We start from the raw sequence: 54681 nt of genomic DNA on the forward strand, positions 1-54681 counted from the left end.
AGGTGCTCCCCGGCCCGCTCGACGTGCTCGCGCCCGATGACGTCAGGGCTGTGGTGCAGGGTGAGCCGGAGCCCGTCGTCGCCGTCCACGGCCTGCAGGTGCAGGACGTTCCTGACCATGTGGTTGGACATCTTCCACTCGGCCACCACGCCCAGCCCCGGGAAGACCACGTCGGCCGCGCGCCGCCGGAAGCTGATCGACACCGGCGCCAGCGCGGGGCGCGGCCGGATGCCGCCCGCCGCCCTGGCCGCGGGGATGTCGCGGAAGCGGTTCAGCTCGCGCAGCCGCGCCCGCAGGTCGTGGGCCAGCTCCGCGAGCGTGGTGTCCGGCGTGGGCGCGGAGTAGAGGGGTAACTCGGTGGCGAACAGGCCGATGTGCTCCCTGGTCTCCGGCCGCCGGGTCGACATGGCGACCGCGACCGCCGGCTCGGCGTTGCCGTACCGGAAGAGCAGGGCGTGCACGGCCGCCAGGAACAGCTCGAACCGCGTGACCCCGACCCCCTCCCATCCGGACATCTCGCCCGTCAGGTCGAGCAGGACCGTCTCGCCGTGGCCGGCCGTCCGCGCGGTCCCGGCCATCCCGTCGATGACCACCGTCGGCCGGTCTCGCCAGTGCTCGTGCCAGTACGCCGCGGCCTCGGGCGGGATCGTGGCGGCGGCCCCGTACGGCATGGGCAGCGGCGGCAGGGGCCCGCCCGAGTACGCCGCCGCCAGGTCGCGCACCAGCAGGTCCTTCGACATGCCGTCGAACACCAGGTGGTGCCCCACGAACAGCAGCAGATGCCGCGACGGCCCCACCTCCGCCAGCGTGAACCGCGCCAGCGGCCCCCGCCCCAGGTCGAACGGCCGCGCGATCTCCTCGCGCAGCAGGTCGTCCGCCTCCGCCGCCCCGGCGAACGCGACCGGCGGCCGGTCGGCGGCGGGCACCAGGTGCAGCTCGCCGTCGCGGTCCTCGAACGCGCACCCCAGCACCGGGTGGCGGGCGAGCACCGATTCGCACGCCTTCAGCATCGCCCCCCGGTCCAGCGGGCCGTCGAACCACAGGGCGAACGGCATGTGGTACGCCGTGCCGCCGCCGTGCATCATCTCGGTGATCCACATGCCGTGCTGGGCCTGCGATGCCAGGACCATCGTCACTCCTCTGCCATACGGCGCAGTTCCCGCTTGATGACCTTGCCCGCGGCGTTCCTGGGCAGGGCGTCCAGGATGAGCAGCACCGTGGGCAGTTCGTGCCCGGCCAGCCGGGCGCTCAGGAAGGCCCGCACGTCGCTGAGCGCCAGCGGTCCGGTGGCCACCACCGCGGCGGCCACCGCCGTGCCCATCACCGGGTGCGGCACCCCGAACACCGACGCGTCCGCCACGGCCGGGTGCTCGTGCAGCGCCGACTCGACCTGGATCGTCGAGACCTTGAACGCGCCCGACTTGATCACGTCGCTCTCCCGGTCGACGAGATACAGGTAGCCCTCGTCGTCGAGACGGCCGAGGTCGCCCATGCGCACCCAGCCGTCCTGGAACGCGCTGTCCTCGCCGGTGCTTTTCCGGTCGGGGCCGTAGTAGGCGCGGGGATGGGCGGCGGCGCGCAGCCACACCTCGCCCGTCTCGCCGGGCGCCACGGGGGTGCCGTCGGCGTTCGCGATCCTGAGCTTGGAGCCGCCCGCCGCGCGGCCGAGCGAGCCGGGCCGGTCCGCGTCGTAGATCATGATGGTCTGCGCCGGGGCGGCCTCGGTGGAGGTGTAGTAGTTCGCGACGGTCGCGTTGGGGAACGCGGCGGTCAGGCCGGCGGCGACCGACGGAGGCAGCGCGGCGGCGGCCGAGCCGAGCAGCAGCACGCTGGACAGGTCGTGGCGGTCCTGCACGCGGGCGTTGAGGAGCTCGGCGGCCATCGCGGGGACGACGAAGACGGTGCCGGCCGCGTACTCCTCGATCAGGGCGGCGAAGCGGGCCGGGGTGAAGAGCGGGAGCGTCACCACCGCAGGGGCGGCGGTGAGGGAGTGGAGCAGCATCACCTGGCCGGCGTTCGTGCCGATGGGGAAGGCGTGTACCAGATGCCGGGAATGGGCGAACGGGCGGCGCTTGGGGTGGACGGGCGGGGAGGTCAGGTTCGCGTGGGTGGCGGCGACACCCTTGGGCCTGCCCGTCGTGCCGGAGGTGTAGAGGATCTGGGCGAGCGAGAGCGGATCCGGGGCCTCCGGCTCCTCGAGGACAGCCGGTCCCGACAGGAGCTCTGCTAACGGGATTTGGGCCGGCCCCAGGGGGAGCGCCGGGTCCCCGCCGCCGTGGACGACCGTCGTCGCCCCGCAGTCCTCGATCATGTACGCCAGCTCCGGCGGGGCGAGCCGGTCCGAGAGCGGCACCGCCACGCCGCCGGCCTTCAGCACGGCCATCCAGCTCACCGCGTAGTCCAGCCACTCGCGGGCGCCGAAGACCAGCGCGACCCGATCGCCCTTGAGCGGTCCTGGGAGCGCGCGGGCGGCGGCGGTGGAGCGCGCGTCCCACTCCGCCAGGGTCAGGCTGCCCTGGCCGGCGACGATCAGCGCGGTGTGGTCGGGATCGGTGGCGGCTCGGGACGTCAGGAGATCGGGCACTGGAAGGGCCGACGGAACCACCCCCAGAATTTTTTTCGTCGTGCCGCTTGACGCTAGAAAAAATGCACACATGCGTCAAGCCCTTACCTATAGGCGCTTGCCGACGTCTGGCACCGCGTGACACACTCGCCCCGGATTCCCCGACGAGGGAGGGTTCACCAGGTGCTGATGGATGGGGAGCTTCGCGAACGGCTCGCCGACATGATCGCCAAGGCCGCCGACGGGGCGGTCGATCCGGCCGAGGTGCTGTCCGGGCAGACCCGGCTGAGCGATCTCGGCGTCACTTCACTGGCCTACTTACGACTGATCGACGCGGTGGAGGCCGAGTTCGGGGTGGAGCTCGACCCCACGGCCATCGACAGCCTGGACGCGCTGGTGGACTACGTCCGGCTCCATGGCTGACCCCGGTGAGGTGCCGGCCAGGGACGGGCCGCTGACCTGGGGGCAACAGGACATCTGGCGGGCGGTCGTCGCCGCCGCGCCGCAGGAGCGCTACCTCAACATCGCCCGGGTCTTCGCCGCGCCCAAGCGTCCGGTGAGCGTGGAGCGCGCGGTGCTGGCCCTCGAACGGCTGGTCGCCCGGCACGAGTCGCTCCGCACCCGCCTCACGGGGCCGCGCGACGCACCGCTCCAGCGGGTCTGGCCCTCTGCGTGTCCCCCGTACGAGGTGGTCGAGACGGGCCCGACCGAGCCAGGGCCGGTCGGGTCGGTTCGGGCCGAGGAAGTGAGCTCGGTTCTGGCCGAGGAGGTGGGTGAGCGGCTGGCGGCCGAGCTGTTCGCGTATTGGGAGGAGTGGCCGCTGCGGGTGGCGTTCGTGGTGGCCGGGGGATATGTCCGGCACATCGTCCTGGTCCTCTGCCATCTCGCCGCCGACGGCCACGCGGCCGAACTCGTGGTCAAGGACTTCCGCCTGCTCCTGCTCCGGGACTCCCTGCCACCCCTGCGCAGCGCCACACCCGGGGAGCTCGCCGCCTGGCAGCACTCGCCCGAGGGGAAGCGCGTGTCGGGGGAGGCGATCGGGTTCTGGCTGGAGGAGTACGCCCGGATGGACCCCGTGCCGCCGTCCTCGCACGTACCGGGGGAGCCGCGTTTCGTGGAGGCCACGATGCGCTCGCCCGCGCTGGCCGCCGCCGCGCAGGAGGTCGCCGCCCGCAACCGGGTCAGCTCCTCGACGGTGCTGCTCGCGGGCGCGATGCGGGTGGCCGGAGGGCTGACCGGGCAGCGGTTCTGCGGGATGCGGGTGATCGTGAACAACCGCTTCGCGGCCGGGCGGCGCGACGTGGTGTCCACGGTCTCGCAGGAGGCGCTGGTGGTGCTGGACCTGCGTACGGAGTCCTTCGACGCGCTGGTGCGCCAGGCGTGGGGGACGGCGCTGCGGGCGTACCGGCAGGCGCAGTACGACCCGTACGCGATGGAGGAGGCGGTCACCCGGGTGGGGCCGGGGATCCGGTCGTTCGGCTGCTTCAACGACCAGCGGCTCGTCCAGGAGGACGGCCAGGTGGCCGCCCTGGAGGGCAAGACCGAGGTGGCCAGGACGGACGCGATGGACCGCAACATCTGCGACTTCCGCCTGCACGTCGGCGGCGAGCCGGGCCGCATGGAGGTCTCCTGCTACGCCGACACCGCCCTGCTGCCCCCGCCGGGCATCGAACAGTACCTGCTGGACCTGGAAGGCCTGATCGTGGAGGCGGCCCGTACATGAGCCTGTACGCGGAGGCGACGTCGTGCGCGCAGGGGGAGGAGCTCCGCTTCCGGCTCCTCGACGCGGGCGGCGGCCCGATCGTGGTGGAGGACGTGCCGTCGGGCCGGGTCGTCATGGAGGACGCCTCCTCCGGCGGCCCCTCCTGGACCCTGAAGGTAGGCGACGACTGGCCCAGCTCCCTCTACCGAGCCATTTACCGCGACACCAGCGCATATTTCGTCGTACGTAGCTCCGTGCCCGCTTCGCCCATCCTTGTGTCGATCCCGTTCCCCACCTGGGAGGCGTACAACCGGCCCGGCGTCCCCGGCGAGGGCCTCTACCAGTCGGAGCAGCCCGACCGCGCCGTCAAGGTCACCTTCGACCGGCCGGGCGCGGGGCCGCAGATCGAGGAGTGGGAGCTCGGCCTGCTCCGCTGGCTCGGCCCGGCGGGCTACACCGTCGACTACTGCTCGGGCCTGGACCTGCACAGCGGCCTCGACCTCCTCTCCCGCTACCGGCTCCTGGTCATCAACGGCCATGACGAGTACTGGTCGTGGGAGATGCGGGACGCGGTGGAGGCATTTGCCCGCCGTGGCGGAAATATCGCCATATTCTCCGGCAATACCTGCTGGTGGCAGGTCCGCTTCGAGGACGACCTCCGTACCATGGTCTGCTACCGCGACGCCACCGCCGACCCCATGGCCGCCACCGACCCCGGCAGGGTCACGGTCGAGTGGCCGAGCGACCCCGTCAACCGGCCCGAGAACACCCTCACCGGCCTCACCTTCAGGAACGGCGCCGGCTGCTGGGTGGACTCGCGCGTCATGTCCGAGGAGTCCTACACCGCCAGATTCGCCGGCCACTGGGTCTTCGAGGGAACGGGGCTCGCGGACGGTGACACGTTCGGGAGAGGCGCGATCGGCTACGAGACGGACGCGGCCGACGTGGAATGGGTGGCCGGCGTCCCCCGGGCGACCGGTCGTGACGGCACGCCCCCGTCCTTCGTCGTCCTCGCCACGGCCGACCTGTCCCACTGGCGCCGCTACGGCAAGGGCGGGGCCGCCACGATGGGCCTCCACCGCCTCGGGGCGGGCACCGTCTTCAACGCCGGCACCATCAACTGGGGCAACACCCTCGACGACCCGGCCCTGGCCACCATCACCCGCAACATCCTCAACCGCCTCTCCCACCCACCCACCACCCCCACCTGGGACCCCATCGGCCCCACCCCGCCGGTGGCCATCGCGGCCGCTTCGCCACCCTCGGCTCCTGCTCGACCTGCGGCCCTCGCCGACGCGCCGCCGGAGCGGGCGTCGGCCCTCGCGTCGCGGGCGGCCGGGGCCCTGTCGCCTCTCGCGGCGGTCAAAGCCGCGCCGTCGGCCTCCGACGTCGGCGCGTCGCCGTCCGATGAGGTCGCCCTGTCGAGGGCCGTCGAGCCGGGCGGTGCCGCAGTCGTGCCACCGTCCAGCGCGGCGGTCGAGCCGGGCGGTGCCGCAGTCGTGCGGGCGCTCGTTTGCTGTGAGAACCGCCTCTACGCCGCGTGCCCGGACGGAACGCTCGCCGTCCGGGACGTATGCGGCCAGAACCTCCCGTGGCAGACGATCGACGAGACCGACGCGATCGCGCTCGCCGCACCCCGGGAGGCGCACGGCGGCCCGCCCGCCGGGCTGTACGGGGTCGCCCCGGACGGCACCATCCGTTACCGCGACCCCGTGCCGGTCCCGATGCCGTGGCGGGACGTCAGCCGGGCGCCAGAGGGCACCATCGCCCTGGCCGTCGTGGACGAAGGGCTGTTCGCCGTCACCTCCGGGGACGAGCTGTGGCACCTGCCCATCAGACGGCTCGGCGTCCACGACTGGAGGAGCGTCGGCCCGGCCGCCGGTGCGGTGAGCCTGACCGCGATGAACGGCCGGCTGTTCGCCGTCTCGGCCGACCGGATCCTCGTGAGGACGGCCGAGCAGCATGAGGCCGGTTGGAGCGACCTGGGCCCCGCCGAAGGGCACATCGCCCTGGCCGCCGCCGCAGGACGACTCATCGGCGCCGCACCCGACGGCGCCCTCCGCTGGCGGTCACTGTCGTAGAGCGGGCGCCGACCACCGTCGCCAAGCCTGTCAACGAGCGGCCGCTCCGCGGAACGGGCACCCTGGTCACCAGTGCGAACTACCGGCACCCGGTCGTGCCGGCCAACGTGGCCGCCACCCTCGGCATCGTCTCCGGGGCCGGCTGGCGCGAGGAGGAGTCCGCCAAGCTCAGTCGTACAGCCAGGAGGCCAGGAGACGGCTGAGTCTTGGCATGACGATCCAGGTCATGAGTGCGGTGAGGACGGGCAGGAGCAGCGCGAACCGCAGCGGTGGTGTGAGCGGGGACAGGAGCGGTTCGGCGATGGTGGTGATGGTGAGCAGCAGGATGTAGAGGGCCGTGAGGGTGATGAGCCAGGTCTTCCAGCGGGCGGGCGGGCGTACGACCTGGCCGTCGGTGGGTGCGAACCAGCCGTCGAGACCGGTCAGGTCGCGTTCGAGGGGCGGCGAGTCGACCAGGTCGGCCGACTCGGCGATCAGGGCGGCGCGGTCGGGTGAGGATCTCCAGGCGGCCAGTTGCCCGGCATCGGCGAAGCGGTAGACGATCGCGTACTCGCCGCTTCCCTCGGACGGGGGGATGACCGTCATGCCCTGACTGCCGTGCGCGGCGGCCAAGGAGCGGACGCGTTCGAGGAAGGCCTCGAACTCCTGCTCTCTGCCTGCCCGCACACGTCGGGTGACCAGGACGATCATGGCAGCAGGTCGGTGACCAGGGTGACGGCCTCGTGCAGCTCGCGCCGATCCTGGAGCCGGCTGAAGTGGACGCCATCGGGGGTGACCAGGGCCTTGGCGCCCAGGTGTTCGGCGAACAGCCGCACATGCTCGAGGGGGTCGGGCGTGAGCACCGGGTCGTCGATGGCGACCAGCACCCGGAACTGCCCGGCGGCGCGCCGGATGCGGTCCCAGTCGAAGCCATCCTGGAAGAACGGGGCGAGCTGGTCGTAGCCGACCTCGTGGGCCATGGAGGCGACCAGCACGACGCCGGCGTAGGGGCCCTCGCGGCCGACGTCGTGCTGCTGTAGCAGGCGGAGCAGGTTGACGCCGCCCAAGCTGTGCCCGACCAGGACGGTGTCGCGAGGGTCGTTCACCTCGGCGGTCACGGCCTTGAGCCAGGGTTCGGGCTGTGGCGCCTCAGGGTCGGGCATCTGCGGGACCCGCACGTCGTGGGGGCTCAGTTCGGCGGCCAGGTGGTCGTACCACGCCTGGCCGGGGGAACTGGCGTATTCGTGCGAGATGACGACACGGCTCATGGGATTCCAATCGAATCGCTACGTTTCGTTTCGATTGAAACGTAGGCTACGGTGATCTCCATGTCAACCGAGCGCAGGGGCGGGCGCACCCGCAGCCCCGAGGCCCACCAGGCGGTACTGGCCGCCGCCGCCGAGCTGCTGGAGGAGCACGGCTACCAGGCCCTGACCATCGAGAAGATCGCCGCGCGTTCCGGGGTCGCCAAAAGCACCATCTACCGGTGGTGGCGCTCCCGGCCCGAGCTGGTGATGGAGGCCTATACCCAGACCGTCGACCGGCGGATGCCCGAGCCCGACGCCGGATCGGTGCAGAGCGATCTCACCGTTTTCGTCACCGAGCTCTATCGGGTGGTGAAGCATCCACTGCGCGTCCGCACGCTGCGCGGGCTGATGGCCGAAGCCCAACTCGACGAGGACTTCCGCGAACCGTTCCGCGCCTGGGTGAACAGCCGCCGCGCGATCGTGGCCCACCTCCTGGAACGAGGCATCGAACGCGGCGAACTCGACCCCGGCCTGGACATCGGCCACGCGACGGACCTGATCTTCGGACCGTTCTGGTACCGGCTGCTCGTGGAACACGAACCACTCGATCCCACCGACGCGGCGGCCCACGTGACCCGACTGATCAGGGGACTCGGACGGACACAAGGGTCAGAGGTTGAATGACAAGGTCAGCTTGCTCCAGCGCGGGTGCCGGGGACCAGCGGCCGTCCGCCTCGTTACGGCACCGAGTTCATCTTCGGTGATCGAGGGCGCCATGGTCCGCTTGGCGGCGGGCCACTTGCCCGGCGGAGCGATCCCCGCCTAAGGGCGGTCGCTTTCGTAGGCCAGCCACTGCGCGAACGTGTGCAGCCCGTAGTCCGGCGTCACACCCTCTCGCCACCCCAGCTCGACCTCCGCCCGCTCGACGTTCACCAGCGGCCCGGGCGGCTCGTCGGACGTCTCGACGTCCATCGGTCGCACCGCCTTGGACACCGCCTCGGCCAGCTCACCCATGCGCAGCCGCTTCCGGCCGGCGATGTTGTACACGCGCCCCGCAACCCCCCGTTCCAGCGCGGCCAGCACCGCCCCGGCGACGTCCTGTACGTGCACCAGCTGCACCGGACGCCCGGAGACAGGCGCGGGACGGTTGAGCGACGACCGCAGCACCAGGTCCGCCACCGGCCCGCCCTGCGGCATGCCGGGCCCGTACGGCGCGCCCAGCCGCAGCACCACCGCTCCCGGCGCGGCCGCCTCCACCTCCAGCAGGGCCCGCGACAACGGCGTGGCGGCGGGCGACACGGGTGTCTCCTCGTCCACCCACTTCCGCTGCGGGTAGACGTGGACCGAGCTGAGCAGCACCCCGCCCCGCCCGCCCGCGAAGGCCGCCCGCGCGAGCCGCAGCTCCTCCTCCGGGTCGGCGTCGGGGGACCAGCCGAGGGCGCACACGTGCACCACGGGCACGCCGGAGTCACCGGCGGCGAGACGGAGGCCCCGGTCGGCGAGCGCGTGCGCCAGGTGCTCCCGGACGAACGTCTCGGCACCGCTCACGGCCACCGTCGCAGACGGTCCCAGGGCCGCGATCAAGGGCACAGGGGGCGGCGAGGGTACGGCGTGCGGCGGGCGGCCCGCCGGGCCCGTTCCCAGGCTCGCCTCCGGGGCCGGCCGCGCCGCGTCGTGCAGGCCCGCCTCCAGGCCCGCCCGCGCCACCTCGTGCAGCTCCGCCGACAGCCGCCCCAGCTCCCGCCCCGAGAACTCGTGGCACAACCCGCCCGGCCCCATCGTGGCCAGCGCCTCGTCCACGACCCGAGCGTCCCCCAGCCCGCGTCCCCGATGCACGACCCCCATCGTGTACGCCGTCAGCCACAGCGCCCCATGCGCCCCCGCGCCCGCCCGCGCCACCAGCGCGCCCGCGTCGATCCCCAGGCCGGCCAGATAGTCCTCGCACCGCAGGTCCCGCCACCGCCCCGACCCCGGCACCCGTACGGCGCACTGCGCGACGCCCCGCTTGAAGAACGGGATCACCGGCAGATCGTCCAGCACGGCGTCCTCGCCCAGCCCCGCCGGCGGGTCGTCGGTGAAGAAGCACGGCGAGCGGCGCACCCCCTGGAAGTCGTTGTCCACCAGGCTCGCCAGGTCCTCGTGCTCGGCCAGACTGGGCACCGCCACGAACACCGGCACCCTGGCCTGCCGCAGGTACCGCCCCATGAGCACATCGTCGGGCCATGTGTCGCCCCGGCCCGCGGCCCACTCCACGTACCCCTCGGCGACCTCCTTGGGCAGCAGCAGGGCGGCCACCGGCGTGTACTCGCCCGCCCCCGCCACCCACCGCGCCCCGGCCAGCGCCCCCTGGCGTACGGCGGCGCCGTTGCGCGAGTTCCAGAACGCGAACAGGGCGAGCGCGGCGTGCGGCATGGCGCGGGCGGCGCGCTCGGCCCGTTGGAAGAACGTGCTGGAGAGCACCATGTCGTCGTGCAGGAGGAAGTGGTGGGTGGAGTCGCCGGGGATGCTCGACCACGCCAGCAGCGAGGTGCGGAACGCCGAGGGCCGGCCGCCCGGATCGGGGTCGGTGACGACGTCGAGCACGCCCCCGGCCAGTCGCGCGGCCGCCTCCCTGCGCTGGGGATGCGCCATCACGGCCCCGCTCAGCCGCACGCCCCGGTTCACGTCCCCAGGCATGCGCCTACCGTGAGCTCGCCCGACTCGACGAGGTCCAGGGCGTCGCGCCGGTCCCCGTCCTCCCACCGCACGTCACGTACCACCAGCAGCCCCGACCCGCAGGCCACCAGCACGCCGCCGGTCCCGGTCGACCACACGGGAGCGAGCACGGTCCCGGCCGGATCCGCCCCGCCGTGCTCGATGAGGTCTGCCCCAATGAGATCTGCGCTGTGGACGTACAGCCGCCGCCCGGAGACGGACGTGAACGCCCCCGGATAGGGCGGGGCCAGCGCGCGTACCCAGTCGTAGAGGTCGGAGGCGGGCCGGGACCAGTCGATCAGCCCGTCCTCGGGCCGCCGCTTCTCCCACCACGACCCGCCGGGCCCCTGCGGGCGCGCCACCACGCGGCCCTCCAGCAGCAGCGGGATGTAGGTCGCCAACAGGTCCACGTTGATCTCGGTGACCTTGCGGTAGACGGCGCCGACGTCGTCGCGCCGGCTCACCGTGAACTCCCGCTGCGCGATCAGGTCCCCGGTGTCGGCCCCCTCGTCCAGGAAGAACAGGCTGACCGCGCTCGTCTCCAGCCGCTTGATGATCGTCCACGGCAGCGCGGCCCGCCCCCGTCCTTCGGGCAGCCGCGTGGGATGCAGCCCGATGGACCCCAGGGGGCACGCCGACAGCAGGGGCTCGCGCACCAGCTGCGACCATCCCGCGATCACGAACAGGTCCATGTCCTTGACCAGCTCGTACGCCTGCCCGTCGTTGATGTCGGACGTCTCCAGCAGCGGTATGCCGTGCTTCTCGGACGCCTCCCGCAGCGGCGCGAACCCGGAGCGGTGCTGCAGCGCGGGTGGGTAGCCGATCAGCAGCGACGGCGGGGTGCCCTGCGCCACCAGCACGTCCACCGCCGGCGCGGCGAACTCCATCCCGGTGGCGAACGCGAACGTCTTCACAGGACCTCCCTCAGCACCCCGAACGCCTCCGCGCGGGTGACGCCGATCTCCGCTCCGCGTAACGTGGCCAGCGCCGTCACCGAATCCTCGCTCCTGATGTGCGGTGAGGGCCGGTGCTGGCTCTCGTACGCCCGCAACGCCTCAAGCTTCGCGCCCATATAAGCGGATATATCGCAGTAAGCCGTCGAGCGGGGCATCGGCTCGGACGCCCACTGGATCTTCGACATCTCGTACATGAAGACGTTCGGCACCAGCCACTTGCCGAACTGCTGCGCGATCGGCCGGGCGGCGGCGAACCCGGCGTCGAAGACCGCGCAGTGGTCCTGGTCGTAGTCGGCGAAGCTGGGCAGGAGCAGCAGGTCGGGCCGCCGTTCGTTCAGGGCGTGCTCGAACAGGTCCACCAGCTCCCGGCGCGGCAGCGTGTCGAGCCGCTCGGTCAGCCCGCGGTCCCCGTAGGCGATCTCGAAGGTGAAGCCGAGCAGGCTCCGCACGGCCTCGATCTCGTCCAGCCGCTGCCGGTAGGTCGTGGCGCCGGCCAGCCCGTAGTGGCTCATGCCGTCCACCGCCAGGTACAGGACGTGCACCTCGGCACCGAGCTCGGCCTGCGCGGCCATCAGGCCGGCACAGCCCAGGACCTCGTCGTCGGCGTGGGGGGAGATCACCAGGACGCGGTCAAAGCGGCGCATTCACTGCCCTTCGGTCCTCGCGGGCGCGGTAGTAGTCGGCGGTGGCCATGATGAGCTCGTCGAGGGTGACGCGGGGCCGCCAGCCCAGGTCGGTGGCCGTCCTGAGCGCCGGGATCTTGTGGAAGGACTCCGCCTCGGCGTAGTGCGGCCCGTGCACGGTCCGGCCGTCCACGCCGACGATGGGGGAGGGGCTGCCGAGCAGGGCCTTGACGCGTTCGGCGAGCTCCATGACGGTGACGGCGTTGGCCGGGTTGCCGACGTTGATGATGACGTCGTCGCCGTCCAGCGCCGCGTCCATGAAGCCGGTGAGGAACGCCGTCAGGTCACTGGCCGCGATGAACGCCCTGACCTGCTCCCCGCCCGCGAACACCGTGATCGGCCGCCCGGCCAGGGCCTGCTGCACGAACGTGGGCATCACGAACCCGCCCGCCCGCGACTGCCGCGCGCCCGCCACGTTGAAGGGCCGGATGACGATGCCGCGTAACCCGTACTGCCGGCTGTTGCAGACCATGGCCTCGGCCAGCGTCTTGGCGACGGCGTACTCGATGCGCGTGTTGTACTGGGTCGGCACGACGATGTCGTCCTTCTCGTCGAGCACGCCGCTGCGCCCGTACACCTCGGCCGAGCTGAACATGCACAGCGGCACCCCGGCGGCGGCGCACGCCTCGATGACCGGCGCGGTGCTGCCGATGATGTCGTGCCCGAGCCGCCCCGACCGCGACAGGATGCTGGCCGGGCCCACGTAGGAGGCCGCGTGGATGACGCGGTCCACGCCCGCGAAGTCGCCGCCGGAGGCCAGGTGTTCCTCCACGCGCTGCCTGATGACCGTGCAGCGCGGGTCGGTGTCGTAGTCCTCGCCGTCCACGACCGCTCCGGCGTTGGAGTCGATGATCCGTACGCGGTGGCCCGCCGCGAGGTAGGCGTCCACCAGATGTGAGCCGATGAATCCGAGACCGCCGGTGATGACTACTTCGCCACCTGGTACTCGCACGGACCCGCCTTTCCCGCTCGAGGAAAACGGTCATACTGGGACCTAGGCGGGATTAAAACAGTTTTCGTCTGTCTTGTCACCCATGGCCACAACTTTTCACCGCAGCGCGTGAACCCCTCCTGACGCGGGTAGCTCCCTATCCTGACCGGGTAGGGAGACCTGGGGAGACACCGCCGATGTCCAGTGAGCTCGACCTCATGCCCGCCGGCTTCGTGCGGGCCATCGAGGAGATGGCGCTGGTGGACCACCACGTGCACGGCGTCACGCCCCACGACCTGTCGCGCCGGGCGTTCGAGGAGCTGATCACCGAGTCCGACCGGCCGGTGCCGTCGTGGATGACCCCGTTCGACTCCCAGGTCGGCCACGCCATCCTGCGGCACTGCGCGCCGGTGCTCGGCCTCGACCCGTACTGCACGCCGGAGGAATACCTGGCCAGGCGCGCCCGGCTCGGCGCCGACGAGACCAACCGGCTGCTGCTGGGCGCGAGCGGCATCGGGCACTTCCTGGTCGAGACCGGCCACCGGGGTGAGGAGCTGCTCGGGCCCTCCGGCATGGCGGAGGTCACCGGCGTGCCGGCCGACGAGGTGGTGCGGCTAGAGGCCGTGGCCGAGCAGGTGGCCGCCGGCGGGTGCGGGGCGGGCGCGTTCGCCGACCGGTTCGCCGAGGCGCTGTGGGAGCGCACGCGTACGGCGCGCGGGCTCAAGAGCATCGCCGCCTACCGCTGCGGGCTCGACTTCGACCCCGCGCCGCCCACGCGCGAGGAGATCACGGAGGCCGCCGGGCGCTGGTTGTCCGCCGGGGGCGGGCGGCTGTCCGATCCCGTGCTGCTGCGCCATCTCATCTGGACGGGGCTGGAGCGGGGTCTGCCGCTGCAGTTCCACATCGGGTTCGGGGACCCGGACGTGGACCTGCGCCGGTCGGACCCGCTGCTGCTGCGCGGGCTCATCGAGCTGGCCGAGCCGACCGGGGTGCCGCTGCTGTTGCTGCACTGCTACCCGTACCAGCGGCACGCGGGGCTGCTGGCGCACGCGTACCCGAACGTGTTCTTCGACGTGGGGCTGGGCGTGAGCTACACCGGCGCGCGCAGCGTGGCGCTGGTGGCAGAGAGCCTGGAGGTTGCGCCGTTCGCGAAGCTGCTCTTCTCCTCCGACGGCTTCGGCCCGGCCGAGCTGCACTATCTCGGGGCGCTGCTGTGGCGGCGGGCGATGGCGCGGGTGGTCGGCGGGTTCGTGGCCGAGGGGGAGTGGTCGGTGGAGCAGGCGATGCGGGTGGCCTGGATGGTGGGCGCGGAGAACGCCCACCGCGTCTATGACCTCGGAGGGTGAAGGCGAACGATGTTCCGCCCATGTGTGGACAGAAAACTCATCGATGACGAAACCATCTCTAACCTCTAGGCTCGACCGCGATGGATCTCGAAACTTTCTCCCCCGGTTCGGGACTGCTCGAACCCCGGGCAGCACTCCGCTCTGACGCGCCCGCCCTCGACCTCAACGGCACGTGGCGCTTCCGCCTCTCACCCACCGCGAACGTCCCGGACGACTTCGCCCAGCCGGCCTTCGACGACGCCGGCTGGGACGAGCTCCCGGTCCCGTCCCACTGGAACCTGCACGGGCACGGCGCGCCCGCGTACACCAACGTCGACTTCCCGATCCCCGTCGACCCGCCCCGGGTCCCGGACGAGAACCCGACGGGCGACTACCGCCGCGTGTTCGACCTGCCGGAGGGGTGGACGGGCGGCCGGCTGCGGTTCGAGGGCGCCGACTCCTTCGCCAGGGTCTGGCTCAACGGCCACGAGCTGGGCTTCTGGACCGGCAGCAGGCTGCCCGCCGAGTTCGACGCGGGGCCGTACCTGCGGCCGGGACGCAACGTGCTGGCCGTCCGCGTGCACCAGTGGTCGGCCGCCAGCTACCTCGAGGACCAGGACATGTGGTGGCTGCCGGGCATCTTCCGGGACGTCACCCTCACCCGCTCCACCGCCGACGTCTTCGTGCGCGCCTCCTACGCGGACGGGCGCGGCACGCTCGGCTTCGAGGGCTCGGGCACGCTGAGCGTCCCCGAGCTCGGCGTCGCCGACCTCGCGCCCGGGGCGGAGGTGACGCTGGAGGTGGAGCCGTGGACGGCCGAGACGCCCCGCCTGTACGACGCCGTCCTCACCCTCCCCGAGGAGACGGTACGGCTGCGCGTCGGCTTCCGCACGATCTCCATCGTGGACGGCGTGCTCCTGGCCAACGGCCGCCCGCTGCTGTTCAAGGGCGTGAACCGGCACGAGTTCCATCCGGAGAGCGGTCGTACGCTGACGTACGAGACGATGCGCGAGGACGTGCTGCTGATGAAGCGGCACAACGTCAACGCCGTCCGGACCAGCCACTACCCGCCCCACCCCGACTTCCTCGACCTGTGCGACGAGCTGGGCCTTTGGGTCATCGACGAGTGCGACCTCGAGACCCACGGCTTCGGCATGATCGGCTGGCGCGGCAACCCCACCGACGACCCCCGCTACGCCGACGCGCTGCTCGACCGCATGCGCCGCATGGTCGAACGCGACAAGAACCACCCCAGCATCATCATGTGGTCGCTCGGCAACGAGGCGGGCGTCGGCAGGAATTTGGCCGTCATGTCCGACTGGACCCGCGAGCGCGACCCGTCCCGCCCGATCCACTACGAGGGCGACCGGTCCTGCGCGCACACGGACGTCTACTCCCGCATGTACGCCTCGCACGCCGAGGTCGAGCTCATCGGGCGGCAGGAGGAGGCGCCGCTGGACGACCCCGAGCTGGACGCGCGGCGCCGCGGCATGCCGTTCATGCAGTGCGAGTACGCCCACGCCATGGGCAACGGGCCCGGCGGGCTGGCCGAGTACCAGGAGCTGTTCGAGAAGTATCCGCGGCTGGCCGGCGGGTTCATCTGGGAGTGGATCGACCACGGGCTCGCGCATCCGGAGTACGAGTACGCGTACGGCGGCGACTACGGCGAGCCCGTGCACGACTCGAACTTCGTCATCGACGGTCTCGTCTTCCCCGACCGCACGCCGTCGCCCGGGCTGATCGACCTGAAGAAGGTGTTCGAGCCGGTCCGGTTCGAGTTCGGGGACGGCGTGGTGCACGTCGTCAACGGCCACGGTTTCGCCGACCTGTCGCACCTGGAGTTCCTGGCCACGGTGGAGGCGGACGGGGAGACGGTCGCCGAGCACCGGCTGACCGTGCCCGCCGAGGGCGGCGAGGTCAAGCTGCCCTCCGCACCCGGCCTGGACTCGGGCTCCGAGGTGTGGCTCACCGTACGCGCGGTGCTGGCGGCCGACCAGCCGTGGGCCGGGGCGGGCCACGAGGTGGCCTGGGGCCAGGCGCTCCTGTCGCCGCTCATCGGCGAGGCCGTCGAGGGCGCGCCCGCGACGTGGAGCGCCGGGCTGGTCCGCGACGGCGGCGAGATCTCCGTGGGTTCCGCGGGGGACTCGGCCTTCGACCTGGAGACCGGGCGCCTGGTCAGGCTGTTCGGCGTGGAGGTGGAGGGGCCGCGGCTCGGCCTGTGGCGGGCTCCGACCGACAACGACACCTACGGCGGGCTGGCCGGCAAGTGGCGTGGGCTCGGCCTGCACCGCCTCACCCACCGCGTGGACGAGGTCGAGATCGGCGACGCGCTGACCGTGCGCACGCGGGTGGCGCCGGCCGCGACCGACGCCGGCATGCGCGCCACCTACACCTGGACGGCCTCGGACGGCGGCCTGGAGTTGAGGGTGGACGTGGAGCCGGAGGGCGACTGGGCCGACCCCATCCCGCGCCTCGGGCTGGACATGTCGCTGCCCGCGGGTGCGGTCGAGCACGTCACCTGGTTCGGCAGGGGGCCGGGCGAGGCGTACCCGGACACCGGGATGGCCGCCAGGGTCGGCCGCTGGCGGGCGAGCCTCGACGAGTTCCAGACGCCGTACGTGTTCCCGCAGGAGAACGGCCACCGGGCCGACGTACGCTGGGCCGACTTCGGCGCCTTCACGGTGCGCGGGTTCCCGGTGTTCGGGCTGACCGCGCGGCCGTGGAGCGCCTTCGACCTGGACCGGGCGCGGCACCGGCCGGACCTGGTGCCGGGAGAGCGCGTGCACCTGGGCCTCGACCTGGCCCAGCAGGGCATCGGCACCGCCACCTGCGGGCCCGGCGCCCTTCCCGTCTACGACCTCAGGGCCGGGCGGGCGACGTTCAGGCTCCGCTTCGAGCCCAGCTGACCGACGGATCTGATCATGCGCGGCCCCTCTCCGGGGCCGCGCAGCCTTCGTGCTGACCGTTCACTGACGTTCAACGGGAGGAATGTGATGGATGCCAAGGAGTACCTGGCCGGTGTGTTCGACCGCGCGTCCGGGACGTACGAGCAGGTGGGGGTGCCGTTCTTCGCGCCCGTGGCCGCCGAGCTGGTACGCCAGGCCACGCCCGGGCCGGGCGACCGCGTCCTGGACGCCGGCTGCGGGACGGGCGCCTCGCTCGTGCCCGCGGCCCAGGCCGTCGGTCCCACGGGGCGGGTGGTCGGGCTGGACCTCGCGCCCGGCATGGTCGCCGCCGCCACGGCCGAGATCGAGCGGTACGGCCTGAGCCACGCGACCGTCCTGCTGGGCGACGCGGAGCGGGCCGAGGAACTGCTGCCCGGCGAGCGGTTCGATGTCGTGCTGGCCGGGATGATGCTGTACTTCCTGCCCGACCCGCTGGCCGCCGTACGCTCCATGACCGGGCTGCTGCGGTCCGGGGGCCGGTTGTCGGCCAGCCTGCTGGTGCGGTCGAGCCCGGTCGAGGTCGAGCTGCTCGGCCTGGTCGGGCGGGCGCTGGAGCCGTACACGTCGGGGGCGGGCGGCGCACCGTTCAGCCATACGCTGGGCTCGGCCGAAGAGCTGACCGGGCTGTTCGAGGCGGGCGGGCTGGGCGGGGTCCGGCACGAGGACGTGGTGTTCGAGGTGGCCGTCGAGGCGGGGCAGGTGTGGGACTGGCTCTGGTCGGCCGCCCGCAGGGCCCCGCTGGAGGCGATCCCGGAGCATCTGCGTGAGGAGGCCCGGGCGGCCCTGGAGGCGGCGCTCCCCCAGGACCGCTTCGTGCTTCCCCGCACGGTCCGCTTCGCGACGGGCTCCCGCCCCTGATCGGACGCGCCCGGCCCTTCTGCTTCCGGGGCCGGGCGCTCCCTTCCGGGGCCGGTCAGGCGTCGGGCACGGTGAGGATCGTGCCCGCGCCGACCGTCAGCCCGCCCTCGCGGATGGCGAAGCCGAGCCCGGGCTCCAGCGCGACCGCCTTGCCCAGCTCGACCGCCACGTCCACCGTGTCACCCGGCTGGGCGGCGACGGCGCCGCTGAGCGTCAGCTCCCCGGGCACGTCCGTCGTCCGCAGGTAGAACTGCGGCCGGTAGCCGGACGCGATCGGCTTGCGCCGCCCGCCCTCCTCCGCGGTCAGGAGGTACACGCGGGCGGTGAAGGACCGGTGGGCGCGCTGGCTGCCGGGCGCCGCCAGCACCATGCCACGCCGTACCTGCTCGCGGCGGATCCCGCGCAGCAGCACGGCCGCGTTGTCACCGGCCTCGCCCCGCTCCATCGTCTTGCCGAACGTCTCCACGCCCGTGACGACGGCGCCGAACGCCTCACCGAACCCGACCGCCTCCACCGAGTCACCGACCCGGACGGTGCCGCGCTCGATGGCCCCGGTGACGACCGTGCCCCGGCCGGTGACCGTGAGCACGTTCTCGACCGGCATGAGGAACGGCGCGTCCACGTACCGCACCGGCACGGGGATGTGCTCGTCCACCGCCTGGAGCAGCGCCTCGATCGACGCGATCCAGACCGGGTCGCCCTCCAGCGCCCGCAGCCCGGACACCCGCACCATCGGGACGCCGTCGTAGCCGTGCTCGGCCAGCAGCTCCTGCAGCTCCAGCTCGACCAGGTCGGTCAGCTCCGGGTCCGCGCCGTCAGCCTTGTTGACGGCCACGACCAGGTGCTCGACGCCGACCCGCCTGGCGAGCAGCACGTGCTCCCTGGTCTGCGGCATGATCCCGTCGTGCGCGGACACGACGAGGATCGCGCCGTCCAGCTGCGCCGCCCCCGTGATCATGTTCTTCACGTAGTCGGCGTGCCCGGGCATGTCCACGTGCGCGTAGTGGCGGGTGGCGGTCTCGTACTCGACGTGCGAGATGTTGATCGTGATCCCGCGCCGCGCCTCCTCGGGCGTGCGGTCGATCCGCTCGAACGGCGTGTACGTGGCCTGCCCGCGCTGCGCCAGCACCTTCGTGATGGCGGCGGTCAGCGTGGTCTTGCCGTGGTCGACGTGCCCCATCGTGCCGATGTTGAGATGCGGCTTGTTCCGTACGTAGGCCTGCTTGGCCATGGTTCCTTCCTTGAGACCTGGTTTCCGTGTGACCCGTACTCGGGGCCGACAACCTCCCCCCGCCGGGTCACCTCAGGACTCACGGGAAGAGGTCAACGCTCCAGGCCGTCGCAGGCACGCTCAAGCACGCCCGGCACCGCGGGCGTCACAGGGAGAGCGTGCAGGAACATGAGGAACATAGTGCGATCCACAGCACGCGACCGCAACCGAATATTCCCAGGGGTAGGTGGACCGTTGCCACCCTCCCGTTGCCCATCTGGATGGCCTGCCTGCTGGAGCCCGCCCCGGTCAAAGGTCTTCGCCAAGGCGGCGCTTCGCGCCATGGGGCTCAGGCGTCCTTACCAAGGCGCCTGACGGCGCACCCCCGCGCCTCCGGCGCCATCGCGGGCCCACCCGTTGACCGACGAGGCGGTGGGCCGACTGACACCCACCCCGGACCGGCATGCCTTTCGGGCTTTCTGGAGGCCGAAACGGAATCCAGGACAGTCCTCGCCCGGAGACGCCCGATCCTGTACGGCTACCAAGGCCAGATGGCGTGGACCGTTGTCCTGATCGGCTGATTCCAAGTGGTCTTACCTACGACGGGCACGAGATCGAGGAGGTCATAGCTTGGTGAGCAAATCTATCGCGCCAGTTGAGCGCAACCGGCGCAGGCGCGTGGGCTCGTTACTCGAAATGGCAATGACCAACCGCAGACCGGAAGGGGGTATGCATTCTGTCCGCACAAGGCTCGCTCCGCGTCCGATGGGACGGCATGTTGAACGGCCTCTCGGTCATAGCCTGAGAGCCCCAGGCGGAAGCAGAAGATGTTCTCATCCGCCTTGGACTCACTGGGATGAACAAGTAGATCATCCCAATGGAAGGACCACCTTCGAACCCTGCCGAGCAGGTCGTTCGGGCTGCCATCCAGTTCGAGAAGGGCGAGGGTGCCGTTGCGGAGTGTGGCGATCACCCTTCCGCGTTCGCCGATAAGCCAAATGCCGGCGTTTCGTGTGTTGATGGGGCTGTGAAGCAGTTCGACGACCTCGGCTCGGCAACCGGCTGTTCGCAGTGGCAGTTTCACAGTCGGGTGTCCTTCGCGTCGGCGGGGAGCAGATCTTTGACTGCTTCTGGCTCCGGCGGGTTCCTCCGGAGGTCGGCGTACCGGAAGGCGACGCGTTGAGCCGCCCGGGCTGGGTCGATGGTGGGGTGGCGGGCGTAGATGACGCGCTTGCGGCGCTCGTCCCAGCCTGAGCGCCACCAGAACGATTCACCGTCGCACCAGACGACCAGCCCGATCCAGACGGATACCAAGGTCAGGCCGTAGCCGTCGTGCACGTCTGTGGGGATGCCCAGGGCCCTGAGGGCTTCGGCCAGCTCGTCGGCAGCCGGAATTTCTTTCCGGGGTCGCGGCTCAGCCGACCTGTGGAACCGTACCGACGCCGCCATGGCGGCGTTGCTGGAGGCTGAGACGATCGCGCCCGAGCAGGTGCGTCATCACTACCTCAGTCGCCAGCTCACGATGTCGTGGATCAGACGTCAGAAAGGCAAGCCCAGCTTCCAACTTGCTGCTCTTGCCCGGCGGCTGCACATCGTATGAGAGCGGCCGCGGTCGCGTAAAGTCGAGGTCGTGAGCGATCAGGGGACCGTGCCGTTCGCCCAGGCGCGCGCCGCCGCAGGTGCGCTGTTCTTTGACGAGGCCGGCCATGTGCTGCTTGTCCGGCCAACGTACAAGTCCTACATGGACATCCCCGGCGGATATGTTGAGCCGGGAGAGACGCCGCATCAGGCGTGCGTTCGTGAGGTTCGCGAGGAGCTGGGCATTCAGCCGGCCATCGGCCGTCTCCTCGTGGTCGACTGGGCTCCTCATCCCCAGGAGGGGGACAAGGTCCTGTTCGTGTTCGACGGCGGCACCCTCGACAGCGACGTGATCAAACAGATCAGGTTCGCCGACAAGGAGCTGAGCGCGTACGAGTTCCACCGCGTTGATGAGTCGGACAACCTCCTGATCGAGCGTCTTGCCCGCCGTATCAATGCTGCCGCCACCGCCCGTGAGCGGGGAGAGACGGTTTATCTGGAGCATGGACGGGCTGTCCCCACTGAGTAACCAACTCTGGGAGACCACGATCCGAGAGGGGCGAGGACAGACCACGTGGCGCCCGCCCGATGAACAGTGAAGGGCGGCTGCGGCACCGCCGTTTTAACGGAGGACACATCCCGATCGGCCGCCCAAAGCCTCATTGAGGCACACATCGCTTCCGAGCATGGCGCGATCAGCTGGACCTGGTGTGCCTTCGGAAGGGAGGCGGGCCCTCCGCAGACATCACCGCAGAAACGCAGAAGGCGTCGATGACCTGGCCGCCGCCGAGCGCGCCGGGAGCGAACGTCGCCTGGAAGGAGGGGCGAAGAGACTGTGAAGGCCGACAGTGAGTTGGTCTATCGTCGCCCCTCGGCGGCTGGCGCTTCGTTCTCCTCCATCGGATACCCATGCAGGGCGATTCCCCGTCTGGACGGCTGGCGGTGAGGATCGGCGGGGACGCTGATGTCGACGTTCAGGGTGACGTCGTCGTTGATCGGGATGCTGGCGGCCATGCGGGCGGCGGTGCCGCGCAGGGCACGAACTCGCACATCTGGGCACCGGCTGCCCACCATGCTCAGCCGGTCGGCTGCAAGGTCGAAGCCACCGACCTGGTCAGGCCGCTGCCGCGCGGGCGGAGCGGGCACTTGGATACGGCCACCGGGGACGAACTGCGCCGACCAGGCTTGTGCTCTGACCGCACAGGTTCGCCGTTGACGGCCGTTCGACTGCTGGAGGCGCGGTGGCTGAGCCTGTCCGTGTGCGCAGACTGACCAACCAGGAGGGGCAGAAGCTGCAGCAGATCGTGCGGCGGGGCAGCACGAGTTCGGCGCGCGATGATGCTGCCGGCCTCCACCGGGCGGGAACCGTGTTGCGATGATCGCTTAGCTGGTGCAGGCTGACGAGGACAGTGCAGGATATGATCCACCGGTTCAACGAGATCGGTCTGGCCTGTCTGGACTCTCGGTGGGCGGGAGGCCGTCCCCGCCTGCTCAGCCCTGACGACGAGGACTTCGTTGTCAGGACGGCCGCCACCCGCCCGACCAAGCTCGGCCAGCCCTTCACCCGCTGGTCGATCCGCAAACTCGCCGCTTACCTGCGGAAGGTACACGGCCGCATCATCCGCGTCGGCCGGGAAACGTTTCGCTGCCTGCTGTTGCGCCGCGGCATCACCTCCCAGCGCACCGAGACCTGGAAGGAATCGCCCGACCCGGATCGCGACGCCAAGCTTGACCGCATCGAGCAAGTGCCGGACCGCTTCCCCGACCGCGGCTTGGCCTTCGACGAGTTCGGGCCGCTCGGGATCCGGCCCGCCGCGGGCTCCTGCTGGGCCAGGCAGGGCAAGCCCGACCGCCTGCCGGCGACCTACCGCCGCACTCACGGCGTCACCTACTTCCACGGAAGCTACTCCGTCGGCGACGACCGCCTCTGGGGCGTCAACCACCGCCGCAAAGGCACCGCCAACACTCTGACCGCGCTGAAGTCGATCCGCGCCGCCCGACCCGACGGCGCCCCGATCTACATCATTCTGGACAACCTCTCCGCCCACACCGGCGCGGACGTCCGCCGCTGGGCGAAGAAGAACCAGGTCGAGCTGTGCTTCACCCCAACCTGCGCTTCCTGGGCCAACCCGATCGAGGCCCTTCGGTCCGCTGCGCCAGTTCACCCTGGCCAACTCCAACCACCGTAGCCATCCCGCGCAGACCCGGGCCCTGCACGCTTATCTGCGCCGGCGCAACGCCCACACCCGCCGCCCCGACGTGCTCGCCGCCCAACGCAGGGAACGCGCCCGCATTCGCAGCGAGAAAGGCATCCGCTGGGGCGGACGCCCCGTCGCCGTCGCAGCCTGATCAAATGACCCCAGCGGAGAACGTCAGATCCTCGCACTACGGGCGATGCGGTACAGCACGTTCGGACGCAGTGGCCCTTCGGGCTCGGTGGGGTCGTCGAAGTCGTCGGCCGGGTCCCGGGTCATGCCGATCCGGCGCATCACCGCCTGGGAACGAAGGTTGGTGGCCGTTGTGACAGCGAGGATCTCAGGAAGCTCAAGAGCGTCAAAGCCGTGGGCCAGGACTGTCAGCGCAGCCTCGGTGGCGTAGCCCTGGCCCCAGGCCGAGCGGGCAAGCCGCCAGCCGATCTCCACTCCTGTGAACGGCATGTGGTCGTCCACTTCATCCAAGCCTGCAAAGCCGATGAACTCGCCCGTGGTCTCCACCTCAACCGCCCACCACCCGTAGCCTCGCTGGTCGAACTCGGCCTGGAATCGAGCCACGGAGGCATCGCTCTGTTCGCGGGTAAGCAGGTCGCCCAAGTGCTCCCGGACCTCGGGATCGGCATTCATCGCCGCCCACGGTTCAAGGTCGGAGTCACGCCATCGGCGCAAGATGAGGCGATCGGTACGCAGTTCAGCCATGCCGCCCAGCCAACATGGGCTCTGCCCCCGAGGCAATCACTTTTTCTTCCGCGTGACACCGCCACCCAGAAACACAGATCGCTCCCAGGGTGAACAAAGCGACCACGGACCCGGCGAACCTCTGCGGTCAGAGCACTAGGGAGATGTCCCACGACCTGGTGCCCTGATTGGTCATACCGGTTACCAGCGAGGGGAACTGCCGGACGGTGGCGGCAGACTGCGGGTGATCCGGTTGAAGGTGACGTTCATCGAGGGGGACGGAGAGAAAGTCGGCGTGACGTCGACTCTCCCGGGGACCGAAACGTGGCGACGGCAATGTAGAGAAAGGGGCTACAGGCCATGGCGAGGGTGAAGTGCCGGAGCTCGTGCGTTCGTTGCCGTGTCGGAACGGCGTCACCGTTTCTTACCGCGCTTGCGCCGCGTTCGTGTTGCGACAGGGCTGTTGGCAGTCGCTCGATCAGCGGGTGCCTGCTTGCGAAAGGCGAATGTCGGCATGCGTAACCGGTCGAGCCTCAGGTCGACTCTTCTTCTCAGCGCGGCCGCGATCAAACCGAGTAGGGCCAGAACGATAAGCCAAATCCACGCGGTATGGCGCGCGGACACCGCAGCCGCGATGGTCGGTTCGCGTAGAGCTGTTGCGCGTACGTCGACGGTGATGGCGTGATCGTCATAGGCGTCGGGTTCGCTGACGTCGATGGTGCGTTCCTCGCGACCGCCGGATATGACGATGGGCTCGGAGGCCGGGGTGGTGGATTCAATGGTGAGGCGCGGATGACGCAGCACGACTTTCGACTTCTCTTCGGGCAGGAAGAAGACTCGTATGGGCTTGCCGAGGCCGGCGCGCGGAGTCCCGGCATTCGTGGCTTCTACCAGTTGCAGGCTGTCTTTGGTCGCAGCGATGGTGGTGAGAGCATCTCGGCCCTCCACCACGGGTGGGATCGGTATGCGGTGGGTGACCGTCACGGGGAAACTCGTGGGCGTATCTGGTTGAGGCAGACTCACTGTGCGCGTGTAGGACTGAGCGCGGGTGTCGCCGAACTGTGCTGGTGTTGGAGCGCTCGACCATCCTTGCCTGAGCAAGGTGCCGGCGATGTTGGCCAGTTCTGGAACTTTCGAAGGCAGCTTGTAGGTGATTGTTTCCGTGCCGGACCATGTGGTGCAGGCGTCGTGGCAATTGAGGTAACTGGAGTAGGTGACACCGATGTGGATGTCCTGAACCGCGGGTGGACGATTCGCCGGGTCATATATTTTTTCTGTCAGGAAGACCGCAACACTGTTGAGCAGCGCCCAGATTATGAGGAGAAGGATGCGCAGCCAGCGCCGGCGAGCGAATCCTCTGTGAGGGAGATATTGGCGTGCTTGGTAAACGTCTCCGTCACGCCCGGCTCGCTGAGGATAATCTCTTGGTGGTGGCGGAGAAGGCTGAGTCATGCGGGCCTCCATGCCGGGGCGGTGTAGTGGTCTCAGTATGAGGCCCGAGCGTAGCCCGCCGCTTGCATTTCGCTTTCACCGGTTGTCGGTTGCCGCCAGCGATTCGGTGGCCATGGAGAACAGCGTATGGCCGTTATCAATGCCGACTAAAAGCCCGCTCTGGGGCAAAATCGGCGACCATGCGGTTGAAGTCCCCCCGTGCCCGGATCGTGCTCCTGGACGCCGCGCACAGGGTGGTGCGGTCGAGACGTCAGATGGGCAGCCACGTCCCGCACCCGTCCAACCGGGCGCACAGCGAGGCAGCCCAGCAAGACGGCGAGGATCAGCCGTTCCGCCGCCGTCCACGTGAGTCACGTCGTCCTGTCACATGTCGAATTTCGCCGATCAGCGTTTTCCGAGCCGAACGGACAGGGCGGCGAGCCAGGCGGAGATGAGTACGGCGCCGGCGGCGAAGCGCAGGCTGGCGCTGTCCTCGCCCCACGGCGGCACCGTGAGGACGAACGTGGCCAGGCTGCTGACGACGCTGTAGGCCATCCAGCCACGGCTCGCGAACCGCCGCGCGAAGACGAGCCCGGCCACGATCAGCGACAGGAACGCCGTCGCCCCGAAGACCGTGTGCAACATACTGCCGGTGCTGAGGCGCTCCGGCAGCCCGGCGGGGGCGCCGGCCGGCCAGCCCAGTGCGGGATCGGGCGCGAAGACCCCGCCGCCGACCATCGCCACGCCGTACGCGCCGATCAGGATCGGCCCGATGAGCGAAGCGGCCGCTCCCGCCACACCGGGACGGGCGGCCCGCCGTACGCCGAGCGCGAAGGCGCACGCCAGCAGGCCCGTGAGCGCGAAATTCGCGGTCTGCAGCCAGCCCAGGTCGCCGAGCGTGAGAGCGCTCAGCGCGTGCCGCCGCAGGTCGAATCCGGTCCGGGTGAAGGCCTGCGTGAACGACACGACGGGGAACAAGATCCCGGCGACCGCGCCGCAGCCCAGCAGCAGCGCGGTCCCTGTCGCAGGGGAGGTCGTGGGCTCGGCAACGGTGCTCATCGTGGATCCTTTCGCGGGTGGTGGTCATCGCTTCGTCGCACGGCATGACCACGAACGGGATGCGGCCGGATGGACAGCCGCCCGCGAAATTCCTCAGGACTCCTCGACGGCGGCCAGGCGGCGCCGCAGGTGGACGCGCTCCGGCTCGCTTCCGGCCGCCTCCAGGGCCGCGCGATAGGCCGCGGCGGCCTCGGGACGGGGGCCGAGCCGGTGCAGCAGGTCGGCGCGCGCCACCAGGTACGGGTGATAGCCGCGCAGCCGCGGCTCGCCGGCCAGCTCGTCCAGCAGAGCCAGGCCCGCCTCCGGCCCGTCGCGCATGGCCACGGCCGCCGCCCGGTTCAACGCGACCACCGGGGACGGGTCGAGCGCGAGCAGCACGTCGTACAGGGCCACGACCTGCGGCCAGTCGGTCGTGGCCAGGTTCGCCGCCTCGTCGTGGAGGGCGGCGATCGCGGCCTGCACGCCGTACACGCCGGGCGGGCCGCCGCTCAGCGCGGTCACCACCAGCGCCGAGCCCTCCTCGATCAGGTCCCGGTCCCAGCGGCCGCGGTCCTGCTCGTCCAGCAGCACCGGCTCACCGTCGGGACCGGTACGGGCCTCGCGGCGCGCGTGGACCAGCAGCATCAACGCCAGCAGCCCGGCGACCTCCCGCTCGGAGGGCAGCAGCCGGCGCAGGATGCGCGCCAGCCGGATCGCCTCCTCGGCCAGGTCCAGGCGCTGCAGGTCGGGGCCAGAGCTGGCGGCGTACCCCTCGGTGAAGATCGAGTAGATCACCTGCAGCACCCCGGGCAGCCGCTCCGGCAGCTCGTCCGCGCCGGGCACGCGGAACGGGATGCGGGCCTCGCGGATCTTTTTCTTCGCCCGGACGATCCGCTTGGCCATCGTCTGCACCGGCACCAGGTACGCCCGCGCCACCTCCGGCGTGGTCAGCCCCGCCAGGCAGCGCAACGTCAGCGCCCCGCGGTCCTCGGCGGGCAGCGCGGGGTGGGCGCAGGTGAAGAACAGCTGCAGCCGCTCGTCCGGCAGCTCGCCGCCGTCCGCGTCGGCCGGCGGGGCGTGCGCCGCCCGCTCCGCCTCCACCTGCAGGATGGCCAGCCGCGCGGCGAAGGCCTGGTCGCGCCTGAGCCGGTCGACCGCCTTGCGCCGCGCCGTCGTCATCAACCATGCGCCCGGCTTGGGCGGCACACCCTCGACCGGCCAGTGCTTCAGCGCCGCCTCGATGGCGTCCGAGGTCACCTCCTCGGCGAGGTCGAGGTCACCGAAGCGGCGCACGAGCGCGGCCAGCAGCCTGCCGCGCTCCTCCCGGAAGACCGCCTCGACCTCATTCATTGAAGTCGGCGACCGGGCGCACGACCACCGACCCGCCGCCACGCGCGCCCGGGCAACGGGCGGCCCAGTCGAGCGCCACGTCGAGGTCCGTTACGTCGATCACATAGAACCCGCCCAGAACCTCCCGCGTCTCGGCATACGGCCCGTCGATCACGGTCCGCACCCCGTCCCGGTCCACGCGCACGGTCGTGGCGGTCACCAGATCGGCCAGCGACTCGCCGGACACCCAGATCCCCGCCTCGTGTACGGCCTTGTCATAGGCCATCCAGTCCTCGAAGGTGCACTGCTCGTCCTGGTCGGTGGTGGCGGCGTTGATCAGCATCATGTACTTCACGGTGTCCCCTTCATGGGTGAGTTCGGCGTACGGCAGGCTCGCCGTACACCATCACCACGAACGGCCCCCCGCCAAATGGACAACTTCTCACAGAGAAGTTGTGGGCTCCAGAGAGCGGGTCAGCCGCACTCCTTCTTCGAGATACCCCAGCGCGGCGTAGAACCGCCGGGCGGTCGTGTTCGCCGCCCTCGTCTCCAGGGCCAGGTGACGCAGGCCCTGCTGCCGGGCCCAGTCCTCCGCGGCGGCCATCAACCGCCGGCCCACTCCCGTACGCACGGCTCGCGGATGGACGGCCAACTCGCCGACGTACGCGTCCATCGCGCCGGTGAAGTGCCGCTGGCGCTGGACGGACACCACGCCGACGACCTGTGCGTCCTCGCTGTCCACGGCGACGAACACCGCTGCCCGCTGCGCCTCGGCCGCGGCGAGGGACCCCGCGAGCCACTCCCGCGCCGCCCGGGCGGCACCCTCGGGGTCACGCCACGCCGCCACACCCTCGGCGAGCCGGGGAGCCAGCGCCAGGACGCCTTCAAGATCGTCATCGCCTGCGGGCCGAATCCGGACCTCGTTCATGAACGGCAGCATGCCAGGCGGAAGTCCTCCGAAAAAAGCCCTGATGGACAGCCGGATCCGGCTATTCGCCTTCTGTCACCACTGCGTCGAGAAGCAGGTCGAGCAGCACCGTCCGACGTTCGGTGTCGTCGGCGATTGCGAGGAACACGATGCTCCAGCCCAGGTCGGGCAGCCGGGCCTGCATGGCCCGCAGTCCCGGCCAGCCGCCCCCATGCCGGTAGACGCGGTGCCCGGCGTGCGAGCGGACGCCGATGCCCCAGGCGTAGCCGATCGGTGTCCCGTCATCGAGGCGGCCCGGGGTGTGCATGAGGGCGGAGAGGCCGAGCTCATCGGTGTTGAGCGCCTGGCTCCACCGCAGCAGGTCACCGGCGGTGGTCCACACGCCGCCGTCACCCAGGGACAGCGGCGCCGGGCGCTCAGGGGACAGGGGTGCCGCACCGGGAGGCGCGGGAGCGGGTCCGGCCCAGAAAAGCGTGTCGCTCATCGACAGCGGGGCGAAAAGCCGGTCCCGCGCGAAATCCGGAATCGGCTGACCGGCCGCTCGTGCCGCCGCAGCGGCGAGGCAGACATATCCCGCGTTCGAATAGGCGTAATCGCCGCCCGGTCTGCCAGGGAGGGCGGGAAATCGGGTGAGAGCCTGAATGACTCCTTGGCTGGTCCGGTTGGCATCGCCAGCCATTTTGGCGTCGATGTCACGATCGGCGGGTAAAGCCGCGGTGTGATGGAGAAGCTGCCGGAGGCGGATGTCATCGGCCCATGAAGGCAGCTGGGGCAGCCAGCGCGATAGAGCGGACTCGAGGTCCAGCGCACCCTCTTGGACGAGCAACGCCACGCATGCGGCGGTGATTTGTTTGGAGAGGGAGGCTGCGTAGATCGTCGTGGTGTCGGACAGCTTCTCGCGCCTTGCTGTCAGCCCTTGCGCGTGAAAAGCCGGCGCATTGTCGCGTCGCTGTAGCCCGACCACGATCGGCTCGTCCTTGTGGTATCCGGCTTCGGCGATCATGGCTTCTATTCGCTTCTCAGGATGCGGCACGGAAGTAATCCCTGCGGAGGGGTCTGGTGAGCGACCACAGAGATGCCGCCATGAGGAGGGCGGTCAGACCGCCGCAGATCATCGCCGTCGAGACCGAGAAAGCGTCCACGACCTGGCCGCCGGCGAGCGCCCCGAGGGCGAATGTCGCCTGGAAGGAGGAGGTGAAGACGACCGTGGCGGCCTCCGGCGTCCCGGAGGCGGCGTTCATGAACCAGGCCTGGGAGCAGACCGGGACGCCCCCGTAGGCCAGTCCCCACAGGACAACCAGCGCGACGGCTCCAGCGGTGGAGGTGCCGGCCACGGGCAGCAGCAGCGTGGCCAGGGCGATCAGGCCGCCGCAGGTCAGGAAGGCCGCTCGGGGGGCGGTCGCGACCGCCCTGCTCGCCAGGAAGTTCCCGGCCGTCCCGGCGATGCCGTACGCCAGGAGGGTGGCGCTGATGGCGGCCGGGTCCAGGTGGGTGACGTTCTGGAGGAAGGGGGTGACGTACGTGTAGGTGCCGAAGTGCGCCAGGACGATGAGGAACGTGGCCAGCAGGGCGATCCTGGTGCCCCGTTCGCGCAGGAGGCCGAGCAGGACGCGGCCGCTGGTGACCTCGTGGGCGGGGAGCGGCGGCAGCAGCATCAGCAGGGCGATCAGTACGAGGACCGACAGCGCGGCCAGGACGAGGAAAGCGGTTCGCCAGCCGGCGAGGTGGCCGATGAAGGTGCCGGCCGGCACACCGAGCACCGAGCCCAGGGGGACGGCGGAGAAGATCAGCGCGGTGGCGGTGCCGACCGAGCGCGGCGGTACGAGGCGGGCGGACAGCCCGGCCCCGATCGACCAGAAGCCGCCGATGGTGAGGCCGACCAGCACCCTGGAGACCAGCATGATCCAGTACGAGGTCGCCACCGCCGCCAGGACGTCGGCGACCGCGAGCACCGCCATGAGCGCGCACAACATCACCCGGCGGTCCAGGCGGGCGGTGGCCAGCGTGACGGCGGGCGCGGCGACGGCGGCGACGATGCCGGGCAGGGTCATGGTCAGCCCGGTGATGCCATCGGAGATGCCGAAATCGGCGCCGATGTCGGTCAGCAGGCCGATGGGCAGGATCTCGCTGGTGACGATGGCGAAGATGCCCAGCGTGAGTGAGGTGACTGCCAGCCAGCTGATGAGCGGTGAGCGTGGCCGGGCTTGGATGATCGTGGACATGGTTCCGTTCGGGTTGGGACCGTGGGGTTGGGAACCAGCCAAGCAGCGATGGGGGAGCGGATACCGGCAGGTTTCAGACCACACCATGCCGTGACGACATCAGCCCCAAATGCCGAAGGGCCCGCCCTCCACCGTATGTACAGTCGGTGAGACACGAGGAAGCTGAGGTCACCTTCCGTTGGAAGGCACCGATCAATGCCGTCTTGCGACGAAAGCATGCTCGTAGTCGGTGTCCTCGCCGACGGAGCCCACGGCCCACACGTTGGAGGTGCCGGGAATGGCCGCGATGGCGGCATGACCGCTGCCACCGGCGCTGATGCCCTCGCGCGTCCACGACGTGCCGTCGTAGTGGAGGAGGAGCGCGACACCTGGCTGACGGGGGTCGGTACCGCTCGCCCACAGGTTGTTCTTGCCGAAGGCGGTCAGGCCGTGCAGAGCACCCTTCAACGGTGGCAGTTCCATCCTCTGCCAGGCCGACCCGTTCCAGTGCATGACGAGCGGAGTGGGGAGGGATCCCGGGGTCTCCGCCCCCTCCCCGCCATCTGAGGTCGGGCGGCAGTTCGCTGGGGGATACATCTCCGGGTCGTAGCTCCCGATCGCGCCGACGGCCCAGACGTCTGTCGGCGCGATCGCCAGCACGCTTCCAGGCGACCTCCGGCGACCTCAGGGACGGACATGTCCTGGTTGTAGCTCCACCTTCCGTCCGGAGACATGTGGGCGACCGTCGGCCTGGTGCCCTGGCAATCCTCCCGAGCCCGCCGGCCGACCGCCCAGACATGGCCGTCCTTCAGCGCGACCGCCGCGAACACACCGTCCGTCTCCGACTGCACCCGCTGGAACCTCTTACCGTCCCATTGGACAGCGAAGTCTCCGTCAGGGCCCGAACCGACGATGACCGCACGCCCCTTCCCGGTAGCCACGTCGTACGGTCGGTAGCCATCGGTCACTCCAAAGGGGCGCGGTGTGGCCCAGACGCGACCGTCCCAATGGGAGACGCTCCCGCCTGAGGGCGAACTGCCCACGAGCCAGATGTCGTCTGGTCCTGCCACGTCGAACGCCCGCACGCGAAGTTCGCTGTCTTCAACCGGGATCCTGGTCCAGACCGAGCCGTTCCAGTGAACCAGGACAGGCACCCCATCCTCGTCCTCGGCACCGGCTTCGAAGCCGGCCGCCCAGGCGTCTTCCGGTCCCTTGGCGAGCACGTCGACCAGTGCCGATGCCACCTTCAACCTGGCGCCCGGGATGCTCCTCCACCGCGTCGAGGGTGTGACCGTCTCGGTTGGTGTGGGGCCGGCCCCCGCGCTTGCCGTGGTGGTTCCGGGTGCGGACCTCACCGGCACGTCGGCGGAGGAAGGCACCCGCGGCCTTCCGGCCGAACATGCGGCTGATGGCTGTCCTGCGTTCCCCGACCCCGGAGCTCAGCGGCCTCCGGGCCCGGATATCCGCCGACGAGCTGACCGACCTCGTCGGGACGGTCGTCGCCCCAGCGCGGCGACGGGTTCGTGCCGCACCCGCCGGCATCGTGTCTGCGCCATCGCGATCCGGCTCGTCAGACGGGCCCAGCGCGAAGCGGTGGCTGCCTGCGACATCGCCGATTTCGTTCACGAGGTGGCCGAGGTGGAAGGCGTCCCCGGCTGGGGAACTGGACGCGCTGGACGCCCTGGCCTGCCCGGAAGACGGCATCCAGCCGGGCGTCTTCGCCGGCGACCGCAGACCGTCGTTACCACCTGGCGGTAGGCGGACGTGTGCTGAGAGGGCCGAGTGGGCCGGCGCAAACCGTACCCGAGCGACTGATCCGACGAGCAGCGGGCGTCGAGCGAGCCGGTGATCATGGTGTGGAAGGCCGCGCCTCGGCGCCGGCTTCTACGACAGCCGTCTCAACGCCGAGCGCGAGAAACAGCGTCACAGTCGAAACCCGCCAACTGACCCCGCGTCATCAGGAAAGGCCCGATCCTGCCGGCGTTCGCTGCCGCCTGCCCGCTGAACCACCGATGGCCGGATCACCTCTCAGCCGGCCGGCTCCTTCCGCGCGCCGACCCGCGCTACCGGGGCCATGGACTGGCTGGGCCGAGAAATCCGGCTGCGGCAAGGTCAGCCCCATGGATGCGTACCGACGTCCCCGGCGCCGGCCATCAGCGCGTTTTCGGCCTGTCCAAAAGAAGTTGCGCCAGTGTGCACTTCGACACAGACCGGCGAGCCGCGCTGTTGCAAGGGTGGACCTCGAAAGGCCAGACGCCCAAACGGCGGAACAACGGGCCGGGCGATGCAGTCTGACAAGCAGGCCCGCCGTCGCTTTATGAGTCACGGCACCATGACGTCGATCACCAAGACGATGGCCGTCTTCGGCACGAGCGCCGCCCTGGCCAGTGGTCTCCTGACCACCGGTCTGATGAACGGTGCGGCCCAAGCCGCCTCCCTCCCTGCCACGAGTACCGCAGGGTCGGCGAGCGCTCACCCGTACGACGGAAAGGATCCGTACAGCAGCGGGTGCGCCCGCTCCAGGGTCAACACCGGGAAGAAAGCCTCGCTCAGGAACGAGGTCGGAGACCGCCTGGGCACGATCCGGCTGTTCTACTCCCGCCAGTGCGGCACCAACTGGGGCGAGGTGTCGGTCGCCACGGGCGCTTCCGGCACCATCACGGTCTACACCGGCACCAAGAGCAGATCCTTCACCTACCGGCCCGGGAACGGCGGGCACCACTGGGGCAACATGATCTACGCCCCCAGCGGCATCTGCGCCAAAGCCACGGGCACGGTGACGGCCGGGGTGGGCCGCGCCAACAAGGGCAGCGGCACCACAGCCAAGGCCTGCGACTGAGCCACGCGGGCGCTCCGCGTGGCGCGCGGGTCCCGGCGAGGCCGATGGACCGGCTCTGCCCCACGCCGACGTGATCAGCGGAGGCAGGATCACCACGATCGGCGCTGTGTTCAACGACGCCCCCGTCAACCGCCTCGCCCGACGCGACGATGACGTGGGTTGCGCAGCTCCCCGCACGTGGTTGGGGCGCGCGGCTGCGCCTGCAGGTCGCCCTTGAAGGGGTGAACGGCCTCCGCGCAACTGCCGGCTTTCGCACGCCGACCCGGAAACCCCCGTATCAGCCCTCAGACAGCAAGGAGGAAATCCATGCGCACGTTCCAGCTCATTGGCACTACCGTCGCTGCCGTTTTCGGAGCGACCATGCTGGCCGGTCCGGCGGCCCAGGCCGCTCCCGCGCCTGCCACCGCCGCGGCCCGGTCCACCTCTGCCGCCACGGCCGACAGCACCGCGATGAGCCTGGCGGAGGCCAGCATCAGGTGCGGCAAGGGCCTGGGTGGCAAGAGGAAGGTGAACTTCAGCTGGGAGAAGGGCAACGCCACCACCAAGATCTACTTCAACAACCACTGCAAGAAGGGTAAGAAGATCACTGCGGCGGTGGTGAGCCGCAATTACCGCGTCGACCACTGGCAGTACTGGTGCAGGCCGCTGGACACCAATGGCCGGACCAAGGGGAACAAGAAGTTCTCCAACAGCGGCTACACCGTCTGGAAGGTCCTTCGCGGCCACAAGAACAAGTACTGCAGGGTGCGATAGTCCAGTCGCCCTCCTCGACGCGCCCCTTGCGCGGTCAGCCGGACCGCGCAAGGGGCGCGTCAGGTTCGAATACCGCGCCATGATCGCCAGGGTCCGGGTGAGCGTCGACGCCACTCCTGTCTCGGAGTTCGACGACGTCCATGCGACGACGCAGGAGTGGATCTTCCAGACGGTCTTCCAGTTGCTGGGCGAGCAGCCGCTGGTCGCCGACGTGCGGGCCACGCTGTTCCGGGCGCTGTCCACGATCCAGGGGGTCTCGGTCAAGCAGGACGCGATCGACGCGGCGGGGCGCAACGGGACCGTGTTCGTCTACACGGGAGCCTCGGGCATTACCGGGACCAGTGCCGGCGCCGCGTGGGTCGCTCGCACCCTCGAGACTGCCATCGATGTCCTCAGAGGGTGGCGTCAGCTCGGGCCGCCGCCGAAGCTGATCTCATTGCCGTCCGTGTCCCGGTAGGTCACCTTGGTCGCGCCACCGTCGTACCTCTCGCGCTTCGCGGGCTCGATGCCTCGCCGGGCGATCTCGGCGACCCGTCCGTCGAGGTCGTCGACGAACGACAGCACCAGCGCGTTCCCTGCCCGTTGCGGATCTTGCACGATGTAGACGTACCGGTGCTCGGCCACCTCCCACACCGCCTCGATGTCGTTCGGCAGGAAGGACGGCGGCCCACCGAAGAACTGCTCGTACCATGGCAGCGCCGCGGCATAGTCGGTGACGGGTACGCCTGCGAACAGATCGAGCGTCATGTGGTCATCCCTACGTCGTCGATGGGTCGCCGGTAATGACCTCGGCAGTGTCGGAAACTCATCGTCGCGATGATCTGACGCAAAGCCGCCCGGTTCCCCGGCCGCGGTGCGAGGGCAGGGACCCCCATTCCACGTCGATGGTGCCATGCCGGGCATCTCCCACGAAGAGGCGGATCGGGCTCCATCTAGCGGAGGAGCACCGGCAGCGTCGTGGGACCCTCGGTGATGAGTGACGAGGTGTACGGGATCTCGCCGGGCTCGACCGCCAACCGGAGATCGGGGAACCGGCCGAACAACGACGCCAGCGCGATACGTGCCTCGAGCCTGGCCAGCGGCGCCCCCAGGCAGAAGTGCGGACCACGGCCGAATCCGAGGTGCGCGTCCGGCTCCCGTACCGCGTCGAACCGCGGCGCCTCCCCGCCGAATCTGGCGCTGTCCGTCCCGGTGCTGGAGATGCCGACCATGATGGGCTGGCCCGCCCCGACTGTCACCCCGCCGAGCCGCACGTCCCGCAGCGGATACCGGAACATGACGCTGATCACCGAGTTCCTGCTGCGCAACGCCTCCTCCACCGCCTGCTCCCAGACGTTCTTCGCACGCGCGAAGACCAACTGCTCCGGGTCCGAGCACAGCGCGACGACCGTGTTGGCCAGCAGGTGAACCGTGGTCTCGTGACCGGCGATGAGCACCAGCCACAGGATCCACATCATCTCGCTGTCGGACAGGCGGTCGCCGTCGTCCTCCTGCGCACGTATCAGCCCCGTGGTGAGATCGTCGCCCGAGTCGTCGCGCTTGCGCTCGATGAAGGCGGCCAGATACCCGAGCAACCCGGCGTTGGCGGCGAGCATCTCCTCCGGCGAGGTGGTGTGCTGCAGCAGAGTGTGGCTCCAGTCGCGGATCTGCTGCTGCTCACCCTGCGGCACCCCGAACAGCTCGCAGATCACCATGACCGGCAGCGGCTCGGTGAACAAGCGCACGAGGTCCACCGCGCCGCTCTGGCCAGCCATCCGGTCCAGCAGTTCGTCGGTGATCCGCTGGATGCGCGGGGCCAATCCCTGTACGCGGGCGGGGGTGAAGGCCCGGTTGATGAGTCCCCGCAGCCTCCGGTGGTCCGCGCCGTCCTGGGTCAGCAGGTGCTCTCCCTCGATGAGCTGGCGCAGCGGCCAGTCGGCCGGGATGGTGCCGTCGTTCAGCGCCGTGAAGTTCGCCGGGTTCTTGCTGAACAGCGTGTCGTCGTTCGTCAGGACCTCGTTGACCAGTTCGTACGAGGTCACGAGCCAGGCGGGCACCTGGCCCGGCAGCTCGACGCGTAAGATCGGCCCGCTCTGGTCGAGGTAACGGCGGAGGGTCGCGGACGTCCGCTCCGACGGCACGGGGATCTGGAGAGGAGTAGCCATGGATTTCCCCACTGTGGGATGAATGTCCCCCTCACTTTCCGCGTTGGGTTCGACCGGGCCAAGTCGTGAACGTTGTCACTGTGGAGCCCTCAACCTCTGCCGCTTCCGCCATTGCGGAACGTGAAGGTCTGCTCGGAAGGCCGTGGCGGAGCTCCGGTCGTCCGAGCGGATGAGGGTCCTCAGCTCGCTCATCCGGTCCCAGGTGTTTCCCGGGATCATCGGAGTGGAGGGCGGTGGGTCCGGAATGGGCGGCGGCTTATCTCGGGGAACGGGCCAGGTCGCTGGGCGGCATGCCGCGGACCCGTTTGAAGGCGTTGCTGAAGGCGAAGCCGTCGGCGTACCCGACCCTCCTGGCCACGGCGGCGACAGTCGCGCCGGGCGTGCGAAGGAGGTCGGCGGCGATGGTCATTCGCCACTCCGTGAGATAGAGCAGGGGCGGCTGCCCGACCAGCTCGGCGAAGCGCCGGGCGAACACCGCCCGCGACATCCCCACCTCCGCGCCCAGGCCCGCGACCGTCCACGGGTGGGCCGGGCGTTCGTGCATCAGGCGCAGCGCCCGCCCGATCCGCGGGTCGGCGAGGGCCCGGTAGCCGGGCGGGGCCTCGACGTCGGGCCGCGCGAACCACGACCGCAGGGCCCGTACCAGCAGCAGGTCCAGGAGCCGGTCGAGCACGACCTGCTGGCCCGGCTCCTCCCGGCCGATCTCGACCGCCAGCAGATCCAGCAGCGGCGTGAACTCGAGCTCCGGCGGGATGACGGCCACCTCGGGCAGGGCCTTGAGCAGGCGCTCGGACACGTCGCCACGCAGCGGATACTCGGCGGTGACGAACAGGTCGGAGCCTTCGGCGCTGAACCCGTACGTGCGCGGCCCCAGCACGAGGTTGGGCGCGGCCGTCGCGGGGCCGTCGGCCGTCGTCCAGCACGTCTCCGCGTCGTCGACCACCACCTGGGGCTCCGTCCCCGGGCGGTCGGCCACAGTGAACGGCCGCAGGCCGCGGACCAGGACGACGCCGCGCTCCCCGACCCGGACGGGAGCCGCGCCGTCGCGCACGATCCAGGACTCGCCCCGCAGCATCGCGCCCAGCGCCAGCGGGGCGGGATCGTTGAACCGCACCGCCCACGGCGGCTCGGCGACCGACTGGCAGAAGATCGCGCCGTCCGCCCGTACACCCGCGAGATAGTCCTCCAAGAGGTCCATGATGAGACGATCTCACATGCGTGCGAGATAGATGGCCATGGAGTGTCTCGCTCGGCACCCGATGTACTGGCCTCATGTCCGATTCACCTGTTCTCGTACTTGGCGCCCGGGGTAAGACCGGCCGCCGCGTCGTCGCCCGGCTCGACCGCCTCGGCCATCCCTTCTGCGCGGCCTCCCGCTCCGGCGGCACCAGATTCGACTTCGCCGACCGTGACACCTGGGGGCCGGCCCTGGACGGCGCGGGGGCGGTCTACCTCGTCCCGATGAGCGAAGCCGTGCCGGCCGCCACCGTGGAAGAGTTCCTCGCGGCCGTGACCCGGGCCGGCGTCCGCCGGGTGGTGCTGCTGTCGGCACGCGGCGTAGGCGGCGCGGCGGACCCGTACCAGGAGCCGGTCGAGCTGGCCCTGCGCGCGACGGGCCTGGAGTGGACGATCCTGCGCGCGGCCTGGTTCGCGCAGAACTTCGGCGAGGACCTGTTCCTGGAGCCGATCCTGTCCGGGGAGCTGGCGCTGCCGGCCGGGGAGGGCCGGGAGACGTTCGTCGATGCCGAGGACATCGCCGACGTCGCGACCGCCGCGCTCGTCCAGGACGGCCACGCGGGCGAGATCTACGAGCTGTCCGGCCCCGAACCGGTGTCGTTCCGCACCGCGGTCGAGATGATCTCCGAGGTCACCGGGCGGCCCGTCCGCTACACGGCGCTGGAGACCTCCCGGTTCACGGCCGCGCTGACGGCTCAGGGAGTGCCCCCGGAGGCGGCCGACCTGGCGGCCGAGCTCCTGGGCCGGATCCGCGACGGCGCCGGTGAGCGCGTCGGCGACGGTGTACGGCGAGCGCTCGGCCGCGACCCGCGGTCCTTCGCCGATTACGTCAAGACGGCCGCAGCCGCGGGAACCTGGGGCAACTGAGCCGAGGCCCGGAGTGCCTCGGCAACACAAGACGAGACGTTTCGTCTCGTGCTATGGTCGCTTCGAACCCCACCCATGAGGAGTGAGTCATGGCCCGAGCGACCGACCCGAGGACCGGCGGACTTCGCCACGCTGAGGCCTTCGTCGAGGTCGCGGACGGTTATCGGCTCTGGGTGGAGACGACCGGCGATCCGGAGCGTCCCGCCCTGTTGCTGGTGATGGGAGCCAACGCGAGCGGGCTGACCTGGCCCGGCAAGTTGGTCGAGCTGCTGTCCCGCGACCACTTCGTTCGTCCGCTACGACCACCGTGACACCGGACGCTCCACCCATGCCTTCCACGAGCGTCCCTACCCGATCCGGGTGCTGGCCGACGACCCGATCGCGGTCCTCGACGCGCTGCGGATCGCACGTGCTCACGTGGTCGGGATGTCGATGGGCGGCACCCTGGTTCAGGTGCTCCTCCTCGACCATGCGGACCGGCTGATGAGCGCCACGATCTTCGGCTCCGCGCTGATCGGCGGGGCGGCCCCCGACCCCGGCATCTCCGACGCCGACCTGCCCGGGCCCGACCCCCGGCTGCTCGCTCTGTGGGTGCCCGGTCTCGGCCACGCGCTGCCCCACGCGGTCGTGCCGTCCCTCGCGGCGACGATCACCACCCACGCCGGTGGGCGGCCCTGACGTTCACCGGCGTCGGCGGGTTCAGGTGGCGAAGTCGGCAAGAGCGGGCTCCAGCAGATCGAACGCCTGGGTGGCTTCCGCGCCGATGGTGCGGGCGATCTCGTCGTTGGAGCGTCCGGCCAGGGTCAGGTCCTGGATGCGTTGGAACAGGATGCGGTGAACGGTGCCCAGGAGCCCCGCGGCGGTCCGGACGGTGATGTCGTCGGGAGTGGTGCCGGTGGCCTCGGCGAGGGCTTGGGTGAGGCGGTGCTCGCGCTGGTCGTGCAGGCCGCGCAGGCAGATGGTCAGGGTGGGGCTGTCGGCGATCATGCGGGCGAAGGCCGCGCCGGAGAAGCCGGCGACCGGGTCCTGGGCGGCGATGGCGTCCTGCAAGGCGCGGCGCAGCGCGGTCAGGGCGGATTGCCCGGGCTGCCGGGTGGAGACGGCCTGGGCCAGGGCGGCGGTGAACTCCTCCTGGTGGTCCAGGGCCAGGTCTTCCTTGCGGGCGAAGTAGTTGGTGACGGTCTTCTTGGCGACGCGGGCGGCGGCGGCGATCTCCGCGATGGTGGTCTGTTCGAAGCCTTGGGCGATGAACAGCCGGGTGGCGTGGTCGGAGATGAGCTGCCGGGTCTCCTGCTTCTTGGCCTCCCGCAGGCCGATGGGCGACTCGAGCGGGGCGGGGTCGCCGGCGGTCTGGGCCGGAGTCTGGGTAGCCATGGGGAAATATTACCCCCGTAGCATTTTTATGTTGACACCCCCGAGCCGTCTGGGCTAAATTTACACCCGTCGTAAGTTTGCGACCATGGAACGCCGACCGGAACGAAGGAGAGTGCCCATGCGCCACCTCGACCCCGCCGCCGAGCAGGCCATCCCCGCGATCGACCGCACCGATGTGCTGACCGGGCAACTGGGCCACCACCGGCCGGAGCAGCCCCTCAAGCGCGGCGACGACCTCCGCCACCTGCCCTCCGATCGTGCCGTCCGCGGGCGACGCGAGCCCCGTGTCGCCCGCAACATCCCCCGCCGCCGCGGCTACTGACCCGCGTCGGCACCTCACACCTCCGTCCCGGCTCCGACCCGACAGGGAGACCTTCTTGCAGATCATCGCGTCCACCGTCTCGCTCACGATCGACGACATCGCCGCCTCCCAGGCGTTCTTCACCACTCACCTGGGCTACTCCGTTCAGGCCGCCGCCGACGGCTTCGTCTCCCTCACCCGCACCGATGCGGTGGACATCGTCCTGCTCGCCCGCGGCATCCAGGTCCTGCCGCCTGAGCAGCGTGATCAGCACGCGGCGGGCCTGATCCTGGCGCTCACCCTCGCCACCGGCCTACAGGACCAGGAGAAGCGCCTGCGTGACGCCGGGGTCGAGATCACGATGCCGCTGCGTGAAGAGCCCTGGGGCGAACGCCTGTTCCAGGTCACCGACCCCAACGGCGTGATCATCCAGTTCGTCGAATGGGCCACGCCCGACAACGCCTGAGGACGCCGTCGCGACCAGCTCACCTGGCTGACTGCTGAAAGGCGCCTAGGATGATCGTCGCCGGAAGTAGTGCACGGTCAGGATGGCGAGCAGCGGGCCCCAGGCGGCCAGCGGCGCGTACGTGACCCAGAAGGCGACCGCCTGCCAGCCGTGCACGATCAAACCCTCGGGGCTCCCGTTGATCATCCGGCCGAAGGCGAACATGACCAGCGCGTACGGGAAGACCAGCAGCACCGTAGCACCCAGGCCGGCGGGGACGACGGCCGCCAGGACCGGCACCCGGCGGCCGCCCAGCCCGGGGATCCAGCGCGGCCACACCTCACCCCACCGGGCGACCAGCCCGACGGTGAGGAACGCCGTCGCCTCGCTGACGACGCTGAGCGTGACGATGTACCACCACTCGCCGTCGATCAGCACCGGCCCGTGGCCGGGCGGGGGCGCCCCGCCGAACTCCAGCAGCGGCGCCCCGAAGATGAAGGCCGCGATCCGCCAGATGCCGGAGGGCAGCGGGGTCAAGGTGGTGGCGTAGGCGGCCCACACGGCCCAGCGGGGCACGCCCACCGCCGTCCGGCCGTGCAGCTTGGCCAGGATGGCCGGAAGCCGTCCGGTCCGTGGTGTTCCGCCGAGGGTGGTGGTCATGCGGGGGCCTCCGGTCAGGCAGGTGGTGTTCGCGTGGCGCGTTCCGATGCTCGCCGCCGCGGCGTCCGTGAACATCCCCCACGTGGGGGACTCGTATGAACCACCTGCCAGGCCGTCTGCCCAGGGTCAGAGCGTGATCCACTCCGTGCTCGTGGTCACCGCGTCGAGCACCTCCGGGATCGGGTCCACGCCCAGGCCCGGCCCCGCGGGCACCTCCAGGTGGCCGTCGGACAGCTCGAACGGCTGGGTGATGTCGGTGGAGTAGTAGCGCCGCGAGCCCGAGGTGTCGCCGGGCAGCGTGAAGCCCGGCAGGGCGGCCAGGGCCACGTTCGCCGCCCGGCCGAGGCCGGTCTCCAGCATGCCGCCGCACCACACCGCGATGCCGTTCGCCCGGCACAGGTCGTGGATGCGCCGCGCCTCCAGGTAGCCGCCGATCCGGCCGGGCTTGATGTTGACGATCGAGCAGGAGCCGAGCGCGATGGCGGCGGCCGCGTGCTCGGCCGACTCGATCGACTCGTCCAGGCAGATCGGCGTCTTGAGCTGCTTGGCCAGCCTGGCGTGCTGCACGAGGTCGTCGTTGGCCAGCGGCTGCTCGATCAGCAGCAGGTCGAACGCGTCGAGCCGGGCCAGGCGGCGGGCGTCGCTCAGCGAGTAGGCGGCGTTCGCGTCGACCTGGAGGAGCACGTCGTCGCCGAACCGCTCGCGCACGGCCCGGACCGGCTCCAGGTCCCAGCCGGGCTCGATCTTGAGCTTGATGCGGACGTACCCCTCGTCGAGGTAACCGCCCACGGCGTCGAGCAGCTGCGGGATCGAGTCCATGATGCCGACCGACACCCCGCACGGCACCCGCGTGCGGGAGGCGCCGAGGAAGCGGGCGAACGACTCGCCCGCCGTCCTGAGCTGCGCGTCCAGCACCGCCGTCTCCAGCGCGGCCTTCGCCATCCGGTGGCCCTTGATGGGCTCCAGCGCGCGGCCGACGTCGTGCACGTCCAGCGTCTTCGGCAGCGCGGGCAGCAGGAAGCGCCGGATCACCTCGGCCGCGCCGTCGGTGTACTCGGAGGAGTAGAGCGGCTCGTCCATGGCCACGCACTCGCCCCACCCCTCGGCGTCCGGCGTCACCACCCTGACCAGCAGGACGTCGCGGGCCGTCTCCGTGCCGAACGACGTGCGGAACGGCGCGACCAGCGGCATGGCGATCCGCCGCAGCTCAACTCCAGTGATCTTCACTTCTTCTCCACTACGTAGTAGGACTTCCCGGAGAACCCCGTGACCGCGCGGCCCTCGGCCATCAGGCCGCCCAGCACGTCGCGTACGGCGTGCCGCCACGCCTTGGCCGTTCCCGGGTCGGCGCCGCGCAATCCCGCGATGTCCGCGGGCACGGCCACCAGCACCGTGCCGGCGTCCACCGGACCGGCCACCGGCCGCCCGCCCACGTCGGCGAGCGCCACCACGGCGTCCGGCGGCGGGCCGTCCGACGGTCGTGCCGAAGCATCCGGCCGCGCCACAGCCTCCACGCGCGGGTCGGACAGCGTCCAGACGGCCAGGAGCCGGTCGGACTCGTCGCCCTGGTTGATCGCGTCGTCCATGACCCCGTAGAAGCAGGGCAGGTACTCGCGGGGCCGGGCGCCCAGCTTGGCCAGGTTGAAGTGGGCGTTGCGGCGCATGAGCGGATCGTACGTCCAGGTGATCCGCTCCAGCCCGCGCTCCAGGGCCCACCTGCGCTGGTGCAGCTTGAGCGCGAACCCGATGCCGCGCCCGGCCGCCGCCCCCGTGACATGGGAGTGCAGGGCGTTCCCGCTGGCCAGGAACCCGACCGAGCCGCCCACCAGGCGGCCGCCCTCGAAGGCGCCCGCCACGTAGCCGCCCGCGTGCGCCAGGGCCCGCATCAGCTCGATCGTGATGGGCGGGGCGCCGGTCCCGAAGTGCCAGATGTCGTCGAACAACGCATCCACCTGCTCGAACTCCGCCATCTCATGGAGCTCCCTGACCTCGACCAACCTGCCGCTCCTCGTCTCGGACGTTCCCAGGCGACGGTATTCGATGGCGGGGCCGCCGCGATTCGTCCGGGTTCACCAAGCCGGGGCCGGGCTTTGGTGGAAGCGGCTAACAGGGTGTGATGAGGAGCCTGCTGGGGGCCTCCTGGCTGAGGCGTACCGACTCCAGGGGGACGGCCCCGGCCAGGCAGGTGTGTACGGTCTCCGCCCGCACGTCACCGGCGAGCGAGCTGCGGCCGTCGCGGCGGATCTCCACCGCGCACGGCCCCGGCTGCGCGGCCATGACGAGGCCCGCGGCGGTCGCCCCGGCCAGCGCGCCCGGATCGCTCCCGGTCCAGCCGTAGTGCCACATGCCCGCCGCCACGACGGGCGCCGCGGGGCAGCAGTCCGGCGCGGTGGCCACCACGTCGATCCCCTGGGACAGGGCCTCGGCGATCTCCTCCGCGCACGTCGCCACGAGGGTGCCCACGCGCAGCCCGGGAAAGCCGGGCATCGGGCCGCCTGCTCCGTAGATGAGCTTGATGCCCGTTTCGAGGGGTCCGGGGCCGCCGTCGTGCCAGCCGCAGATCACCATGTCGAGCGACCCGGCAGATCTCCACGTGCCGATGCGCAGCATGATTCTGGACTACCCTTGACCGTGGATCATCACACACCGTCACGAGCTAGGGTGACGAGAGTGGAAGATGAGATCGCGCGGGTGCTCGGCGGCGCCGACGCCGTCGTCGAGCCGCTCACGCACAACCCGCTGAACGCGGTGACCGGCGGCATCTGGCGGGTGCGCAGGGGGTCGAGGTCGGCGGTGCTCAAGGTGCTGACCCGCCGCAAGGAAGGCGGCGCGGGGTGGGGGCACTCCGACGATCCGCGCCACTGGAACTACTGGCGCCGGGAGGCCGACGTCTACGCCGACGGCCTGCCGGGGCTGTGGGCGGGCTCGGGGGTGGCCGCGCCGAAGCTGCTGGAGCTGGTCGAACGCGACGACGGCGACCTCGCGCTGTGGACCGAGGACGTGGCCGGGCGGCCCGGCACCACCTGGGACCTCGGGCGTCACACGCTGTTCGGGCGCCAGCTCGGCCTGGCCCAGGGGGCGGCGGGCCGGGTGGAGCGGCCGTGGTCGAGCCGGTCGTTCCTGCGCGACTACCTGGGCTCGAAACCGGTCCCGTACGAGCTGCTGGAGGACGACGCGGCCTGGCGGCACCCCCTGGTCGCCGAGAACTTCCCGCCCGGGCTGCGCGGGGAGCTGGTGCGGCTGCACCGGGACAGGGAGGAGTTCCTGGCCGTCCTGGAGTCGCTGCCGAGGGCGCTGTGCCACCTCGACGTGTGGCCGAGCAACGTGATCGACCGCGACGGGGAGAGCGTGCTGCTGGACTGGGCGTTCGCGGGCGACGGCGCGCTGGGCGAGGACGTCGGCAACCACATCCCGGACAGCGTGTTCGACCTGTTCCTGCCGGCCGCTCTGCTGCCCGCGCTCGACGCGGCCGTCCACGGGGCGTACGTGCGGGGGCTGCGGGATTCCGGCTGGCGCGGTGACGAGCGGCTGGTGCGGCTGGCGGTGTGCGCGTCGGCGGTCAAGTACGACTTCCTGACCCCGCTGATGCTGGCCCGGGCAGGGGAGACGCAGCTCGACTACGGCGGCGCCACGCCCGTGGACGCGGCCCGCCGGTTCAGGGAGCGGGGCGAGGCGCTGATGTTCCTGGCGGGATGGGCCGACGAGGCCCGCAGGCTGGCCGAGGCCGTCAGGCTCCCTTAGCGGTCGAGGACGTGCAGGGTGTGCGGGTACGCGCCCAGCGGCACCGGCCCGTCGTCCGCGCACACCACCACGTCCGCGACCCGGGCCCCGAACAGTTCGGGCACGTAGATGGCGGGCTCCAGGCAGAACACCATCCCCGGCTCGAACACGGCGTCCTCGCCCGGCCACGGCCCCTCGTCATGCCCCAGCCCGACGCCCCGGCCCACGTGCGCCGCCGCGAAGCGCCCGTACCCGCTGCCGTCGATCACCTCGCCCACGGCTCTGGCCACCTCGTCCACCGGCACGCCGGGCCGCACGGCCGCGAGCCCGGCCCGGTGGGCGGCCAGCACCACCGAGTACATCGCCTCGAAGTCGTCCGGCGGCTCCGCCACGGCGAACACCCCGGACACCTCGGCGCAGTAGCCGCCCCACCGCCCGCACACCGCCACGGCCAGCGCGTCCCCGGGGTTGATCACGCGCTCCCCGGGCACGTGCGCGGGCAGGGCCGTGTGCTCCCCGGCCGCCACCCGCAGTGACAGCAGCTCCTCGCACCCCGACTCGGCCAGCAGCACCCGCAGCCGGTAGGCCATCGCCCGCTCGGTCGCCCCGAACCAGGCCAGCTCCAGCGCCTGCCCCAGCACCCCTTCCGCCGCCGCCACCGCGCGCCCGACGGCCTCGACCTCGTACGGCTCCTTGCGCAGCCGCAGCGGCCACAGCACCGAGGAGGCGGGTACGAGCTCGGCCTCGATCGCCAGCCCGAACAGCTCCCGCACCCGCATCTCCGGGTCCACCCCGACCCGGCGCGCCCCCGCGGGCACCACCCCGGCCGGATCGCCGGTCTCGGCCACCACGTCCTGCGTGACCACCAGGTACGCGCCCTGACGGTCCCCGAGAAGGCTCCCGAGAAAGCGGGCGTCCGGCGAGGGCCGCAGCACGAGGGCCTCCACCCCGGCCTCGTCCATGGCCGCCCGCACCGCCGCCAGCCGCGCCGCGGCGGCCCGCGGCCCGGGGACGGGGGTCACTTCGGCTCGTGCAGCCAGCAGGCGACCGGCCCGAACTCCGGTTCCTTCACGCGGCACACGTCCATCACGGACGGGCACCGCGGGTTGAACCGGCACCCTCCCGGCGGGTTCGCCGGGTCCGGCACGTCACCGGCCAGCTCGGCGGGCAGCACCCCCATCCCGTCGGGCTTGGGGATGGCCTGGAGCAGCGCCTTCGTGTACGGGTGCTTCGGGTCCGCCCACACCTCGGCCGTGTCGCCCACCTCGACGATCTTGCCGAGGTACATGACGGCGATCCGGTCGGCGATCAGCCGCACCACGGACAGGTCGTGGCTGATGAACAGCAGCCCCGCGCCCGAGTCCACCGCCAGGTCCCGCATCAGCCTGGCCACCTGCGACTGCGCCGAGGCGTCCAGCGCCGAGATGGGCTCGTCGCCGATCAGCAGCCGCGGCCGGGCCGCGAGCGCCCTGGCGATGGCGATGCGCTGCCGCTGCCCGCCGGAGAACTCGTGCGGGTGCCGGCCGGCGAAGTCCCGCGGCAGGCCGACGCGTTCCAGCAGGTCGGCGGGGGAGGTGGCGGTGTCCTGCGAGGTGCGCAGCCCGTCGGCGATCTGGTCGCCGACCCGCCGCCGGGGGTTGAGGGAGGCGTACGGGTCCTGGAAGACCATCTGGATCCCGGTCAGCTTCCTGCGCCGCAGGCCGAGCGGCGTGACCGGCTGCCCGTCGAACGCGATCGAGCCCGCGGTGATCGGGTTCAGCCCGCAGACGGCGCGGGCCAGCGTCGACTTGCCGCACCCGGACTCGCCGACCAGCCCGACGACCTCGCCGGGGTTGACCGCCAGGCTGGCCCCCGCCACGGCCCGCACGGCGGGACGCCCGGGGGAGCGGTGCTCGACGACCAGGTCGTCGATGGCCAACAGAGTCATTGCGCCTCCGCGTCGGGTAGGGACTCCAGCAGGGAACGCGTGTAGGCGTGCTCGGGCGCCCGCAGCACCCGCCCGCGCGGCCCCGACTCCACGACGAGGCCGTCCTTCATCACGCTCACCTCGTCCGCCACCGCGGACATCACCCCGAGGTCGTGGGTGACCAGCAGCACCGCCAGCCCCAGCTCGTCGCAGAGCCCGCGCAGCAGCCGCAGCACGCCGGCCTGCACGGTCACGTCGAGCGCGGTGGTCGGCTCGTCGGCGATCAGCACCTTGGGGGAGCAGGCCAGCGCGATGGCGATGGCGATGCGCTGGCGCATCCCGCCGGAGAACTGGTGCGGATAGCGCCCGTACGCCTCCTCGGCGCCCGGGATGCGTACCTTGCCCAGCAGCTCCACCGCCCGGGCCCGCGCCTCACGCTTGTCCAGCCCCAGGTGGTGGCGCATGTGCTCGGTGAGCTGCTTGCCGATGGTCAGCATGGGGTGCAGGCTGGTCGCCGGATCCTGGAACACCATGGCAACCTCGCCGCCGCGCACCCGGTTCAGCTCCTTGGGCGGCAGGGTGAGCAGGTCGCGCTCGCCGAGCCGGATCGCGCCCGACACGCGGGCGCCGTGGGGCACCAGCCCGAGCACGGCCAGGCCCGTCATCGTCTTGCCCGAGCCGCTCTCCCCGGCCAGCCCGTGCACCCGGCCGGGCTCCAGCGCGAGATCGACGCCGCGCAGGATCTCCTTGCCGCCGATCGACATCTTCAAGTCGGTGATGTCCAACGTCGTCACAGGTCCTCCTTCGTCGGACCTGCGACCGGGTCGCTGTGCTGTCTCGTTCCCTCGCTTCGCTCGGTCACAGTGCACGCTCCTTGATCGCGCGGGCCGTACGGGGGTCGAGCGCGTCCCGCAGGGTGTCGCCGAGGAAGTTGAACGCCAGCACCACCGTAAGGATCGCCAGCCCCGGGAACGTCGCCACCCACCAGCTGTCGAACACCTCCACGCCCGAGGCCACCATCGCCCCCCACTCGGGGGACGGCGGCTTGGCCCCGAGGCCCAGGAACGACAGCCCGGACAGCAGCAGCAGCGCGGTGCCGATGTCCAGCGTCGCGAGCACGAGGATGGGGCCGGTCACGTTCGGCAGCACGTCCACGCGCAGCGACCGCCACACCGAGAAGCCCAGCAGCCGCCCGCTCAGCACGAACTCCCGCTCGCGCACCCCCAGCACCAGCCCTCGCGTGACGCGGGCGTACGCGGGCCAGGCCACGACCAGCACGGCCAGCACCGCGTTCGTCAGGCTGGCGCCCAGCGCGGCGGCCACCACCATGGCCAGGATCACGGTCGGGAACGCGAACACCAGGTCCGCCAGCCGCATGATCGTCTCGTCGACCCACCGGCCGAAGTACCCGGCGCAGGCGCCGAGCAGCCCGCCGATCAGCACCGACAGCACGACCAGCAGCAACGTCAGCGGGATCGACACCCGGGCCCCGTACATGACGCGGCTCAGGATGTCGCGGCCGAGCTGGTCGGTGCCGAACCAGTGCCCGGGCCCCGGCGGCGCGAGCCGCGGCAGGTCCTGGGCGAGGGGGTCGTGCGGCGCCAGCATCGGTGCGGCCAGCGCGATGACCAGCCAGGCCACCGCCAGCACGGCGCCGACCACGGCCAGCGGCTGCCGCCACGCCTCGGGCAGCCGGGCAAGCAGGCCCCTGCGGGCCAGAGGGTCCCGCCGTCTCATTGCAGCCTCACTCGGGGATCGATGACGCCGTACAGGACGTCCACGATCAGGTTGATGACCAGGTAGACGACGCCGACGACCAGGCCGACGCCCATGACGGCGGGCAGGTCGAGGGTGGTGGCGCTCTTGTACGCGTACTGGCCGACGCCGGGCCAGGCGAAGATCGCCTCGACCAGCACGGTGCCGGACAGCAGGCTGCCGAACGCCAGGCCCGCCACGGTGATGATGGGCACCAGGGCCGAACGCAGCACGTACCGGAAGAGGATCACCCGGCCGGGCAGGCCCTTGGCCCTGGCGGCGCGCACGTAGTCCTGCCCCAGCACCTCCAGCACCGCCGAGCGCGTGAAGCGGGTGAGCAGGCCGATCGTGTAGAGCGCCAGCACCAGCGCGGGCGTCACGAGGTGCCCGACCGCGGAGGAGAACACGTCCCACCGGCCCGCCACCAGCGCGTCCACGGTCTGCAGCCCGGTCACGGCCGGGACCGCGCCGTTGAGCGCCGCGTCCACCCGGCCGCTGCCCGGGGTGAGCTGCAGCCGGTAGAAGAACACGTAGAACGCCACCAGCGCCAGCCAGAACGTCGGGACCGAGATGCCGATGAGGCTCAGCACCCGCAGCGCGTGGTCCGACAGCCGGTCCCGGCGCAGCGCGGCGATCACGCCGAACGCCACGCCCAGCACCAGCGACACCAGGATCGCCGCCCCGGCCAGCTCCAGCGTCGCCGGAACGAACTCGGCCAGGTCCTGGCTGACCGGCCGGTGACTCTGCTGGCTGGTGCCGAGGTCGCCGTGGACCAGGCCCTGGAGGTGGAGCACGTACTGCTCCCAGAGCGGCTTGTCCAGGCCGTGCTCGGACCGCCACTGGGCCACGATCGCCGGATCGCCCAGCGCCCGCTGGCCGAGGTTGGCAGCCACGGGGTCGCCGGGCACCAGGTTCGTCAGGACGAACGTGACGAGCGTGATGCCCCAGGCCATCAGGACCGCGAGCAGGATGCGCCGGATCAGGAAGCGGACCAGCGGATGGGCCCGTCTCGCCCGGCTCCGGCGGGGTTCGCCCGGGATGTCGGACACCTGCGAGGCTCCCTTACTTCACGCCGAGGTCGGCCACGTCCACCGTCCACACCGGGTGGTACTCGAGGCCGGTCACCGACGCCGCCGTCACGATGTTCTGGCCGGGCTGGATCAGCGGGACGAACGGGCCGGAGGCGTTCAGCTTGGTCTGCACGTCCACGTAGGCGGCCTTGCGGGCGTCGTCGCCGATCGCCGTGGCGGCCTTGTCACCGGCGGCCTCGATCTCCTTGGCCGCCCCCGCCTTCCAGCCGGCCCGCAGACCCACCGTCTTGCCCGGCAGGAACGCCAGGTAGTCGCTCGGGTCGGGGTAGTCCGGGCCCCAGTACCACAGGCCCATCTCCTCCTTGCCGTTGCGGTAGTTGTCCAGGGCCGTGGTGACCGGCGCGGGCTGCAGGTCGACCGTGATGCCGACCTCCTTGAGGTTGGCCTGGATGCGCTCGGCCAGCGGCTGGAAGGACAGGCCGTTGACGGTCAGCTCACTCGGGTACTCCAGCTTGACGGTCGGGTTCGACACGCCGCTGGCGGCCAGCGCCGCCTTGGCGCCCTCGACGTCCCGCTTGGCCGCCTGGTCGGCGGGCAGCGCGCCGAGCAGCTGCGACGGGATGACGCCCGGCGCCTGCGCCGAGCCCTCGCCGGCCAACTCCAGCAGCCCCGCGTAGTCGACGCCCTTGCGGACCGCCTCGACGAACTTGGGGTTCGTCGTCGTCTTGCTGATCGCGGAGTCCTGGTTGGCCAGCAGGAAGATGACGTTCGCCGAGGCGGTCTTCTTGACCTGCAGGGTCGCGGGCATGCCGGTGACCTGGTCACCCGACAGGTTGAGGGCGATCTGGCTGTCGCCGCGCTGGACGTTCAGCTTCTGCGTGGCGGCCTCGACGTTGCGGATGACGACCTTGTCGTAGGCGGGCTTGGTGCCGTAGTACTTGGGGTTCGCCTTGAGCGTGACCTGGCTGCTCACGTTGAACGACTCGATCTGGTACGGGCCGGAGCCCGCGGAGGCCGAGTTCAGGTACTGCTCGGCCTTGTCCTGGGCGTCCGTGGTGGCGCCGTGCTCCTTGGCGACCTTGCTGTTGAGGATGCCGAGGGCCGGGTTCGGCAGGATGTACGGCAGCGCCGGGTTGGCCGCCTTCGACGTCAGCGTGATCGTCGAGTCGTCGGTCTTGGCGACCTCGACGCCGTCCAGCAGGAACGACGGCGTGCCCTTCATGTCCCGCACGCGCGTCAGCGAGAACACCACGTCGTCCGCCGTCAACGGCGACCCGTCCGCGAACGTGGCGCCCTTCTTCAGTTTGAGCGTCAGGATCTTGCCGTCCTTGCTCAGCTCGTACGACTCCGCGAGCGCGGGAACCGGCTTGGTCACGTCGGCGCCGTCGAACGTCAGCAGCGTCTCGTAGACGGCCTTGCCGACGATCAGGCCCGTCGGCTCGTACGTGCGGCCCGGGTCGGCCGTCTTGAGGTCGAAGGACGTGTCGATGACGAGGGTCTTGCCCCCACCGCCGGACGCGGCGGGAGTCTGGGAGCCGCCGCCGCTACCGCAGGCGGCCAGGGCGAGTGCACCGGCGAGCAGCACAGCCGCCGTCTGCGAGCGGGTCGCCATGATGGGTCCTCCAAGATTTGGACGTTCGGCAGGAAGATGTCGAGGATTGTGCGGCAGAACGTCCAGGCACTGTGCGGTCGGTGAGACGTATATAAAGGTCAGTGAGGTAATGATGAGTGAAATTTCCAGAAATGGTGTCGGCGGCGGCGGTCAGCCTGGACGGATCGGCATCGGTCTCGAGCTTGACGACATCCACATGAAGATCCTCGAGGTCCTGCGCGAGAACGGCAGGATCTCGGTGGCCGCACTGGCCGAACGGGTGGGCATCTCCCGCGCGAACGCCTACACGCGCTTCGAGGCGCTGCGCGCCGACGGCGCGATCAAGCGTTTCACCGCCGAGATCGACCACGTGCGGGCCGGGCTCGGCATCACCGCTCTGATCTTCGTGACCGTACGCCAGCAGATGTGGAAGCAGTTCAGGGCCGAGCTGGCCCGGATGCCGGAGGTGGAGTACTGCGCGATCACCACCGGGCAGCACGACGCCATGATCCAGGTGCGCGTGTCCGACGTGGCCGCCGTGCACACCATGGTGACCGACCGGCTGGCCAACATCCCGGCGGTCAAGGCGACGGAGACCGTGTTCATCCTGGACGAGGTGCTGAAGCGGCCGTACGTGCTGCCCAGCGACCGCGACCGTGATCGCGACCGGGCCCGTCCGGCGCGGCGGCCCGTCCAGGAGGGGGCGCAGGGCGGCGTGCCGCTCGGCAAGATGCGCTTCGTCGGCGCCGCCGAGGGCCGCGCCGCCCTCCGCAAGGACGACTGAGTGATCAGCCGACCTCCCTGCACACGCTCACGTGCACCGTGTCGTCCCCGTCGAAGCTGAACTCCTCCACCAGGCGCAGCAGCCCGTCGTCCCCCTTCTCGATGCGGCTGCTGCTCTGGCCGCCCGCCTTCCCGCCGGCCTTCAGCGCGTGCGCGTACGAGATCGCCACCTGGGCGTCGTCACGCATGCCCACGAAACGCCCGTGGGTCACGGTGTCGCCGGAGTAGCTGCCCCACACCACCCCGTCGGACTCCTGGTACAGGAACTCCGTCGGGCTGTCCGGGTCGACTGCGCTCGCGGTCGAGCTCACCATCACGAATTTGCGGCCGTTGAGATTCACGCCCGTCATGGTGGCCCACATTCCCGAAATATCAGCATTCGTCTGGACGGATCGTGAGGGGAGCGGTCAATGATCGACAATCCGTCCAGCCGGGATCGTCACCCTGGGGGCCCGTACGCGAACCCTTCCATGGAGGAGGCCCGCCACCGCGGACCATGCGGGACCTGCGCAGTCTCGCCAGAACGTCTACCAGCGCGTCACGGCCGCCCCGGACCGCTGGGCCTTCACCGTACACGACGGCCCCCTCCTCGTTCTCAAAGCCTGGCAAACCCGCTCTGACCAGGTTCGACGGCCGGTGGACAGGAAAGGGGGCGCAGGAGAGGGCCTCGCCGCGGGGCCGCTGCTTCCGTAAGAAGAGGAGACGGCATGTCTTCTTCTGCCACGCACCGTGCCGTACAGGTCGCCGAGCCCGGCGGGGACATGTCTCTGGTCCGGGTGGACACCCAGGAGCCGGGCCCGGGCCAGGTACGGGTCACCGTCGAGGCGTGCGGGGTGTGCCACTCCGACGCGCTGATCATCGCCGGGCACATCCCGGGCACCACGTACCCCGTCACGCCGGGTCACGAGATCGCGGGACGCATCGACACGATCGGCGCCGACGTCGCCGGCTGGGCCGTCGGTGATCGCGTGGCGGTCGGCTGGTACGGAGGCAGTTGTGGCCACTGCGACGCCTGCAGGGAGGGCGACGGCATCCTCTGTCCCGAGCTCCAGGTGCCGGGTGTCGCGTACGCCGGCGGGTTCGCCGACTCCGTCGTGGTGCCGGCCGTCGCCCTGGCCGCGGTCCCGGACGAGCTCACGGCGGTGGAGGCCGCGCCCCTGGCCTGCGCCGGCGTGACCGTGTACAACGCGCTGCGGCGCAGCTCCGCGCGCTCCGGCGACACCGTGGCGATCCTCGGTCTGGGAGGCCTGGGGCACCTGGGCGTCCAGTTCGCCGCGAAGATGGGCTTCGACACCGTCGCGATGGCCCGCGGTCCCGAGAAGGCGTCGCTGGCCCACAAGCTCGGCGCGGCCCACTACATCGACACCGCCGCCGAGGACATGGCCGACGCACTGCAGGCGCAGGGGGGAGCCAAGGTGGTGCTGGCGACGGTGACCAACGCCGCGGCGATGTCCCGGACGATCGACGGGCTGGGCCGCCGCGGCGAGCTCATCATCGTCGGCGTCGACATGGAGCGGCTGGACATCACGCCCCTGCAGCTCGTGAACGCGGCCAGACGGGTGCACGGGCACGCTTCCGGCATCGCGGTCGACACCCAGGACACCATGAGGTTCGCCGCCCGGAACGGCGTCCGGGCGTGGACCGAGGAGGTCCCGCTGGAGGAGGCCGGTGCGGCGTTCCAGAAGATGCTCTCCGGCCGGGCCCGCTTCCGCATGGTGTTGACCACGGGTAACTGATCACGGTGGCTGGGCTGGAGCGGTGGGCTCGCTTTGTCACAGGTGCCGGTGCTTTCTATGCTCGGCGTGTGCTGGGGAGAGACGACGAGAGCGAACTGCTTGAGTCGTTGCTGCGGCACGCCGCCGAGGGACGCGGCGGCGGAGCGATCCTCCACGGCGAGCCGGGGATCGGGAAGACCGCGCTCCTGTCACACGCCACGGAGCGGGCGGCGGGGTTCCGGGTGCTCCGCGCGGTGGGCGTCGAGCCGGAGGCCGATCTCGCGTACGCGACGCTGCACCAGCTCCTGCTCCCCCTGCTCGGGCGGGCCCACGAGCTGCCGGACCCGCAGGCGCAGGCTCTGCGCGTCCTGTTCGGGCGCGCGCACGGCACGCCACCCGATCCGTTCCTGGTGGGTCTGTCGACCCTGTCGCTGCTGTCCCTGGCGGCCGGGGAGAAGCCGGTGTTGTGCGTCGTCGACGACGCGCACTGGGCCGATCGGCCGACGCTGAAGACCCTGGCGTTCGTCGCCCGCCGGCTGGACGACGAGCCCATCGCGGTGGCGCTGGCCGCGCGCGCCGACGAGGGCCACGGCACCGATCTGCCCGACCTGCGCCGCATCCCGCTCGCGGGCCTCGAACCCGAAGCGGGCAGGGCGCTGCTCGCCGGGCGCGCGGGCGGGCGGCGCCTCAGCGAGGGTGAGCAGGACCGTCTGCTGGCGATCACCGGGGGAAATCCCCTGGCCCTGCTCGAGCTTGCCGGAAGGAGGATCCCGCCGGAGGGGACACCGGAGCCGCCGGCCATGACCGACCGGCTGCAGCGGTCGTTCCTGGCCAGGATCCGGGCGCGGCATGTCGAATCACTGCCGCTGCTCCAGCTGATCGCCGCCGACGGCTCGGGCAGCGTCGAGACCATCGAGAAGGCGGCCACCTCGATGGGGATCGCCGCCGATCTGCTGCATCGCGCCGAGCTCGACGAGCTGCTGACCTACGA

General features: G+C 70.9%; 55 protein-coding genes and 2 pseudogenes (2 of these 57 running past the window's edge). 22 read left to right on the forward strand and 35 right to left on the reverse strand.

Going from position 1 to position 54681, the window contains the following annotated elements:
* Both ACIHFD_RS12545 and ACIHFD_RS12550 read right to left on the reverse strand, forming a co-directional pair.
* On the reverse strand, positions 1–1130 hold the 5' portion of the coding sequence (locus tag ACIHFD_RS12545; RefSeq protein ID WP_397366903.1) for a condensation domain-containing protein. It extends 352 nt beyond the left edge of the window; only the first 1130 of its 1482 coding nucleotides appear in the window; it begins with the start codon at positions 1128–1130; its stop codon lies beyond the left edge, outside the window.
* Positions 1131–1132: 2 nt separating this feature from the next.
* The gene (locus tag ACIHFD_RS12550) at positions 1133–2584 is read right to left on the reverse strand and encodes a class I adenylate-forming enzyme family protein (RefSeq protein ID WP_397366905.1); all 1452 of its coding nucleotides are present in this window, start codon (positions 2582–2584) and stop codon (positions 1133–1135) included.
* 168 nt (positions 2585–2752) lie between these two features.
* On the opposite strand from ACIHFD_RS12550, the gene ACIHFD_RS12555 reads away from it, so the two are divergent.
* The 3 genes from ACIHFD_RS12555 to ACIHFD_RS12565 are packed head-to-tail and all read left to right on the forward strand — an operon-like array spanning position 2753 to position 6346.
* A complete protein-coding gene (locus tag ACIHFD_RS12555) occupies positions 2753–2986 on the forward strand; it encodes an acyl carrier protein (protein WP_355196023.1) in 234 nt (77 codons plus the stop codon).
* Positions 2979–4286, forward strand: a complete 1308-nt coding sequence (locus tag ACIHFD_RS12560; protein ID WP_397366906.1) for a hypothetical protein — start codon at positions 2979–2981, stop codon at positions 4284–4286. Before ACIHFD_RS12555 ends, ACIHFD_RS12560 begins: the two co-directional genes overlap by 8 nt.
* Positions 4283–6346: a N,N-dimethylformamidase beta subunit family domain-containing protein gene (locus tag ACIHFD_RS12565; RefSeq protein ID WP_397366907.1), complete on the forward strand. Its 2064-nt coding sequence runs from the start codon at positions 4283–4285 to the stop codon at positions 6344–6346. Before ACIHFD_RS12560 ends, ACIHFD_RS12565 begins: the two co-directional genes overlap by 4 nt.
* A 168-nt stretch (positions 6347–6514) precedes the next feature.
* Here ACIHFD_RS12565 and ACIHFD_RS12570 read toward each other — a convergent pair whose 3' ends face one another.
* Positions 6515–7036, reverse strand: coding sequence for an antibiotic biosynthesis monooxygenase (locus ACIHFD_RS12570; RefSeq protein WP_397366908.1), 522 nt, complete (start codon positions 7034–7036; stop codon positions 6515–6517).
* Complete coding sequence (locus ACIHFD_RS12575) at positions 7033–7593, reverse strand: alpha/beta fold hydrolase (protein ID WP_350727913.1); 561 nt, start codon at positions 7591–7593, stop codon at positions 7033–7035. The genes ACIHFD_RS12570 and ACIHFD_RS12575 overlap by 4 nt, the downstream gene beginning before the upstream one ends.
* Before the next feature lie 60 nt (positions 7594–7653).
* Here ACIHFD_RS12575 and ACIHFD_RS12580 point away from each other — a divergent pair, with 60 nt between their 5' ends.
* Positions 7654–8256 carry a TetR/AcrR family transcriptional regulator gene (locus ACIHFD_RS12580; RefSeq protein ID WP_397366909.1) on the forward strand — a complete coding sequence of 201 codons (603 nt, stop codon included), beginning with the start codon at positions 7654–7656 and terminating at the stop codon, positions 8254–8256.
* Between the two features lie 138 nt (positions 8257–8394).
* On the opposite strand, the gene ACIHFD_RS12585 is transcribed toward ACIHFD_RS12580, so the two are convergent.
* The 4 genes from ACIHFD_RS12585 to ACIHFD_RS12600 are packed head-to-tail and all read right to left on the reverse strand — an operon-like array spanning position 8395 to position 12857.
* Positions 8395–10248 carry an NAD-dependent epimerase/dehydratase family protein gene (locus ACIHFD_RS12585; protein WP_397366910.1) on the reverse strand — a complete coding sequence of 618 codons (1854 nt, stop codon included), beginning with the start codon at positions 10246–10248 and terminating at the stop codon, positions 8395–8397.
* Positions 10233–11180: a methionyl-tRNA formyltransferase gene (locus ACIHFD_RS12590; protein WP_397366911.1), complete on the reverse strand. Its 948-nt coding sequence runs from the start codon at positions 11178–11180 to the stop codon at positions 10233–10235. Before ACIHFD_RS12590 ends, ACIHFD_RS12585 begins: the two co-directional genes overlap by 16 nt.
* Positions 11177–11866 carry a PIG-L deacetylase family protein gene (locus ACIHFD_RS12595; protein ID WP_397366912.1) on the reverse strand — a complete coding sequence of 230 codons (690 nt, stop codon included), beginning with the start codon at positions 11864–11866 and terminating at the stop codon, positions 11177–11179. The genes ACIHFD_RS12590 and ACIHFD_RS12595 overlap by 4 nt, the downstream gene beginning before the upstream one ends.
* A complete protein-coding gene (locus tag ACIHFD_RS12600) occupies positions 11853–12857 on the reverse strand; it encodes an NAD-dependent epimerase/dehydratase family protein (protein ID WP_397366913.1) in 1005 nt (334 codons plus the stop codon). Before ACIHFD_RS12600 ends, ACIHFD_RS12595 begins: the two co-directional genes overlap by 14 nt.
* Before the next feature lie 176 nt (positions 12858–13033).
* Here ACIHFD_RS12600 and ACIHFD_RS12605 point away from each other — a divergent pair, with 176 nt between their 5' ends.
* The 3 genes from ACIHFD_RS12605 to ACIHFD_RS12615 all read left to right on the forward strand — a co-directional run bounded on the left by ACIHFD_RS12605 (position 13034) and on the right by ACIHFD_RS12615 (position 17964).
* Positions 13034–14182 carry an amidohydrolase family protein gene (locus ACIHFD_RS12605; protein ID WP_397366914.1) on the forward strand — a complete coding sequence of 383 codons (1149 nt, stop codon included), beginning with the start codon at positions 13034–13036 and terminating at the stop codon, positions 14180–14182.
* Positions 14183–14262: 80 nt separating this feature from the next.
* The gene (locus ACIHFD_RS12610; protein WP_397366915.1) at positions 14263–17067 is read left to right on the forward strand and encodes a glycoside hydrolase family 2 TIM barrel-domain containing protein; all 2805 of its coding nucleotides are present in this window, start codon (positions 14263–14265) and stop codon (positions 17065–17067) included.
* Between the two features lie 87 nt (positions 17068–17154).
* Positions 17155–17964, forward strand: coding sequence for a class I SAM-dependent methyltransferase (locus tag ACIHFD_RS12615; protein ID WP_397366916.1), 810 nt, complete (start codon positions 17155–17157; stop codon positions 17962–17964).
* 55 nt (positions 17965–18019) lie between these two features.
* Here the strand turns inward: ACIHFD_RS12615 and tuf are convergent, their stop codons facing one another.
* Entirely contained in the window at positions 18020–19195 is a 1176-nt protein-coding gene (gene tuf, locus ACIHFD_RS12620) for an elongation factor Tu (protein WP_397366917.1), read from the reverse strand.
* Between the two features lie 1059 nt (positions 19196–20254).
* On the reverse strand, positions 20255–20512 hold the full coding sequence (locus ACIHFD_RS12625) for a hypothetical protein (protein WP_397366918.1): 258 nt from the start codon (positions 20510–20512) through the stop codon (positions 20255–20257).
* Positions 20513–20621: 109 nt separating this feature from the next.
* Here ACIHFD_RS12625 and ACIHFD_RS12630 point away from each other — a divergent pair, with 109 nt between their 5' ends.
* Positions 20622–20774 carry a hypothetical protein gene (locus ACIHFD_RS12630; RefSeq protein WP_397366919.1) on the forward strand — a complete coding sequence of 51 codons (153 nt, stop codon included), beginning with the start codon at positions 20622–20624 and terminating at the stop codon, positions 20772–20774.
* Between the two features lie 30 nt (positions 20775–20804).
* Complete coding sequence (locus ACIHFD_RS12635) at positions 20805–21281, forward strand: NUDIX domain-containing protein (RefSeq protein ID WP_397366920.1); 477 nt, start codon at positions 20805–20807, stop codon at positions 21279–21281.
* A 329-nt stretch (positions 21282–21610) separates the two neighbouring features.
* Here the strand turns inward: ACIHFD_RS12635 and ACIHFD_RS12640 are convergent, their stop codons facing one another.
* Entirely contained in the window at positions 21611–21766 is a 156-nt protein-coding gene (locus ACIHFD_RS12640; RefSeq protein ID WP_397366921.1) for a hypothetical protein, read from the reverse strand.
* Positions 21767–21993: 227 nt separating this feature from the next.
* On the opposite strand from ACIHFD_RS12640, the pseudogene ACIHFD_RS12645 reads away from it, so the two are divergent.
* Positions 21994–23101: pseudogene (locus tag ACIHFD_RS12645) on the forward strand (IS630 family transposase).
* Between the two features lie 23 nt (positions 23102–23124).
* Here the strand turns inward: ACIHFD_RS12645 and ACIHFD_RS12650 are convergent.
* From ACIHFD_RS12650 to ACIHFD_RS12690, 9 genes are all read right to left on the reverse strand, one after another.
* Positions 23125–23664: a GNAT family N-acetyltransferase gene (locus ACIHFD_RS12650; RefSeq protein WP_397366922.1), complete on the reverse strand. Its 540-nt coding sequence runs from the start codon at positions 23662–23664 to the stop codon at positions 23125–23127.
* Between the two features lie 393 nt (positions 23665–24057).
* Entirely contained in the window at positions 24058–25095 is a 1038-nt protein-coding gene (locus ACIHFD_RS12655; protein WP_397366923.1) for a hypothetical protein, read from the reverse strand.
* A 384-nt stretch (positions 25096–25479) separates the two neighbouring features.
* Complete coding sequence (locus tag ACIHFD_RS12660) at positions 25480–26133, reverse strand: DUF998 domain-containing protein (protein WP_397366924.1); 654 nt, start codon at positions 26131–26133, stop codon at positions 25480–25482.
* Positions 26134–26226: 93 nt separating this feature from the next.
* Positions 26227–27462 carry an RNA polymerase sigma factor gene (locus ACIHFD_RS12665; protein WP_397366925.1) on the reverse strand — a complete coding sequence of 412 codons (1236 nt, stop codon included), beginning with the start codon at positions 27460–27462 and terminating at the stop codon, positions 26227–26229.
* Complete coding sequence (locus ACIHFD_RS12670) at positions 27455–27787, reverse strand: YciI family protein (protein ID WP_397366966.1); 333 nt, start codon at positions 27785–27787, stop codon at positions 27455–27457. Before ACIHFD_RS12670 ends, ACIHFD_RS12665 begins: the two co-directional genes overlap by 8 nt.
* Before the next feature lie 96 nt (positions 27788–27883).
* Positions 27884–28369: a GNAT family N-acetyltransferase gene (locus tag ACIHFD_RS12675; protein ID WP_397366926.1), complete on the reverse strand. Its 486-nt coding sequence runs from the start codon at positions 28367–28369 to the stop codon at positions 27884–27886.
* 61 nt (positions 28370–28430) lie between these two features.
* Positions 28431–29372, reverse strand: coding sequence for a serine hydrolase domain-containing protein (locus ACIHFD_RS12680; RefSeq protein ID WP_397366927.1), 942 nt, complete (start codon positions 29370–29372; stop codon positions 28431–28433).
* 16 nt (positions 29373–29388) lie between these two features.
* Positions 29389–30591, reverse strand: coding sequence for an MFS transporter (locus ACIHFD_RS12685; protein ID WP_397366928.1), 1203 nt, complete (start codon positions 30589–30591; stop codon positions 29389–29391).
* A gap of 192 nt (positions 30592–30783) precedes the next feature.
* Positions 30784–31230, reverse strand: a complete 447-nt coding sequence (locus ACIHFD_RS12690) for a hypothetical protein (RefSeq protein WP_397366929.1) — start codon at positions 31228–31230, stop codon at positions 30784–30786.
* Between the two features lie 1672 nt (positions 31231–32902).
* Between ACIHFD_RS12690 and ACIHFD_RS12695 the strand changes: the two genes are divergently transcribed.
* From ACIHFD_RS12695 to ACIHFD_RS12705, 3 genes are all read left to right on the forward strand, one after another.
* A complete protein-coding gene (locus tag ACIHFD_RS12695; RefSeq protein WP_397366930.1) occupies positions 32903–33409 on the forward strand; it encodes a DUF2690 domain-containing protein in 507 nt (168 codons plus the stop codon).
* Positions 33410–33715: 306 nt separating this feature from the next.
* Positions 33716–34162 carry a hypothetical protein gene (locus ACIHFD_RS12700; protein WP_397366931.1) on the forward strand — a complete coding sequence of 149 codons (447 nt, stop codon included), beginning with the start codon at positions 33716–33718 and terminating at the stop codon, positions 34160–34162.
* Positions 34163–34241: 79 nt separating this feature from the next.
* On the forward strand, positions 34242–34619 hold the full coding sequence (locus tag ACIHFD_RS12705) for a hypothetical protein (RefSeq protein WP_397366932.1): 378 nt from the start codon (positions 34242–34244) through the stop codon (positions 34617–34619).
* Here ACIHFD_RS12705 and ACIHFD_RS12710 read toward each other — a convergent pair.
* The 3 genes from ACIHFD_RS12710 to ACIHFD_RS12720 all read right to left on the reverse strand — a co-directional run bounded on the left by ACIHFD_RS12710 (position 34568) and on the right by ACIHFD_RS12720 (position 37504).
* Positions 34568–34909, reverse strand: a complete 342-nt coding sequence (locus ACIHFD_RS12710; RefSeq protein WP_355196072.1) for a VOC family protein — start codon at positions 34907–34909, stop codon at positions 34568–34570. The two genes, ACIHFD_RS12705 and ACIHFD_RS12710, sit on opposite strands and share 52 nt — an antisense overlap.
* A gap of 185 nt (positions 34910–35094) precedes the next feature.
* Positions 35095–36306, reverse strand: a complete 1212-nt coding sequence (locus ACIHFD_RS12715; protein WP_397366933.1) for a cytochrome P450 — start codon at positions 36304–36306, stop codon at positions 35095–35097.
* A 256-nt stretch (positions 36307–36562) separates the two neighbouring features.
* A complete protein-coding gene (locus ACIHFD_RS12720) occupies positions 36563–37504 on the reverse strand; it encodes an AraC family transcriptional regulator (protein WP_397366934.1) in 942 nt (313 codons plus the stop codon).
* A 74-nt stretch (positions 37505–37578) separates the two neighbouring features.
* Here ACIHFD_RS12720 and ACIHFD_RS12725 point away from each other — a divergent pair, with 74 nt between their 5' ends.
* The 3 genes and pseudogenes from ACIHFD_RS12725 to ACIHFD_RS12735 form a co-directional block, all read left to right on the forward strand.
* Positions 37579–38409, forward strand: coding sequence for an NAD(P)H-binding protein (locus ACIHFD_RS12725; protein ID WP_397366935.1), 831 nt, complete (start codon positions 37579–37581; stop codon positions 38407–38409).
* Between the two features lie 89 nt (positions 38410–38498).
* A complete protein-coding gene (locus ACIHFD_RS12730; RefSeq protein ID WP_397366937.1) occupies positions 38499–38720 on the forward strand; it encodes a hypothetical protein in 222 nt (73 codons plus the stop codon).
* A 40-nt stretch (positions 38721–38760) separates the two neighbouring features.
* Positions 38761–39087, forward strand: a pseudogene (locus ACIHFD_RS12735) (alpha/beta fold hydrolase); the annotation flags it as partial.
* Positions 39088–39108: 21 nt separating this feature from the next.
* On the opposite strand, the gene ACIHFD_RS12740 reads toward ACIHFD_RS12735, so the two are convergent.
* Complete coding sequence (locus ACIHFD_RS12740; RefSeq protein WP_397366938.1) at positions 39109–39783, reverse strand: TetR/AcrR family transcriptional regulator; 675 nt, start codon at positions 39781–39783, stop codon at positions 39109–39111.
* 118 nt (positions 39784–39901) lie between these two features.
* On the opposite strand from ACIHFD_RS12740, the gene ACIHFD_RS12745 reads away from it, so the two are divergent.
* Together ACIHFD_RS12745 and ACIHFD_RS12750 are read left to right on the forward strand one after the other, a co-directional pair.
* The gene (locus ACIHFD_RS12745; protein WP_397366939.1) at positions 39902–40105 is read left to right on the forward strand and encodes a hypothetical protein; all 204 of its coding nucleotides are present in this window, start codon (positions 39902–39904) and stop codon (positions 40103–40105) included.
* Between the two features lie 55 nt (positions 40106–40160).
* On the forward strand, positions 40161–40550 hold the full coding sequence (locus ACIHFD_RS12750) for a VOC family protein (protein WP_397366940.1): 390 nt from the start codon (positions 40161–40163) through the stop codon (positions 40548–40550).
* Between the two features lie 45 nt (positions 40551–40595).
* Here the strand turns inward: ACIHFD_RS12750 and ACIHFD_RS12755 are convergent, their stop codons facing one another.
* The 4 genes from ACIHFD_RS12755 to ACIHFD_RS12770 form a co-directional block, all read right to left on the reverse strand.
* Positions 40596–41189 carry a hypothetical protein gene (locus ACIHFD_RS12755; protein WP_397366941.1) on the reverse strand — a complete coding sequence of 198 codons (594 nt, stop codon included), beginning with the start codon at positions 41187–41189 and terminating at the stop codon, positions 40596–40598.
* A gap of 126 nt (positions 41190–41315) precedes the next feature.
* Positions 41316–42416, reverse strand: a complete 1101-nt coding sequence (gene menC, locus ACIHFD_RS12760; RefSeq protein ID WP_350727943.1) for an o-succinylbenzoate synthase — start codon at positions 42414–42416, stop codon at positions 41316–41318.
* Entirely contained in the window at positions 42413–43186 is a 774-nt protein-coding gene (locus ACIHFD_RS12765; RefSeq protein WP_397366942.1) for a GNAT family N-acetyltransferase, read from the reverse strand. Before ACIHFD_RS12765 ends, menC begins: the two co-directional genes overlap by 4 nt.
* 106 nt (positions 43187–43292) lie before the next feature.
* On the reverse strand, positions 43293–43799 hold the full coding sequence (locus ACIHFD_RS12770; protein WP_397366943.1) for an acyclic terpene utilization AtuA family protein: 507 nt from the start codon (positions 43797–43799) through the stop codon (positions 43293–43295).
* 60 nt (positions 43800–43859) lie between these two features.
* On the opposite strand from ACIHFD_RS12770, the gene ACIHFD_RS12775 reads away from it, so the two are divergent.
* A complete protein-coding gene (locus ACIHFD_RS12775) occupies positions 43860–44930 on the forward strand; it encodes a hypothetical protein (protein ID WP_397366944.1) in 1071 nt (356 codons plus the stop codon).
* Here ACIHFD_RS12775 and ACIHFD_RS12780 read toward each other — a convergent pair.
* From ACIHFD_RS12780 to ACIHFD_RS12805, 6 genes are all read right to left on the reverse strand, one after another.
* The gene (locus ACIHFD_RS12780) at positions 44927–45931 is read right to left on the reverse strand and encodes a M24 family metallopeptidase (protein ID WP_397366945.1); all 1005 of its coding nucleotides are present in this window, start codon (positions 45929–45931) and stop codon (positions 44927–44929) included. The two genes, ACIHFD_RS12775 and ACIHFD_RS12780, sit on opposite strands and share 4 nt — an antisense overlap.
* Positions 45928–46836: an ABC transporter ATP-binding protein gene (locus ACIHFD_RS12785; RefSeq protein ID WP_350727948.1), complete on the reverse strand. Its 909-nt coding sequence runs from the start codon at positions 46834–46836 to the stop codon at positions 45928–45930. The genes ACIHFD_RS12780 and ACIHFD_RS12785 overlap by 4 nt, the downstream gene beginning before the upstream one ends.
* The gene (locus ACIHFD_RS12790; protein WP_397366946.1) at positions 46833–47609 is read right to left on the reverse strand and encodes an ABC transporter ATP-binding protein; all 777 of its coding nucleotides are present in this window, start codon (positions 47607–47609) and stop codon (positions 46833–46835) included. The genes ACIHFD_RS12785 and ACIHFD_RS12790 overlap by 4 nt, the downstream gene beginning before the upstream one ends.
* A 64-nt stretch (positions 47610–47673) precedes the next feature.
* Positions 47674–48552, reverse strand: a complete 879-nt coding sequence (locus ACIHFD_RS12795; protein WP_355196099.1) for an ABC transporter permease — start codon at positions 48550–48552, stop codon at positions 47674–47676.
* Positions 48549–49619, reverse strand: coding sequence for an ABC transporter permease (locus ACIHFD_RS12800; protein WP_397366948.1), 1071 nt, complete (start codon positions 49617–49619; stop codon positions 48549–48551). The genes ACIHFD_RS12795 and ACIHFD_RS12800 overlap by 4 nt, the downstream gene beginning before the upstream one ends.
* Before the next feature lie 13 nt (positions 49620–49632).
* Positions 49633–51213, reverse strand: coding sequence for an ABC transporter substrate-binding protein (locus tag ACIHFD_RS12805; protein ID WP_397366949.1), 1581 nt, complete (start codon positions 51211–51213; stop codon positions 49633–49635).
* Between the two features lie 112 nt (positions 51214–51325).
* On the opposite strand from ACIHFD_RS12805, the gene ACIHFD_RS12810 reads away from it, so the two are divergent.
* Complete coding sequence (locus ACIHFD_RS12810) at positions 51326–51976, forward strand: Lrp/AsnC family transcriptional regulator (protein ID WP_397366968.1); 651 nt, start codon at positions 51326–51328, stop codon at positions 51974–51976.
* Positions 51977–51980: 4 nt separating this feature from the next.
* Here the strand turns inward: ACIHFD_RS12810 and ACIHFD_RS12815 are convergent, their stop codons facing one another.
* Complete coding sequence (locus ACIHFD_RS12815) at positions 51981–52325, reverse strand: hypothetical protein (protein ID WP_350727953.1); 345 nt, start codon at positions 52323–52325, stop codon at positions 51981–51983.
* A gap of 357 nt (positions 52326–52682) precedes the next feature.
* On the opposite strand from ACIHFD_RS12815, the gene ACIHFD_RS12820 reads away from it, so the two are divergent.
* Entirely contained in the window at positions 52683–53711 is a 1029-nt protein-coding gene (locus tag ACIHFD_RS12820) for an alcohol dehydrogenase catalytic domain-containing protein (protein ID WP_397366950.1), read from the forward strand.
* A gap of 68 nt (positions 53712–53779) precedes the next feature.
* On the forward strand, positions 53780–54681 hold the 5' end (the start) of the coding sequence (locus ACIHFD_RS12825; RefSeq protein ID WP_397366952.1) for an ATP-binding protein. Its footprint extends 1831 nt past the window's final position; only the first 902 of its 2733 coding nucleotides appear in the window; it begins with the start codon at positions 53780–53782; its stop codon lies off the right edge, out of view.

This window comes from Nonomuraea sp. NPDC051941, from assembly GCF_044593615.1.

What these genes read in the sequence shown, in the direction of transcription:
- ACIHFD_RS12650 (WP_397366922.1), bottom strand. Translation starts at nt 23,664, where the DNA reads ATGGCTGAACTGCGTACCGATCGCCTCATCTTGCGCCGATGGCGTGAC.
- ACIHFD_RS12715 (WP_397366933.1), bottom strand. Translation starts at nt 36,306, where the DNA reads ATGGCTACTCCTCTCCAGATCCCCGTGCCGTCGGAGCGGACGTCCGCG.
- ACIHFD_RS12575 (WP_350727913.1), bottom strand. Translation starts at nt 7,593, where the DNA reads ATGAGCCGTGTCGTCATCTCGCACGAATACGCCAGTTCCCCCGGCCAG.
- ACIHFD_RS12740 (WP_397366938.1), bottom strand. Translation starts at nt 39,783, where the DNA reads ATGGCTACCCAGACTCCGGCCCAGACCGCCGGCGACCCCGCCCCGCTC.
- ACIHFD_RS12725 (WP_397366935.1), top strand. Translation starts at nt 37,579, where the DNA reads ATGTCCGATTCACCTGTTCTCGTACTTGGCGCCCGGGGTAAGACCGGC.
- ACIHFD_RS12805 (WP_397366949.1), bottom strand. Translation starts at nt 51,213, where the DNA reads ATGGCGACCCGCTCGCAGACGGCGGCTGTGCTGCTCGCCGGTGCACTC.
- ACIHFD_RS12685 (WP_397366928.1), bottom strand. Translation starts at nt 30,591, where the DNA reads ATGTCCACGATCATCCAAGCCCGGCCACGCTCACCGCTCATCAGCTGG.
- ACIHFD_RS12695 (WP_397366930.1), top strand. Translation starts at nt 32,903, where the DNA reads ATGACGTCGATCACCAAGACGATGGCCGTCTTCGGCACGAGCGCCGCC.
- ACIHFD_RS12745 (WP_397366939.1), top strand. Translation starts at nt 39,902, where the DNA reads ATGCGCCACCTCGACCCCGCCGCCGAGCAGGCCATCCCCGCGATCGAC.
- ACIHFD_RS12615 (WP_397366916.1), top strand. Translation starts at nt 17,155, where the DNA reads ATGGATGCCAAGGAGTACCTGGCCGGTGTGTTCGACCGCGCGTCCGGG.
- ACIHFD_RS12665 (WP_397366925.1), bottom strand. Translation starts at nt 27,462, where the DNA reads ATGAATGAGGTCGAGGCGGTCTTCCGGGAGGAGCGCGGCAGGCTGCTG.
- ACIHFD_RS12660 (WP_397366924.1), bottom strand. Translation starts at nt 26,133, where the DNA reads ATGAGCACCGTTGCCGAGCCCACGACCTCCCCTGCGACAGGGACCGCG.
- tuf (WP_397366917.1), bottom strand. Translation starts at nt 19,195, where the DNA reads ATGGCCAAGCAGGCCTACGTACGGAACAAGCCGCATCTCAACATCGGC.
- ACIHFD_RS12720 (WP_397366934.1), bottom strand. Translation starts at nt 37,504, where the DNA reads ATGGACCTCTTGGAGGACTATCTCGCGGGTGTACGGGCGGACGGCGCG.
- ACIHFD_RS12675 (WP_397366926.1), bottom strand. Translation starts at nt 28,369, where the DNA reads ATGAACGAGGTCCGGATTCGGCCCGCAGGCGATGACGATCTTGAAGGC.
- ACIHFD_RS12705 (WP_397366932.1), top strand. Translation starts at nt 34,242, where the DNA reads ATGATCGCCAGGGTCCGGGTGAGCGTCGACGCCACTCCTGTCTCGGAG.
- ACIHFD_RS12820 (WP_397366950.1), top strand. Translation starts at nt 52,683, where the DNA reads ATGTCTTCTTCTGCCACGCACCGTGCCGTACAGGTCGCCGAGCCCGGC.
- ACIHFD_RS12610 (WP_397366915.1), top strand. Translation starts at nt 14,263, where the DNA reads ATGGATCTCGAAACTTTCTCCCCCGGTTCGGGACTGCTCGAACCCCGG.
- ACIHFD_RS12700 (WP_397366931.1), top strand. Translation starts at nt 33,716, where the DNA reads ATGCGCACGTTCCAGCTCATTGGCACTACCGTCGCTGCCGTTTTCGGA.
- ACIHFD_RS12560 (WP_397366906.1), top strand. Translation starts at nt 2,979, where the DNA reads ATGGCTGACCCCGGTGAGGTGCCGGCCAGGGACGGGCCGCTGACCTGG.
- ACIHFD_RS12595 (WP_397366912.1), bottom strand. Translation starts at nt 11,866, where the DNA reads ATGCGCCGCTTTGACCGCGTCCTGGTGATCTCCCCCCACGCCGACGAC.
- ACIHFD_RS12655 (WP_397366923.1), bottom strand. Translation starts at nt 25,095, where the DNA reads ATGACTCAGCCTTCTCCGCCACCACCAAGAGATTATCCTCAGCGAGCC.
- ACIHFD_RS12565 (WP_397366907.1), top strand. Translation starts at nt 4,283, where the DNA reads ATGAGCCTGTACGCGGAGGCGACGTCGTGCGCGCAGGGGGAGGAGCTC.
- ACIHFD_RS12570 (WP_397366908.1), bottom strand. Translation starts at nt 7,036, where the DNA reads ATGATCGTCCTGGTCACCCGACGTGTGCGGGCAGGCAGAGAGCAGGAG.
- ACIHFD_RS12555 (WP_355196023.1), top strand. Translation starts at nt 2,753, where the DNA reads ATGGATGGGGAGCTTCGCGAACGGCTCGCCGACATGATCGCCAAGGCC.
- ACIHFD_RS12815 (WP_350727953.1), bottom strand. Translation starts at nt 52,325, where the DNA reads ATGACGGGCGTGAATCTCAACGGCCGCAAATTCGTGATGGTGAGCTCG.
- ACIHFD_RS12730 (WP_397366937.1), top strand. Translation starts at nt 38,499, where the DNA reads ATGGCCCGAGCGACCGACCCGAGGACCGGCGGACTTCGCCACGCTGAG.
- ACIHFD_RS12605 (WP_397366914.1), top strand. Translation starts at nt 13,034, where the DNA reads ATGTCCAGTGAGCTCGACCTCATGCCCGCCGGCTTCGTGCGGGCCATC.
- ACIHFD_RS12585 (WP_397366910.1), bottom strand. Translation starts at nt 10,248, where the DNA reads ATGCCTGGGGACGTGAACCGGGGCGTGCGGCTGAGCGGGGCCGTGATG.
- ACIHFD_RS12670 (WP_397366966.1), bottom strand. Translation starts at nt 27,787, where the DNA reads ATGATGCTGATCAACGCCGCCACCACCGACCAGGACGAGCAGTGCACC.
- ACIHFD_RS12640 (WP_397366921.1), bottom strand. Translation starts at nt 21,766, where the DNA reads ATGGCCGCCAGCATCCCGATCAACGACGACGTCACCCTGAACGTCGAC.
- ACIHFD_RS12795 (WP_355196099.1), bottom strand. Translation starts at nt 48,552, where the DNA reads ATGAGACGGCGGGACCCTCTGGCCCGCAGGGGCCTGCTTGCCCGGCTG.
- ACIHFD_RS12785 (WP_350727948.1), bottom strand. Translation starts at nt 46,836, where the DNA reads ATGACTCTGTTGGCCATCGACGACCTGGTCGTCGAGCACCGCTCCCCC.
- ACIHFD_RS12630 (WP_397366919.1), top strand. Translation starts at nt 20,622, where the DNA reads ATGGCGGCGTTGCTGGAGGCTGAGACGATCGCGCCCGAGCAGGTGCGT.
- ACIHFD_RS12810 (WP_397366968.1), top strand. Translation starts at nt 51,326, where the DNA reads ATGAGTGAAATTTCCAGAAATGGTGTCGGCGGCGGCGGTCAGCCTGGA.
- ACIHFD_RS12710 (WP_355196072.1), bottom strand. Translation starts at nt 34,909, where the DNA reads ATGACGCTCGATCTGTTCGCAGGCGTACCCGTCACCGACTATGCCGCG.
- ACIHFD_RS12755 (WP_397366941.1), bottom strand. Translation starts at nt 41,189, where the DNA reads ATGACCACCACCCTCGGCGGAACACCACGGACCGGACGGCTTCCGGCC.
- ACIHFD_RS12680 (WP_397366927.1), bottom strand. Translation starts at nt 29,372, where the DNA reads ATGATCGCCGAAGCCGGATACCACAAGGACGAGCCGATCGTGGTCGGG.
- ACIHFD_RS12770 (WP_397366943.1), bottom strand. Translation starts at nt 43,799, where the DNA reads ATGCTGCGCATCGGCACGTGGAGATCTGCCGGGTCGCTCGACATGGTG.
- ACIHFD_RS12580 (WP_397366909.1), top strand. Translation starts at nt 7,654, where the DNA reads ATGTCAACCGAGCGCAGGGGCGGGCGCACCCGCAGCCCCGAGGCCCAC.